The following is a 57,671-nucleotide window of genomic DNA, read 5'->3' on the forward strand; positions in this document are numbered from 1 at the left end:
CAGGACCGTGAAACAACTTTGCGCCGATGATAGTGCTGCAACCAGTGTGAAAGTAGGTTATTGTCAGGCTTGTTATTCGTAGTAGAAAAAAACCCGTCAAGAAATTGGCGGGTTTTTTTTCGTCTGATGGTTTTGCTGGAATGAACCCCAACACCTGAACTGCTGGGGTCAGACCCCCTGAGGCACGCTGGTGCAAGCATGTAACTTGGCGTGGGGTCAGACCCCGGCTGGTGCAATCATACTGGCTGGTGTGGGGGCTGACCCCGGGGATATTTCACGGTGTACAGGCGAAAAAAAGCAGCGCTGCGCGCTGCCTTTTCATGTCAGCTTCGATCGATCAGAAGTGGTATGCCGCTTTGATGTTCAGGAAGTTCACGCCGGTGTTTGGCTTTTTGTAGCCGCCGTTCGAGAAATGCTGGATCTTCATGCCGACTTCCCATTTATTGTTGAACACGTAGCCAACGCCGACGTGGTCGCCAAACTGGAAGTGGGTCGACAAACGGTAGGTCGCATTGTCATACAGCTTCGACAGCAAATGCACGCCGATGCCGCCTTCTGCATAGAAACCCTTTTTGTCATCGCGCTCAAAGCGGAATACCGGGGTGAAGCCGATATCGTACAGATTCTGTTTTGCACCTTCGACGTTTTGATAGCGGTTGGCTTGCCACGCGCCAGCATTCGCATCCCAGTAGCCGCTCAGGTGCGTACCGTTCGATTGGAACCAGCGTTGGCTCCAGTCGGAAGTAACGCCAGCGCGTACCATCTGGGTCTGGGTGCCGGTGGCGAATTCACCGTAGACCGAGTCGATCAGCTTGTCGTCGGAAGCGAAGGCTGCATGGCTGGCCAGCAAGGCAGCGGCCAGCGCCAGGGATTTTAATGCTTGTTTCTGGTAGGACATATATTCTTTCATCGTAAAATTAGCCATCGGTTGCGCACTAGCCATGGGTAGCGCGCCGCTGATTGTAGTGGGTTTACCAAGCATAAAACCTATTCTCACCATTATTTAACTTCGTTACTTAACTTTAAGCAATAGGAGCTGCAGTGACACTTTCTACAAAGATCGCCTTCCTGGGGATAGGTCTGATGGGCGAACCGATGGCGCGCCGTTTGCTGCAAGCTGGCTATTCTGTCACAGTTTGGAATCGCACGCAGAGCAAGGCTGAATCGTTGTTATCTTGTGATGCTTTACTTGCCAACACCTTGATTGATGCGGTCTGCGGGGCCGATATCGTGATCTCGATGCTGGCGGCCGGACCTATCGTTGAACAAGCCATCACGACTGCCTTGCCGGCGCTGGCGCCCGATACTTTATGGGTCGACATGAGCTCGACGAAGCAAGTTGAGGCTCAGCAATTTCATGCACTTTTGCTAGCGCACGGCGGTGGTTTTATCGATGCGCCCGTATCCGGTGGCGTGGCTGGCGCGCAAGCGGGAACGTTGGCCATCATGGCTGGCGGCAGCACTGCGCATTTTGCGCGCGTGGAAGCGATCCTGGCGGTGATGGGACGGCCAACCCTGGTTGGCCCGGCCGGCAGTGGTCAGGTGGCCAAGCTGTGCAATCAACTGATCGTTGGCGCCACCTTGAATATCGTGGCGGAAGCCTTGCTGCTGGCGCAGGCTGCGGGCGCCGATCCGGCGGCAGTGCGCACGGCGATACGCGGCGGCTTTGCCGAAAGCCGTATTTTGGAAGTGCATGGGCAGCGCATGCTGGAACGTAACTTTGTTCCCGGTGGCCAGGTGAAAACCCAGCTCAAGGATATGCATAATATCCTGGATGCGGCCGCCGCTGCGCAGCTCAGTCTGCCGGTCACGCAACTAGTGACGCAGCGCTATGAAACGCTGGCCGCCAGTCATGCGTTGGCGGATCATTCGGCGGCCTTGCTGGCCCTGGAAGCATTGAATCCGGGTCAGCGCCTGGGAAGCGGCCCGGATAAACTGAGTTAGCGCACCCTAGCTTTGCGGCAAGCTCTCTTCGACCAGCTTGACCCAGAAACTGGCGCCGATCGGTAACAGATTGTCATTGAAGTCGTAGCTGCCATTGTGTAGCACGCACGGACCCAGGCCGTGGCCGCCATCGCGGTGCTCGCCGTCGCCATTGCCGATGAAAATGTAGCAGCCAGCTTTTTCCTGCAAGAAGAAGGCGAAATCTTCCGCCCCCATGGTGGGTTCAACCTTGTCGTTGACCTTGTCGGCGCCGACCACGGCCTTCATGACCTCCACCGCAAACGCGGTTTCCCTGGCATGGTTGACCAGCGGTGGATAGTTGCGCTTGAACTTGAATTCCACTTCCGCACCGAAGGCAGCTGCCGTGTGCACGGCGATTTCGCGCATGCGCTCTTCGATGAGATCCAGCACGGGCGTGGTGAACGTGCGCACGGTGCCGATCAGGCTGGCGTCATCGGGAATCACATTGGTGGCGCTGCCGGCATGGATTTGCGTGATCGACAGCACGGCCGTATCGAGCGGACTCTTGTTGCGGGTGATGACGGTTTGCCAGCTTTGCGCGATTTGCACGGCTACCATTACCGGGTCGATGCCCTTGTGCGGCTGGGCCGCATGGGCGCCCTTGCCTTTGATCGTGACATAGAATTCGTTGCTGGAGGCCATCATCGGCCCTTCCACCACGCTCAGCGTGCCCGCTTCAGCGCCTGGCCAGTTATGCATGCCGTAGATGGCATCCATGGGGAAACGGGTAAACAAGCCGTCGTTGATCATTTCACGCGCGCCGGCGCCGCCTTCTTCGGCCGGCTGGAAGACCAGATAGACAGTGCCGTCGAAATTGCGGTGCTGCGCCAGGTGATGGGCAGCGCCCAGTAGCATGGCCGTATGGCCGTCATGGCCGCAGGCGTGCATCTTGCCGGGATGGCGCGAGGCATGCTCAAACGTATTGATTTCCTGCATGGGCAAGGCATCCATATCGGCACGCAGGCCGATGGCGCGCTTGGACGTGCCATTCTGGATAATGCCGACCAGACCGGTACGGCCCAGGCCGCGGACGACGGGGATGCCCCATTCCGTCAGCTTGGCAGCGACGACGTCAGAGGTGCGCTGCTCTTCGTAGCACAGCTCGGGATGCGCGTGCAGGTCGCGGCGGATACGTTGCAGCTCGGATTGAAACGCTATGATGGGATCAACCAGTTTCATCGAATTCTCCTGTGTAGGCAGGCGCGCAACCGTGTATGGCGCACCGGGCCGCCTATGCTTGATCGAAAACATGGGCGGCGAAGCAAGCATTGTAGCCCGTGTTCGCTTTGTAAATCCAGCGCACGCCCGAGTCTGTCATTGCAGCATCAGCAAGCCGGTGGAAATCGTTTACAGTATCGTCTTCCCCTGACGTTTTCTGGACTGCACCATGACCACCACCCAAGTGCGCGCTACTTGCCCGCTAGACTGTCCCGATACCTGCGCCTTGCTGGTGACGGTGACCGATGGCGTGGCAACAAACGTCAAGGGCGATCCCGACCATCCAACCACGGCCGGCGTGCTGTGCACCAAGGTGTCGCGCTTTACGGAGCGCACCTACCATGCCGACCGCTTGCTGACGCCGCTGCGCCGGGTGGGCAAGAAAGGCGAGGGCAAGTTCGAACCCATCAGCTGGGAGGAGGCATTAAGCACCATCGCAGCGCGCTTGAAATCGATTGCGGCGCGCGCGCCGGAAGCGATCTTGCCCTACAGCTATTGTGGCACCATGGGCCTGGTGCAGGGCGAATCGATGTCTTCGCGTTTCTTCAACCAGCTGGGTGCATCCTTGCTGGACCGCACTATCTGCGCCTCTGCCGGCGCCACCGGCTACCGTTATACGGTGGGCGCCAGCATCGGCACCGACTTGGAACAGTTTCAGAACGCCAAGTTGATCATTATCTGGGGCGGCAACCCGATTGCGTCCAACTTGCATTTCTGGATGCGGGCACAGGAAGCGAAGCGGCGCGGCGCCACTTTGATCGCGATCGACCCGTACCGTTCATTGACGGCGGAGAAATGCCACCAGCATATTGCCTTGCTGCCGGGTACCGATGCGGCCTTGGCCCTGGGCTTGATGCATGTGCTGATCGCCGAAGAGCTGGTCGACCATGACTATATCGCCCAGTACACCCTGGGCTATGAACAGCTGGCGCAACGCGCTGCCGAATGGCCGCCCGAACGCACGGCGCAAGTGTGTGGCATCAGCGCGCAAGAAGTGCTGGAACTGGCGCGCCTGTATGGCCAGACGGCGCGCAACGGCGAGGGCGCCGCCATCCGCACCAATTACGGCGTGCAGCGCGTGCATGGCGGCGGCATGGCGGTGCGCAATATTGCTTGTCTGCCTGCATTGACGGGCGCCTGGCGCCATGCGGCCGGCGGCATACAGCTGTCGAGTTCGGGATCTTTCCCCATCCAGCGCAAGGCCTTGCAGCGCCCGGATTTGCTGAAAGGCACGCCGCGCACCATCAATATGAGCACCATCGGCGACGATCTGCTGAAAACTAGCTCGCCCGAGTTTGGCCCGCAAATCGAGGCCGTGATTGTCTATAACTCGAATCCGCTGGCCGTGGCGCCGGACTCATCCAAAGTGGCGCAAGGTTTTGCCCGTGAGGATTTATTTACGGTGGTGCTCGAACACTTCCAGACCGATACCGTCGATTACGCCGATATCGTCTTGCCCGCCACCACGCAGCTGGAACATGTCGATGCCCACGCCACCTATGGCCATTTGTACATGATGGCCAATAACGCGGCCGTGGCGCCGCTGGGCGAGGCCAAGGCAAATACGGAAATTTTCCGCCTGCTGGCGCAACACATGGGTTTTGATGACCCTTGCTTCCAAGAAAGTGACGATGCGCTGGCGGCCCAGGCTTTCGATGCGGGCGATGTGCGCGCCGTGCATTTTGACTGGGAATCGCTGAAGCGGACAGGCTGGCAAAAGCTGGCCATGCCCGATGCACCGTTTGCCGAAGGGGGCTTTCCGACGCCATCGGGGCGTTGCGAGTTTTATTCCGAAGCCATGGCGCAAGCCGGCCTCGATCCCTTGCCGGCCTATATTGCACCGTATGAATCGCTGGCCAGCAATCCCGCGCTGGCGGCCCGCTATCCCTTGGCGATGATTTCGCCCCCGGCCCGCAATTTCTTGAATTCCACCTTCGTCAATGTGAAAAGCTTGCGTGCCTCGGAAGCCGAACCGCATCTGGACATGCATCCCGATGACTGCGCCGCGCGCGGCATCGTGGCCGGCGACATGGTGCGCATTTTCAATGACCGTGGCTCATTTGTGGCCAGGGCCAGGCTTACGGACAAGGCGCGCAAAGGGCTGGTGGTGGGCTTGTCCGTCTGGTGGAAGAAGCTGGCCAGCGACGGCAAGAACGCCAATGAAGTGACCAGCCAGCGTTTGACGGACATGGGCCGTGCGCCCACCTTTTACGATACGCTGGTGCAAGTGGAAAAGGCGGTGGCCTGAGATGCGGCGCACGCTCGGCCTGCCTGCTGCGCTTGTTTTATGCCTGAGCTTGGGCGGCTGCATGCAATTGCGCTACTACACCCAGGCGGCGCAGGGACAATATTCCTTGTGGTCCAGCGCGCGTCCTGTCGATGACTGGATGAAAGATCCAGCCACCGATCCCCGCCTGAAGGCACGCCTGGCCAAGGCCCAGCAGATACGCCGCTTTGCCGTCGAGGAACTGGGTTTGCCCGACAATGGCAGCTACAAGAATTATGCGTCGCTGCAACGGCCCTTCGTGCTGTGGAATGTGGTGGCCACGCCGGAATTGTCGCTCAAGCCCTTGCAATGGTGTTTTCCGATTGCCGGCTGCGTCAATTATCGCGGTTATTACAGCAAGGACGATGCGCAGGCCTATGCCGACACCTTGCGCGAGCAGCATTACGATGTGCAGGTGGGTGGCGTGCCAGCGTATTCCACCCTGGGCTGGTTCGATGATCCCCTGCTATCGACCTTTATCAATTATAACGATGCCGAACTGGCGCGCATGATTTTCCATGAGCTCGCGCATCAGGTGGTGTATGTGCAGGGCGATTCGGCCTTCAATGAATCGTTTGCCGTGGCCGTGGAAGAGGCGGGCGTGCAGCGCTGGCTGGTCCACGAAGGCAACGATGCCATGCGCGACGATTACGCCCGGTATGCGGCGCGGCGCAAGGATTTCCTGGCGCTGTTGCTGAAGTACCGGGGGCAACTGGAAACGGCTTATGCCAGCGATGCCAGCGATGCGGAGAAACGCGCGCGCAAGGCGCAGGTGTTTGCCGAGCTGAAAGCCGAATACCAGCACTTGAAGCAAAATTGGGGTGGTTATGGCGGTTATGACCGCTGGTTCGAGCAGCCTTTGAGCAATGCGCACCTGGCGTCGGTCGCTACCTACAATGATTTCTTGCCAGCTCTCGAAAAACTGCTGGAAGAAAAAAAGAACTTTCGTGCTTTTTATGCTGCAGTGCACACAATGTCTCTGCTCGACAAGCCCGAGCGTCAGCGTGTGCTGCAGCAATTGTCCAGCCCCTGACCCGTAAAGATTGTTGGATATGCCAAGCCGGCTTATCCATCCAGGCCGTATTTTTCATGCTGCAGTGCAGCACAAAATGGCTCTGGAATACATGCTCAAATACCGTTGAAAGCGCTTGCATGGAAGCGCTGCGCCCGATAGCATCGCGTTAGTAGCATAGAGCAATTGCTCTTTAGAATGCTCAATGACTGCAGGACACTAGAATCCGCAGCAATAATCCGCGCCGGCAATGTGCGTCGGCTACACCAACGATTATTAGAGACACGAGGCACAGGATGGACAAAATTTGGCTGAAGTCGTATCCCCCCGGCGTTCCCAGCGACATCAATCCTGACCAATACCACTCGCTGGTACATTTGCTGGAAGAAGCGTTTCAAAAGCATGCAGACCGCAACGCCTATGTCTGCATGGACAAATTCCTCACCTACGCCGAACTTGAACTGTATTCACGGCAATTGGGTGCCTTTCTACAAAGCAGGGGCCTGAAAAAAGGCGCGCGGGTCGCCCTCATGATGCCCAATGTGCTGCAGTATCCGGTCGCCATCGCCGCCGTGCTGCGCGCCGGCTACACGGTGGTCAACGTCAATCCCCTGTACACGGCGCGCGAACTCGAGCATCAGCTCAACGATTCGGGCAGCGTAGCGATCATCGTGCTGGAAAACTTTGCCCATACGGTCGAGCAAGTGCTGAGCAAGACGGCCGTGAAACATATCATTGTCGCCACGATGGGTGACATGCTCGGTGGCTTGAAAGGCCCTATCGTCAATTTCGTCGTGCGCAACGTCAAGAAGATGGTGCCCGCGTATTCCTTGCCGAACGCCATGCGTTTTAACAGCGCCTTGTCGCACGGCAGCCGCATGAAGCTGACGCCGGTCGAAGTCACGATCAACGACGCTGCTTTCCTGCAATACACGGGCGGCACCACGGGCGTGTCGAAAGGCGCGACCCTGAGCCACCGCAATGTGATCGCCAATGTGCTGCAAACGGAAGCCTGGTCGGGTGCGGCGCTGGACCCGAACAGCAAGGAGCAACTGATCGTTGTGTGTGCCTTGCCGCTGTACCATATCTTCGCGCTGACGGCGTGTGCACTGTGGGGCACACGCGTGGGTGCGCTGAATATCCTGATTCCGAATCCACGCGATATCCCTGGCCTGATCAAGGAGCTGGGCAAGTACAAATTCAACCTGCTGCCGGCGGTCAACACCCTGTACAACGCGCTGGCCAATCATCCCGATTTTGCCAAGCTCGATTTCTCGGGCTTGAAGATCGCCAATGGCGGCGGCATGGCGGTACAGCAAGCCGTCAACGACAAGTGGCAGCGCATCACGGGCGTGTCCATTATCGAAGGTTATGGTCTGTCGGAAACTTCCCCCGTTGCCACCTGCAACCGCGCGGACAGCACCCAATTTACGGGCAGCATAGGTTTGCCGATCCCGTCGACCGAGATTGCCATCCTCGATGACGATGGCAAGGAAGTAGCGCTGGGCCAGACGGGCGAAATTGCCATCCGTGGCCCGCAAGTCATGTCCGGTTACTGGAATCGTCCGGACGAGACCGCCAAGGTGATGACGGCCGACGGTTATTTCAAATCGGGCGACGTGGGCATCATGGACGAGCGCGGTTTTGTGAAGATTGTGGACCGCAAGAAAGACATGATCCTCGTCTCCGGCTTCAATGTGTACCCGAATGAAGTGGAAGGCGTGATCGCGGCCCACCCTGGCGTGCTCGAGTGCGCTTGCGTGGGCGTGCCGGACGAACACTCGGGCGAGGCCGTGAAAGTGTTTGTGGTGCGCAAGGATGCCAACCTGACCGTGGCGACCCTGATGGCGTATGCCAAGGAGCAGCTCACGGGCTACAAGCGGCCGAAATATATTGAATTCCGTGAGGAATTGCCGAAGACCAACGTCGGCAAGATTTTACGCAGGGCCTTGCGCGATGAGCCCAAGGTGGCAGTGGCAGCATAGCAGCATACATGGCAACAGTGCCGGGTGCGCCAACGTGGCGCACCCTTTATACAGATAAAGATGAGGCAAGATGGACAAGATTTGGTTGAAGTCGTACCCGGACAGTGTGCCGGCAGAGATTGATTGCACGCAATACCGTTCCGTAACGCATTTGCTGGAAGAATCGTTCCAGAAATATGCAGACCGCAACGCTTTCGTTTGCATGGACAAGTTCATGACGTACCGCGAGCTGGACAAGCTGTCCCTGCAAATGGGCGCCTGGCTGCAAAGCAAGGGCTTGCAGCCGGGGGCGCGCGTGGCCATCATGTTGCCGAACGTCTTGCAATACCCGGTGGCAATGGCGGCGATTTTGCGGGCCGGCTATACCGTGGTCAACGTCAACCCGCTGTACACCCCGCGTGAATTGCAGCATCAACTGATCGATTCGGGCAGTGAGGCGATCATCGTGCTGGAAAACTTTGCCACCACGGTGCAAGAGGTGCTGCCGCACACGCAGGTCAAGCATGTGATCGTTGCCACCATGGGCGACTTGCTGGGCGGCTTGAAGGGCACCATCGTCAATTTCGTGGTGCGCAAGATCAAGAAAATGGTGCCGGCGTTTTCGCTGCCAGGCGCCATCAGCTTCAACAAGATGCTGTCCGAAGGCGCCGGCATGACCTTGACGCCCGCTAACCAGGGCCACGACGATATCGTCTTCCTGCAATACACGGGCGGCACCACGGGCGTGTCGAAAGGCGCCATGCTCTTGCACCGCAACGTGATCGCCAACGTGCTGCAAAACGAGGCATGGATTTCGCCGGTGATGACCAAAGAGATGCGCGCCACCTCGATGGGTTTTGTGTGCGCCTTGCCCCTGTATCACATCTATTCGCTGACGGTCAGCGCGCTGATGGGCATGCGCCTGGGCGGCTTGAACTTGCTGATCCCGAACCCGCGCGACATTCCCGGTTTCGTGAAGGAGTTGGCCAAGCACAAGATCGTCGTCTTCCCGGCCGTCAATACCTTGTACAACGCTCTGCTGAACAACCCCGATTTCGCCAAGCTCGATTTCTCGAGCTACAAGGTGTGCAACGGCGGCGGCATGGCCTTGCAGCGCAATGTGGCCGAACGCTGGCTGAAGGTCACGGGTTGCCCCTTGATCGAAGGCTATGGCATGTCGGAAACGTCGCCGGTGGTAACGGGCAACCGTGTCGATATCACCGAATTTACGGGCACCATCGGTTTGCCTATTTCCTCCACCGAAGTGATCATCGTCAATGATGATGGCGTGCAAGTGGCCTTGGGCGAGCCTGGCGAGATTGCCGTCAAAGGCCCGCAAGTGATGGCCGGCTACTGGCAGCGCCCCGATGAAACGGCCAAGTCGATGACGGCCGATGGCTATTTCAAGACGGGCGACGTGGGCATCATGGATGAGCGCGGTTATGTGCGCATTGTTGACCGCAAGAAAGACATGATCATCATTTCCGGCTTCAATGTGTATCCGAACGAGGTGGAAGACGTAGTGGCGTCTTGCCCAGGCGTACTGGAGTGTGCCTGCATCGGCGTGCCGGACGCCAATTCGGGCGAAGCCGTGAAAGTGTTTGTCGTGCGCAAGGATCCGAATCTGACGGTGGAACAGATCCGCGAACACTGCAAGCATGAATTGACGGCGTACAAGAAACCGAAATACATCGAGTTCCGCGATGAATTGCCGAAGACCAACGTCGGCAAGATATTGCGCCGTCAATTGCGCGATGAAAAGAAAGCTGCTTAAGTGTCCTGCAAGCCAGCTTTGCCGTCGTGCACGGTAAAGCTGGCCAGGGTGGCGATGTTCGATGCGCTGTCGCGCACATTGTCCAGGCCCAGGAACAGGGTGGTGGTTTTCTCTGGCGTGATGTTGAGCAGCATGTAACCGCGCTTGTCGCTGCGCCCGTAGCGGATGTGCGGGTTCATCGCCACGTACTCTGCCGTGCGCGCTTGTGGGCGCGAGCTGGAGGTGATCGAGGTGCCGCAAAATTCGGTGGCGATCACGGGGTTGTCGCCAGTGCTTGGCCGCATGGCGTCACGGCTCAGTTCGGTTGCGTAAAAAGTGTGCACATCGCCCGACAACACCAGCGGGTTGCGCGCGCCGCTGCTTTGCAAGCTATTGAGCAAATGCTGGCGCGCCATCGGGTAGCCATCCCAGCCATCGGTCCAGATCCGTTCATCGCCGGGCCGCAAAATCGGCACCTGGCTCGATTGCGCCATCAAGGTTTGCTGGGCCAGGATATTCCAGCGCGCCGGTGATTTGTCCAGCCCGGCTTGCAGCCAGCGCTGCTGTTCCTCTCCCAGCATGGTGCGTTCCGGTTTCAGCAGGTCCGGGCAGTTGCGGGTGGTGACGGAATTCGAACCGCCGCGCCCGGGTCTGGCGCAAGCATGGTGGGCGCGGTATTGCCGGTCGTCGAGTACGTGGAAACGCGCCAGACGGCCCCAGTCGTAGCGCTGGTAAATGCGCATGTCGACGAAACCGCGCCGGCCCAGCGGCAGCAGGCGCAGCGGCATGTGTTCATAAAATGCCTGGTAAGCAGCGGCCCGGCGTTCCAAAAAATTGGGCGTGAGCAATTCGTCGCGGTCATTGGCGTAATCGTTGGACACTTCATGGTCGTCCCAGGTGACGATCCATGGCGCGGCTGCATGCGCGTCCTGCAGGTCGAGGTCGTTCTTGTATTGCGCATAGCGGGCACGGTATTCATCGAGCGTAAAACTTTCGTTCGTACGCATGGCCCTGGCCGGGTGCTGCAGCTGGTACGGTCCCCACTCATAAATATAGTCGCCCAGAAACGCCACCAGGTCGGGCGCGGCCGCCGCAATATGCCGGTGCGCTGCGTAGGCGCCAAACTCCCAGTGCTGGCAGGAAGCGACGGCCAGTTTGAGTGTGGCGGGCAGGGAATCGGGCGCCGGCGCCGTGCGTGTGCGCCCCACGGGGCTGACGGCGTCGCCCAGCATGAAGCGGTACCAATACCAGCGTCCGGGTGCCAGCCCACCCACGTCGACGTGCACGCTGTGCGCCAGTGCGGGCGTGGCAGGCACCGATCCTCGTGCAACGATACGCTGAAATGCTTCATCGTCGGCCATCTCCCAGCGTACGGTCAAGGCGATGGCTGGCGTGGCGGCCGCGTGCAGCGGGTCGTAGCAGATGCGTGTCCACAGCACCACGGCGTCGGGCAGGGGCGAGCCGGAAGCCACGCCCAGCGCAAATGGGTAGCTGGCGCCGTTCAGGCGAGTGGTCGCGCTGGCGCTGGAACCGGACAGTGCGCCGCCTGCAGCCGCCAGCGCGGCGATACGTGCCGTGCTGAGCAGAAAGATGCGGCGCTGGCTATCCACGGCAGAAGGGAGGTTTTAGTGTGACAGCAGGGTTTCGATCGGCGGCACCTTGCGCGGCTTGCGGTCCGAATCGGTGGCGACGTAGGTCAGGGTGGCTTCCGTGACTTTCACCGTGCACGCCTGCAGGCGGTTGCGCTCGGCATATACTTCCACGTTGACGGTGATCGAGGTGTTGCCTACTTTGACGATATCTGCGTAGAAGGATAATAAATCGCCGACGAACACGGGGTTTTTGAAGACGAAGGAATTGACGGCTATGGTGGCTACGCGGCCGTTGGCGCGCCGGGTGGCCGGTAGCGAGCCGGCGATATCGACTTGCGCCATGATCCAGCCGCCGAAAACGTCGCCATACACATTGGCGTCCGACGGCGCGGGCATCATGCGCAGCTCGGGCATTTTTCCGGCGGGTAGCCCGGAGGCGAGGCAGTTATCAGGGCGTGCGGGGGAGGTGCTCATCGTTTATTCTCATGAAAGGCTACAATTGCCCCGATTGAACCATAAAAAGCCAACCTTCGCCATGCGCCGCTCCCCGAATACTCCCCCCACTCGCCCGCCAGCCGCCGCCAGCCGCAGCGATTTTTCCACCATCAAGACCTTGCTGCCGTATTTATGGGTCTATAAATGGCGCGTCTTGCTGGCGCTGCTATGCCTGGTGGGTGCGAAGCTGGCCAACGTGGGCGTGCCGCTGATCCTGAAAAAACTGGTCGACGCCATGACGATCACCGCCGCCCATCCGCAGGCGCTGCTGGTATTACCCGTCAGCTTGCTGGTGGCATATGGCTTGCTGCGTCTGTCGACCACCTTGTTTACCGAGTTGCGCGAATTCCTGTTCGCCAGGGTCACGCAGCGCGCCGTGCGCACGATCGCGCTGCAAGTGTTCCGCCACTTGCATGCCTTGTCGCTGCGCTTTCATTTGAACCGCCAGACGGGCGGCATGACGCGCGATATCGAACGCGGTACGCGCAGCGTCGGTTCGCTCATTTCCTACACCCTGTTCAACATCTTGCCGACCCTGGTGGAAATCACCCTGGTGCTCGGCTACCTGGTGTTGCATTACGACATCTGGTTTACCGTCATTACAGCGGTGGCGCTGGTGTCGTATATCGCCTTCACGGTGCTGGTGACGAACTGGCGCACGCATTTTCGCCGTACCATGAATGACCTCGATTCGAAGGCGAATACGAAAGCCATCGATTCGCTGATCAACTATGAAACGGTGAAGTATTTCGGCAACGAGGATTACGAGGCGCAGCGCTACGACGAAGGTTTGAAACGTTATGAAACGGCGGCCGTGAAATCGCAGACTTCCTTGTCGCTGCTCAACACGGGTCAGTCGCTGATCATTGCCACCGCCGTCACCTTGATCCTGTGGCGCGCCACGGTTGGCGTGATCGCCGGCGCCATGACCCTGGGCGACCTGGTGCTGGTGAATGCCTTCATGATCCAGCTGTATATTCCGCTCAATTTCCTGGGCGTGATTTACCGTGAAATCAAGCAAAGCCTGGCCGATATGGAGCGTTTGTTTGCGCTGCTCGATGAAAACCGCGAAATCGCCGATGCGCCCGATGCGGTGCCGCTGGTCACGCGCGGTGCTGCCGTGCGTTTCGCCCACGTCGATTTCCACTACGAAGCCAAGCGGCAAATCCTGTTCGATGTGGATTTCCAGATTGCCGCCGGCACTACCACGGCCGTGGTGGGCCACAGCGGTTCGGGCAAGTCGACCCTGTCGCGCTTGCTGTTCCGCTTCTATGAAGTCGATGGCGGCGGCATCACCATCGATGGCCAGGACTTGCGCCATATCACGCAGGACTCCTTGCGCGCCGCCATCGGCATCGTGCCGCAAGATACGGTGCTGTTCAACGACACCATCGAGTACAACATCGCGTATGGCAAGCCGGGCGCCAGCAAGGAAGCCATCGTGGCGGCGGCCAAGGCCGCGTCTATCCACGATTTCATTGAGAGTTTGCCTGATGGCTACAGCTCCATGGTGGGCGAACGCGGCTTGAAACTGTCGGGCGGCGAAAAGCAGCGCGTGGCGATTGCCCGTACCTTGCTGAAAGATCCGGCCATTTTGATCTTCGATGAAGCCACTTCGGCGCTCGATTCCAAGGCCGAACAGGCGATCCAGTCGCAACTCAAGGAAATCGCCCGGGACCGCACCACCCTGGTGATCGCGCATCGCTTGTCGACGGTGGCCGACGCCCAGCAAATCCTGGTGCTCGACCATGGCCGCATCGTCGAGCGCGGCACGCATCCGCAACTGCTGGCTGCCGATGGCTTGTATGCGCAGATGTGGCAACGCCAGCAGGCGAGCCAGGATGATGAGCAGGACGAATTGATTGAACTGCTGTCTGCCAAATAAGCGGCTCGGTAAAAGTCGGGAAAATGCCACAGCAGCGGCGATGTGCACAGGTCTATCGCCGCTATTTGTTATCCAGTTAAGAAAATGATGAAGGCCAGGTCAAAAATGAAATAAAATCAATACCATTGGTGGCGTCTGCACCAGCGTTGTTTCGTAGTTTGTCCTTCCAGGAGAATGAATGAAATTAACCAGAATCGTCGCCACCTTGCTCAGCATTGGCGTCCTCAGCAGCATGTCCCCCGCCACTGCCCAGGAATTGACAGGCACCTTGGCCAAGATCAAGAAAGCCGGCTCGATTACCCTCGGCGTGCGCGATGGTTCCGTGCCCTTTTCCTACCTCGACGATAAACAGCAATACCAGGGTTATTCGATAGACCTGTGCATGAAGGTTGTCACGGCCCTGCAAAAACACCTGGGGCTGAGCCAGCTGAAAGTAGTGATGAACCCGGTCACCTCGGCCAACCGTATTCCCCTGATTGCCAACGGCACCGTCGACCTCGAATGCGGCTCGACGACGAATAACCTGGAACGCCAGCAGCAAGTAGCGTTTGCGCCGACCATGTTTGTGATCGGCAACCGCATCCTGTCGAAAAAGACGGCCAATATCAAGACCCTGGAAGATTTGCGCGGCAAGACCCTGGTGGCCACGGCCGGCACCTCGACCGTCAAGCAGATGACGATCCTGAACAAGGAAAAAAACCTGGGCATGAATATCGCCATCGCCAAGGACCATCCTGAATCATTTTTGATGCTGGAAACGGGGCGCGCGGTGGCTGAAGCCAATGACGATATTTTGCTGGCCTCGCAAGTGGCCAACGCGAAAAATCCCAGCGATTATGAGATCACCAAAGAAGCGCTGTCGGTGGAGCCCTACGGCATCATGCTGCGCAGAAACGACCCAGCTTTTAAAAAAGTGGTCGATGATGCCTTGATCCGTTTGTACAAGAGCGACGATATCAGCCGCATCTACGCCAAGTGGTTCACCTCGCCGATTCCCCCCAAGGGCATCAACCTGAACTTCCCCATGCCGGCGCAACTGAAGGCCGTGTTTGCCAATCCGACCGATTCCGGCGACCCGGCTGCCTATGCTGCCGTGCCGGAAGCGCAGAAGACCTCGGATAAAAAGAAGAAATAAGCACGCTACGTACAAAACCGGGAGGCGCGAGCCTCCCGTTTCGTTTGCGGGGGCACCTTGACGCTGCATGGGAAGGATAAGCATGAATTACACCTGGAACTGGCATATCTTTGGCGAGATGTCACCCGATGGCGTGCACACGTATATGGACACCCTGTGGGCTGGCTTGACGTGGACCCTGGCCACGGCCGGCGCGGCCTGGATCATGGCCTTGGTGCTGGGCATGGTGATCGGCACGGTGCGCACCTTGCCGAATAAATGGCTGGTTGGCGCCGCCAATGCCTACGTCGAATTGTTCCGCAATGTGCCGCTGCTGGTGCAAATGTTTTTGTGGTATTTCGTGATGCCGGAACTGCTGCCGGCGGACCTGGGCAACTGGGTCAAGTCGCTGCCGAATGCGCCCTTTATCACGGCGGTTTTATGCCTGGGATTTTTCACCTCCTCGCGGGTGGCCGTGCAAGTGACTGCCGGTATCGAGGCATTGCCGCGCGGGCAAAAACTGGCCGGCACGGCGCTGGGTTTGAGCTTGCCGCAAACCTATCGTTTCATCTTGCTGCCGATGGCGGCACGCGTGATCTTGCCGCCCCTGACCAGCGAGTTCCTCAACATCATCAAGAACAGTTCCGTGGCCCTGACCATCGGCCTGGTGGAATTGACGGCCAGCGCGCGCGCCATCCAGGAGTTTTCATTCCAGGTCTTCGAAGCGTTTTCGGCCGCCACCATCATCTATGTCGTCGTCAACCTGGCAGTCGTGCTGCTGATGCAGCGGATCGAGAAAAAAGTGGCGATTCCCGGCTTTGTAGTCGCTGGGGCGAAGACGGGAGGCCACTGAGATGTTCGCCAATTTCGACTTCGACGTCATTTCCCGCTCCTGGGTGTATCTGTTCAAGACTGGCATGGTGTTCACCTTGCAACTGACCGTGCTGGCCATGTTGGGCGGCATCGTGCTGGGTACCGCGCTGGCGCTGATGCGCTTGTCCGGCAACCGCATCGTCTCGGGTGTGGCGGCCAGCTACGTCAACCTGATACGCTCGATTCCGCTGGTGCTGGTGATCTTCTGGTTTTACTTTCTGGTGCCGTATATTGCCGCCTGGATCATCGGCGCTGCCGAGCCGGTGAAGGTGGGTGCGTTTTCTTCTGCGCTGATCACTTTCATCATGTTTGAAGCAGCCTACTATTGCGAGATCATGCGCAGCGGCATACAGTCCGTATCGCGTGGCCAGGTATGGGCGGGCCAGGCGCTGGGCATGCATTACCGGCAAACCATGGCGAGTATTGTGCTGCCGCAAGCATTCCGCAATATGATACCCGTGCTGCTGACGCAGACCATCGTGCTATTCCAGGATGTGTCGCTGGTGTACGTGCTGTCGATTCCCGATTTCGTCGGCGCCGCTTCGAAGATTGCGCAGCGCGACGGCCGCCTGGTGGAGATGTATGTGTTTGTCGCCATCGTGTATTTCGTGCTGTGCTATGCGCTGTCATGGCTGGTGAGACGCCTGCAGAAACGCGTGACCATCATTCGCTAAACCGGAAAGAAAGAGCAAGATGATAGAACTGAACAATGTAAGCAAATGGTATGGCCAGTTCCAGGTGCTGACCGATTGCAGCACCAACGTGGCCAAGGGCGATGTGATGGTCATTTGCGGCCCGTCCGGCTCCGGCAAATCAACCCTGATCAAGACCGTCAATGGGCTCGAACCGATACAGCAGGGGCAGATCGCGGTCGATGGCGTCAGCGTCAATGATCCGAAGACGAATTTGTCGAAACTGCGCGCGCGCATCGGCATGGTATTCCAGAATTTCGAACTGTTTCCCCATCTGTCTATCCGCGAAAACCTGACCATCGGCCAGATCAAGGTACTGGGGCGTAGCACCGATGAAGCCAATGCCAAGGGCTTGCAATACCTGGACCGCGTGGGCTTGCTGTCGCAGCAGGATAAGTTTCCGGGCCAGTTGTCGGGCGGCCAGCAGCAGCGGGTGGCGATTGCGCGCGCGCTGGCGATGGACCCGATTGCCATGCTGTTCGATGAACCGACTTCGGCGCTCGACCCGGAAATGATCAATGAAGTGCTCGACGTGATGGTCGGCCTGGCGCAGGAAGGCATGACGATGATGGTCGTTACGCACGAGATGGGTTTCGCCCGGCGCGTGGCCAACCGCATTGTCTTCATGGACCAGGGCAAGATCATCGAAGATTGCAGCAAGGACGACTTCTTCAATACTACCCGCTCGGACCGCGCCCGCGATTTCCTGGCAAAGATCATCCACTGAGTTGACTGTATTTCCAACTCGAAAAACGGCCGGCCACATAGGCCGCTTTGCCGTCCAAGCTGCGCCCGAGCTTGGCGTGCCGCAAGCGCGGGCCAGTTAATTCAGCTTACGCTGGTCGTCTATCATTTTTTTCTTCCCTTTTATACTAATAAAGGTATAATTTATGAAGCTACCCCATAAACCGCTGGTCTGGGTTGGCGCCACCAAGAAAGAATTGATGGCCTTGCCAGTCGAGATACGCGCGTTTTTCGGCCATGCGCTGGATCTGGCGCAACGCGGTGACAAACACGACAGCGCCAAGGTATTGCATGGTTTTGGCTGCGCCGGTGTACTGGAAATCGTCGAGGATGATGCGGGCGGCACCTACCGGGCCGTCTATACGGTGAAGTTCGAGGAAGCAGTGTTTGTATTGCACTGCTTTCAAAAGAAGAGCAAGAGCGGTATCGCGACGCCGAAACAAGAGATGGATCTGGTGCGTGCCCGCTTGTATAGTGCACAACTGTTGATCGAGGAGTTAAGACATGAAAAAACGCATCGTGGATGGCGTCGAGTTTGAGCAGTCCAGCGGCAACGTGTTTGCCGACCTGGGCTTGCCCGACGCCGAAAAACTGCAAATCAAGTCCGGCCTGGTGGGAGAAATCCGTAACGCCATGCGCAAGCTGGAGCTGACGCAGGAAGAAGCGGCACGGCGCATGGGCATCGTGCAACCGAAAGTGTCAGGCATGCTGCGCGGCGATTTTTCCGGCCTGTCCGAACGCAAGCTGATGGATTGCCTGAACCGTCTCGGTTACGACATCGAGATCCGCGTCAAACCGGCTGAAAACGCGATTGGACACCTGAAACTGGCTGTCGCCTAAGCATCGGGGTCACGGGTGCTGCGGCCCGGCGGCTGGTAAAATGGCGGCATTCGCAATGACTGCCTGAGAGCTGCCGCCATGTCCACACCCGAGCAAACCCCTACCAGCATCACCATTACCCGTCCAGACGACTGGCATTTGCACCTGCGCGACGGCGCCACCATGGCCAGCGTGCTGCCGCACAGCGCGCGCCAGTTCGGCCGCGCCATCGTCATGCCGAACCTGAAGCCGCCGGTGACCAGCACGGCCGACGCCATCGCCTACCGCGAGCGTATTTTGGCCGCCGTGCCGGCAGGCGTGAATTTCGATCCGCTGATGGTGCTGTACCTGACGAACAATACCTCGCCCGATGAAATCCGCCGCGCCCAGGACAGCGGTGTGGTGCAAGCCGTGAAACTGTATCCGGCTGGCGCCACTACCAATTCCGACCTTGGCGTGACGGACTTGAAGAACTGCTACCAGGTGCTGGACGTGATGCAGGAAGTGGGCATGCCCTTCCTGGTGCACGGCGAAGTAACGGACCCTGAAATCGATATTTTCGACCGCGAAGCGGTCTTCATCGAACGCGTGATGCGTCCGCTGCGCAGCGCCTTCCCGGCCCTGTCCGTGGTGTTTGAGCACATCACCACCAAGGATGCGGCGCAATACGTGGCTGAAGCGGAAGGCCCGATCGCCGCCACCATCACGGCCCATCACCTGCTGTACAACCGCAACGAGATTTTCAAGGGCGGCATTCGTCCCCATTACTATTGCCTGCCTATCCTGAAGCGCGAAGAGCACCGTTTGGCGCTGATGACGGCGGCTGTCAGCGGCGACGAGCGCTTCTTCCTCGGTACCGACTCGGCGCCGCATGCGCAGGGCGCCAAGGAAATGGCTTGCGGCTGCGCCGGCTGCTACACGGCCTTGCACGCGATGGAATTGTATGCCGAAGCGTTTGAACGGGCAGGCGCGCTCGATAAACTGGAAGGTTTCGCCAGCTTCCATGGCCCAGCTTTTTACGGCCTGCCGCGCAACACGGACACCATCACCCTGCGCCGTGAAAGCTGGACCCTGCCGGCCTCGCTGCCGATGGGCGACAGCCATGTCATCCCGCTCAACGCGGGCGAGCAAATCAACTGGAAGATGGTGTAAGCACCGATGCTGCCATCGATAGACTGGACCCGCCCCTGGTATGCTTCGGTGCTGCCGGCGCGGGGCCGGCTGGATTTGCAGCGCGACACGGTGATCATCGCGCTCAACCTGCAGGCGCGTGCGCTTGATTTGCGCAATCCCCTGGGCTTGCCGCTGGGTTTCGTGCCGCAAGGCGATTTACCCGAAGGCGTGGCGTATGAAGAATTCATCGGCGCCACGGGTGGCGTGCCCACGCGCGACAATCTGCACGATTTTTTCAATGCGTTGGTGTGGCTGACTTTCCCCCGCATCAAGCGGCAATTGAACGCCTTGCAGGCGGCGCAGATCGCCTTGTCGGGCGTTGGTAAATCGCGTGGACCGGCGCGCGATGGCGCCACGATTTTCGACGAGAACTCCGCCTTGCTGGTGCTGCGTGACAGCGACTCTGGCCGGGCACTGGAAGAGGCTTTGCGCGGACATGACTGGCGCAGCGCTTTTATTGACCAGCGCGACAAATTTGCTGAAGGCGGAGACGCCGAGGTCTGGCTGTTTGGCCATGCGCTGATGGAAAAACTGGTGGCGCCCTACAAGGCCATCACGGCCCACACGCGCGTGATCTTTGCCGGCGACGCTTACTTTGCGCTCGATGGCGCCGCACGCCGGAGCTGGCTCGATGAGCGCGTGGCGCAAGACCTGGCGCAGCAAGGCTTGACGACGGCGGACTTTACGCCTTTGCCCGTGCTGGGGCTGCCCGGCTGGTACGATGGGCAGGACGATGATTTTTACAACGATACGGCGGTGTTCAGGGCCAAACGCAAGTCTTGATCCGTCTAATGAAAACAAGCCGCACAGCGGCGGCATAACCGGGGAGACAGGCATGGACAAAGTGATACGTTGGGGCATACTGGGTACGGGCAAGATCGCCCGCGCGATGGCGCAGGGCTTGCGCGATGCGCCAGGCGCGCAACTGGTGGCGGTGGCTTCCCGCAGCAGCGCCGGCGCCCAGGCATTCGGCGCCGAATTCGATATCGAACATCGCCATGCTTCTTACCAGGCGCTGGCCGATGATGGCAACGTGGACGTGATCTATATCGCCACGCCACATACCCAGCATGCGGAAAATGCCCTGATGTGCCTGGCCGCCGGCAAGCATGTGGTATGCGAAAAACCGTTCACCATGCATGCGCGCGAAGCGCAGGCCGTGGTGGCCTTGGCGCGCGAGAAAAAGCGGTTCTTGATGGAAGCCATGTGGAGCCGCTTCCTGCCGGCCGCGCAGGAAGCCAGACGCATCATCGACAGCGGCGAGATCGGCGTGGTGCAGCAAATACAGGCCGATATCGGCTTTGTCGCCACCTTCCCGCCCGAACACCGCATGTTCAATCCGGACCTGGGCGGCGGCGCGCTGCTCGATGTGGGCATTTATCCGCTATCGATGGCGGCCTTCTTCCTTGGCCCCGTATTGGAAGTGCAGGCGCTGGCGGAAATGGGCGCCACCGGCGTCGATGAGCAAGTGGTGTTTTCGCTGCGCCATGCCGCTGGCGGCACTTCCTCTTGCGCCTGCAGCTTGCGCACGCTGACGCCGACGGAAATGACGATTTCCGGCTCGCTGGGCCGCATCCGCCTGCCTAACCGTTTTTATCGGCCTGACCATCTGATCGTCGAGCCCATGGATGGCGAGCGCCGCGTGATCGATGCTCCATTTACCGGCAACGGCTATGCGCACGAAGCCATCGAGGCCATGCGCTGCATCCGCGCCGGCCTGCTGGAAAGCCCGATCATGCCGCACGAGGAAAGCGTGGCGCTGATGGCCAATCTCGACGCCATGCGCCGCCAGATCGGCCTGGTCTACAGCGCCGACCAGGCTTGAACGGAGCGCAGATGAGCACACTCTCTAGCCGCCCCAGCCTGAAAACAGTCCTGATCGCCAGCGGCGTCGTGCTGACCCTGGCGATGGGCGTGCGCCATGGCCTGGGCTTCTGGATGCAGCCGATTTCTTTAGCCAATGGCTGGACGCGCGAAACCTATTCGCTGGCGCTGGCCATGCAAAACCTGATGTGGGGTGTCTTCGGTCCCTTCGCCGGCATGGCGGCTGACCGCTATGGCACCATGCGCGTCGTCATTTTCGGCGCCATCAGCTATATGGCCGGCTTGTTGTGGATGGCGCTCGTGACTCAGTCCAGCTTGTTCATCATCGGCTCGGGCGTATTCATCGGCCTTGCCCTGGCCTGTACGGCGTTTGGCGCCATCAGCGGCATCATCGGCCGCAGCGCGCCGCCCGAACAGCGCTCCTGGGCCTTCGGCATTTCTTCGGCGGCCGGCTCGTTTGGCCAGTTCCTGATGATGCCGGTCGAGCAGCAGCTGATTTCCGCCGTGGGCTGGCAGTCCGCGTTTTATGTGCTGGCCGCGCTGGTGGTGCTGGCCATGATACCGATGGCGTTTTATTTGCGCGAGCCGCCCGTCACGCATGGCGAAGGCCCGCAGCAAAGCGTATCATCTGCATTTGGCGAAGCGGTCGGCAACCGTTCGTTCTGGCTGCTGCTGGCCGGGTATTTTGTGTGCGGCTTCCAGCTGGTGTTCATCGGCGTGCACTTGCCTGCCTACCTGAAGGACCAGGGTTTGATCAATCCGAATATCGCCGTCACGGCGCTGGCGCTGATCGGCTTGTTCAATATTATCGGCTCCTACTATGCGGGCAAGCTCGGTGGAAAAATCGCCAAGCGCCATCTGCTGTCGGCCATTTACGTGACCCGCGCGGCCATCATCGCGCTGTTTTTGCTGGCGCCAGTGTCAGCGTGGTCGGTGTATCTGTTCGCCGCTGGCATGGGCCTGCTGTGGTTGTCGACCGTGCCGCTGACGAATGGCATCATCGCCGGCATCTTTGGCGTCAAACATCTGTCGATGCTGGCCGGGATGGTGTTCTTCTCGCACCAGGTGGGCAGCTTCCTGGGCGCCTGGCTGGGCGGCTACCTGTATGAACAGCAGGGTAGCTACCACGTGGTCTGGATGATCACCATAGCCCTGGGCTTGCTGGCCGCGCTGATCAACCTGCCGATTGATGAACGGGCCGTCAAGCGCGGCGCGGTGGCCGCATAATGGCGATGCGGCGCATCTGGCTATGGCGTGTGATCGGCGCTGTACTGCTGGCCGTGATTTTCATGGCCTACCTGCGGCCCGGCTTCATGTTCGACCTGGCGAACCGGCTGTGGATGTGCATGTGAATTTTTGATGACGGGACAGTATTGTGAGTATGACCTTTAGCGCCGATGACGTTGCCGCCGGCTTTGATGCCGGCACCTTGCAGCGCGGCCGCGATTATGCGCGCCGTGGAAAGGTGCGGTCCGTGACGCGTAGCGGCGATGAAATCAGGGGCGAGGTCGGCGGCAGCGATGGCCAGCGCTACAGGCAGGAAGTGCGTATCAAGCCGGGGCCACGCGGCGTGCGCTTCGATGGCGATTGCAGCTGCCCCATGGATTACAACTGCAAGCATGTGGTGGCGCTGCTGTCGCACTATCTGGAATTGACGCCGCCACAGCCTGTCGTGGTGTCCGGCGATAGTCTGTCACCGGTGCTGCAGTCCTGGTTGCAGGGCCTGGCGCAGGCGCTTGTACCCAAGCCGGTAGTCAAGCGTGGCGGCGCCTTGGCGCACGCCATGTATCGTCTGGTGTATGTGCTGATGCCGAACGCTGCCGGCAGGCTGGAACTGCTGCTGTGCCGCGCACGCCTGCGGGCGAACGGCGCGATCATGTCGGCAGCCGTGCTGGCCAATATGTACGACATACGCAACAACCCTCCGGGCTATATGACGCCGGAAGATCATTATGCTGCGCAGCTGTTTTTCCTGTTACGTAGCGGGACCGAATTTGCCCGCGCTGTTGCCGAAATACGTGGCGCCATTGGGGCGGAACTATTGCAGAAACTGCTGCAAGGGCAGCGCCTGTTCCGTGCCGCCACGCCCGATGATTTGAAGGCCGGCTTGCTGATTCCGGTACAGGGAGTGACCGAGCGCCATGCGCGCCTGGCCTGGGCGGTGCAGGACGATGACAGCGTCATGCTGCGTTGGGAAACGCCGGACGGCGTAGCAATCGACCATGTGCTGGCGACGCAGCCGGCGCTGTTTGTGCACGGCGAAGAAATGGGACCGTTGATCTTGCCAGAGAATTTGGCCGGCATGACACCCCAGGAGCGCCATGCATTGGTGATCAGTGCGCCACGCGTGGCCGCCAGTCAGCGCGGAGTGTTGACGCGCGCACTGGCATCGCAAGGACTGGAGCGCGTCATGGCGTCACCGCCAGAGCTGCGCAAGATTGTCCGGCGCGATATTGCGGTCCGTCCTTTCCTGCTGCTCGGTAGCGTAGACAACGATACCCCCGCCGCACCGCCGCATGACTTCGCGCTGCTGGCGTTTGACTATGACGGCATGCGCGCCTCGGCCGATGCCGCGCAAAAGCTGCAGCGCCATACCGCCGGCGGCCATGAGACGATCAAGCGTGACGCCAGTGCGGAAAAGACTGCCATGGCCACCTTGCGCACGCTGGGATTTTCCATTCCCGACGCCGTCACCTCACCGCTGCGCTCCGTGGCGGGCATATTGCAGCTGCCGGGCGAAGCTGCCTGGATCGACTTCGCGGCGCATGGCGTTCCCGCCTTGCGCCAGCAGGGCTGGTTGATCGAGTACGGTCCCGGCTACCGTTATGAACTCGCGCATATCGATGCATGGTATGCCGAGGTCAATGACGAGGGGGACAACGCCTGGTTCGAACTGGCGCTGGGCATCGTTGTCAATGGACAGCGCGTTTCCTTGCTGCCCGTGCTGCTGCAGTTGATACGCGTAGCGCCCGGGCACTTCAATCCAGCCGCGCTGTCTTTGCACGACGATGCCGACCACCTGATCGCCAGGCTGCCCGATGGTGTCCAGGTGGCGCTGCCATGGAGCCGTATCAAGCCCATCCTGCATACCCTGGGCGAGCTGTATTTCAAGGAACGCATCGGCGAGGGCCTGCGCCTGCCCATGCTCGATGCCGCCCGCCTGGCCGAACTGGAAGCGGGCGTGCAATTGCGCTGGACGGGCGGCGAACGGCTGCGCCAGCTGGGAGTGAAACTGCGTGACTTCACCGGCATCGCCCAGGTCACCGCGCCGCTAGGCCTGCAAGCGGACCTGCGCCCCTACCAGGCCGAAGGACTGGCGTGGATGCAGTTCTTGCGCGAGTATCAGTTCGCCGGCATTTTGGCCGATGACATGGGTCTCGGTAAAACCATCCAGACCCTGGCCCACATCCTGCTGGAAAAGGAAGCGGGACGTTTGACGGCGCCTGCGCTGGTGGTGGCGCCGACCAGCCTGATGGGCAACTGGCAGGCCGAAGCAGCGCGCTTTACGCCAGGCTTGCGGGTGTTGCTGCTGCACGGCCCGCAGCGGGCGCAGCATTTCGAACAGATCGGCCAGTACGACCTGGTGCTGACCACCTATGCGCTGCTGCCGCGCGACGAAGAGACCCTGCGCGGCCAGCGCTTCCATTTGCTCATTCTCGACGAGTCGCAATACATCAAGAACAGCCGCGCCAAGGCGGCCCAGACTGCCAGTTTGCTGCAAGCCACGCACCGCTTGTGCCTGACCGGCACGCCGCTGCAAAATCACCTGGGCGAATTGTGGGCGCAGTTTCACTTCCTGATGCCGGGTTTGCTGGGGGATGAAAAAACCTTCAATGCCGAGTTCCGCAAACCGATAGAAAAGCTGGGTGATAGTGCGCGCAACGCTTTCCTGATCCGCCGCATCAAGCCCTTCCTGCTGCGCCGTACCAAGGACAAGGTGGCCAAGGAATTGCCGCCCAAGACAGAGATGGTGCGTGAAGTCGAACTGGCAGGTGCGCAGCGCGACCTGTACGAAACGGTGCGATTGGCGATGGATAAAAAAGTGCGTGCGGAGATCGCCGCCAAAGGCCTGGCGCGCAGTCAGATCGTGATCCTGGAAGCCTTGCTCAAGTTGCGCCAGGTCTGTTGCGATCCGCGCCTGGTGGCAGGCGCCGGCAAGAAAAGCGCGGCGCCATCGGCCAAGCTGCTGGAGTTGATGGAGATGCTAGCTTCCCTGCTGGCTGACGGCCGCAAAGTGCTGGTGTTTTCGCAATTTACCAGCATGCTGGCGCTGATCGAGGAACAGCTGCGCGAGCGTGGCATCGCCTATGCCTTGCTGACGGGCGACACGCGCGACCGCACTGCGCAAGTCACGACGTTTCAGCAAGGCGCCGTGCCGCTCTTTTTGATCAGCCTGAAGGCAGGCGGCGTCGGCCTGAACCTGACTGCGGCCGATACCGTGATTCACTACGATCCGTGGTGGAATCCGGCGGCTGAAAACCAGGCAACCGACCGTGCCTGGCGCATCGGCCAGGACAAGCCGGTATTCGTCTACAAACTGATCGCCAGGGGCACGCTGGAAGAGAAAATCCAGGACATGCAGCGCCGCAAGGCTGAACTGGCCAATGCGGTGCTGGCCGACGGTCCGGCCCAAAAGCTGGCGATCACGCACGATGACTTGCAGGCGATTTTCGCGCCGCTGCCAGTTTAGACTTTCAAAAACTCTTCCTTGTTCCCCAGCCAGCGCGCCAGATGCGTTTCCACCACGGCGGCGCTGGCGGGTGACTTATCGTGCAGCAGGTCGTGGGCCACGTCGCGGGCCTGGTCGACCAGCCATTGGTCCGTTTCCAGGTCGGCGAAGCGCAGCATGGCCTGGCCGGACTGGCGCGCGCCGAGGAATTCGCCGGGGCCGCGGATTTCCAGGTCGCGGCGGGCGATTTCAAAGCCGTCCGTGGTTTCGCGCATGGTCATCAAACGCTGGCGCGCCACGCCGCCCAGCGGTCCCTGGTATAGCAGCAGACAGGCGCTGGCCGCCGAACCGCGCCCCACGCGTCCGCGCAGCTGGTGCAGCTGCGACAGGCCGAAACGCTCGGCGTGCTCGATCACCATCAGCGAGGCATTGGGCACGTCCACGCCCACCTCGATCACGGTGGTGGCCACCAGCACGTGCAAGTGGCCGGCGATGAAGGCGTCCATCACTTCCTGCTTTTCGGCCGGTTTCAGGCGGCCATGCACCAGGCCCACCTGCAGCGCGGGCAGGGCTTCGGCCAGCATCATGTAGGTGTCGGTCGCCGTTTGCAGCTGCAGCGCTTCCGATTCCTCGATCAGCGGGCACACCCAATACACTTGCCGGCCTTCCAGCGCGGCCGCATACACGCGGGCGATCACTTCATCTCTCCGGTTCTGGTCGATGGCGCGCGTCACAATCGGGCTGCGTCCGGGCGGCAGTTCGTCGATCACCGACACTTCCAGGTCGGCGTAATAGGTCATGGCCAGGGTGCGCGGGATCGGCGTGGCCGACATCATCAGCTGGTGCGGCACGGCCGCGCTGTCGCCCTTGTTGCGCAGGGTCAGGCGCTGGCCCACGCCGAAGCGGTGCTGCTCGTCGACGATCACCAGTCCCAGCTTGGCGAACTGCACATTATCCTGGATCAGCGCATGCGTGCCGATCACCAGTTGCGCCTCGCCCGATTCGATCAGGGCCAGCGCCGCCGTCTTTTCCTTTTTCTTCAGGCTGCCCGTCAGCCAGGCCACTTTCACGCCCAGCGGCGCCATCCAGCCGGCGATCTTGCGGAAATGCTGCTCTGCCAGAATCTCGGTGGGCGCCATCAGCGCGGCCTGGTAGCCGCTGTCGATCGCTTGCGTGGCCGAGAGGGCCGCCACCACCGTCTTGCCGCTGCCCACGTCGCCCTGCAGCAAACGCTGCATGGGATAGGGCTGGCGCAGGTCGGCGCGGATTTCATCGAGCACGCGCGCCTGCGCGCCCGTCAGCTTGAAGGGTAAAGCTGCCTGGAACGCCAGCGACAATGAGCCGATCACCGGCAGGGCGGCTGCGCCTTTCGAGCGGCGCGCGTACTGGGCGCGTTTCAGCGACAACTGCTGGGCCAGCAGTTCATCGAACTTCATGCGCACCCAGGCCGGGTGCGAGCGGTCCATCAGCGCGCTTTCATCGATCTGCTGCGGCGGATAATGCAGCAGGCGCACGGCCGCCTGGAACGGCGACAGCTGCATCTCGCGCAGCAGCTGGTCCGGCAAGGTGTCTTGCCAGTCGATGCGGCGCATGGCGTCGGCGATCTCGCGCCGCAAGACGTGCTGCGACAGGCCTTCACCCGACGGGTACACGGGTGTCAGGGCGGTCGGCAGCGGTGCGCCTTCGTTGACGACTTTATAGGTCGGGTGCACCATCTCGGCGCCGAAAAAACCATGTTTGAGTTCGGCGCGGGCACGCACACGCGTGCCTTCGGCCAGTTGCTTGACCTGGCTGCCATAAAAATTCATGAAGCGCAGCAGCAGATTGCCCGTTTCGTCGGCGATGGTCACCAGCAATTGCTTGCGCGGCTTGAAATTGACTTCGCACTTGGTGACCACGCCTTCGACCTGCCACGATTCACCGCCGTGCTGGCAGGCGTCGCGGATGGTGTACACCTTCGTCTCGTCTTCATAGCGCATCGGCAGGTGCAGCACCAGGTCCATATCGGTGCGCAAGCCCAGTTTGGCCAGCCGGCTTTCCGTGCTGACCACCTTTTTGGCGGCCTTCGGCTTGGCGGCGGGCTTGGCTGCGGGAGGAAGATCGGGCTTAGGATCGGACTTAGAATCGGGCTTAGGATCAGGCATATGCAAGGTTTTGGCGCCGCTAGCGTAAAATAGAGGGTTGTCCGGCACATCCCTGGCGTACCGCGATCAGATGATCTTGCGGCTGATTATTGTAATGCCTGTATAGGCGCACAGTATAGTGCCAGATGTCCAGTTGCGCATTTCTAATCACTTTACGTACTTTTTGAAGCAAAACGCATGTATTCGCTCTCCGATTTCGATTTTAATTTGCCGCAAGAAAATATTGCGCAAACTCCGTTGGCCGAACGCAGTGCGTCGCGCCTCTTGCATCTGGACGGCGAGACCCTGGTGGACCGCCAGTTTGCCGACATTGTCGGGCAGCTAGCCGCGGGCGACCTGCTGGTGATGAACAACACGCGCGTACTGAAGGCGCGTTTCTTTGGCGTCAAGGAAAGCGGCGGCAAGATCGAGGCCCTGGTCGAGCGCGTGCTCGACGACCGCACCGTCCTGGCCCAGGTACGCGCCTCGAAATCGCCGCCACCGGGCTGCCGCATCCGCCTGGCCGACGCCTTCGATGTGACAGTGGGCCAGCGCGCCGGTGAATTCTTTACCCTGCACTTCGAGGCCGACGTATTCGAGCTGATCGAGGCGCACGGCCGTCTGCCGCTGCCGCCGTATATCGAGCACGATGCAGATGAGTTCGATGAAACGCGCTACCAGACCGTGTTCAATAAAGTACCGGGCGCCGTGGCCGCACCGACGGCCGGCCTGCATTTCGACCAGGCCCTGCTCGACCAGCTGAAGGCCAAGGGCGTCAATTTTGCCTATGTCACCCTGCACGTGGGCGCCGGCACCTTCCAGCCCGTACGCACCGAAGTGCTCAGCGAACACAAAATGCACACCGAGTGGTACACCATGCCGCAGGAAACCGTGGATGCCGTGCGTGCCGCGCAACTGGCAGGCCGCGACGTGGTGGCGGTCGGCACCACCAGCTTGCGCGCGCTGGAATCGGCTTCGCAAACCGGGCAATTGCTGGCTGGCAGCGCCGATACGGCCCTGTTCATCACGCCGGGTTATGCGTTTAAAACCGTGACGCGCTTGATTACCAACTTCCATTTGCCGAAATCGACCCTGCTGATGCTGGTGTCGGCTTTTGCCGGCTATGAACCGATCCGCAGCGCCTACGCGCATGCGATCGCGCAAAACTACCGTTTCTTCAGTTATGGCGACGCGATGCTGCTGACCACGCAATCGCGCGCGCCGCTGAATTTAAACTCTATCGTTTGAACCCGACACAATAAGAAAGAAACCGCATGCTGGAATTTACCCTACTCAAGACTGACACGAGCGGCCTGACCAATGCGCGCCGTGGCACCTTGAAACTGAACCATGGCGTCGTGCAGACGCCGATCTTCATGCCAGTGGGCACTTACGGCTCCGTGAAAGCCATGTCGCCGCTGGAACTCAATGAGATCGATGCGCAGATTATTCTGGGCAACACTTTCCATCTCTGGTTGCGTCCAGGCAATACCGTGATGGAGAAATTCGGCGGTTTGCATGGTTTCATGGGCTGGAACAAGCCAATTTTGACCGATTCCGGTGGTTTCCAGGTGTTTTCCCTGGGCGCCATGCGCAAGATCACGGAAGAGGGCGTGCATTTCAACTCACCGATCAACGGCGATAAACTGTTCCTGTCGCCAGAAGTGTCGATGCAGGTACAGCGCGTCTTGAATTCGGACATCGTCATGCAATTCGACGAATGCACGCCGTACGAAATCCAGGGCCGTCCGGCCACCATCGAAGAAGCAGCGAAATCCATGCGCATGTCCTTGCGCTGGGCCCAGCGCTCTAAAGATGAATTCCACCGCGGTGAAAATCCGAACGCGCTGTTCGGTATCGTGCAGGGCGGCATGTATGAAATGCTGCGCGACGAATCGCTGGCCAAGCTCGAAGAGATCGATTTCCCTGGCCTGGCCATCGGCGGCCTGTCCGTCGGCGAGCCGAAAGAAGACATGATGCGCATGCTGGCCCACGTGGGTCCGCGCCTGCCAGCCAACAAGCCGCATTACCTGATGGGTGTGGGCACGCCGGAAGATCTGGTGGCGGGCGTTTCGAACGGTATCGATATGTTCGATTGCGTGATGCCGACCCGTAATGCGCGCAATGGCTGGCTATTTACGCGTTTTGGCGATATCAAGATCAAGAATGCCAAATACAAGGAAGACCAGGCGCCGCTCGATGAAACCTGCAGCTGCTACGCCTGCCGCAATTTCTCGCGCGCCTACCTGCATCATTTGCACCGTTCCAAGGAAATTCTCGGCGCGCGCTTGAATACCATCCATAATTTGCATTACTACCTGGATTTGATGCGCCAGATGCGTGTAGCGCTCGATGAAGACCGTTTCCATGCATTTACCCTGCAATTCCACGCGGAACGGGCCCGTGGGACCTGAGTTAATAGCAAGGCAATGATAAGTTAGTATCAACTTGACGCTTGGTTGGGGCGAGAAAGCATTGCATAATGCATTTTTAGCCCCATTTAAAGCTGCCATGTCTGCAAATAAGGGCATGGCGTAATAAGCCAATGCTAGAATACAGCGCTATTTTTTCAAACTGATTAGAACTGGAGTCACCGTGTTTTTCATTTCCAACGCTTACGCGCAGTCCCCTACCGAAGCCCTCGGCCTCGGCGGCAACCTGACCAGCTTCCTGCCGCTGGTATTGATGTTCGTGGTCATGTATTTCCTGATGATCCGCCCACAGCAAAAACGCGCCAAAGAGCAAAGGGCGATGATGGACGCGCTGGCCAAGGGTGACGAAGTCGTGACCGCCGGCGGCTTGCTGGGCCGTGTCGTCAAGGTCGTCGACACCTATGTCACCATCGAAGTGGCGAGCGGCACCGAAGTTCTGGTGCAAAAAAGCTCCATCACCACTTTGTTGCCAAAAGGCACCCTGAAGGCACTGTAATTCTTCGCAGTAATCACTAGTGTGATTACTGGCCGGGGCGGCCACCGGCCGCCCTACGCGACGCCTCCGACGCTCAACACTGAACGCTGAATCAATATGAATCGCTACCCTGCCTGGAAATACATCATCATCGCCGTCGCCTTATTCTTGGGCGCACTGTATACGGCACCCAACTATTTCGGTGAATCACCGGCCTTGCAAGTCACTAGCGGCAAGTCGACTGTCAAAGTGACGAGCGATCTGATGGCGCAAGTGCAGCAAGTATTGACGCAAGAGCATGTCGCCTCGGATGGCATCACCTTTGACGGTGTCGGCAATCTCGCTTCCGTGCGCGTGCGCTTCGCCGATCCTGATACCCAGTTCAAGGCAAAATCGCTGCTGGAAAAGGATTTGAACCCTGATCCTACTGACCCGGCGTACATCGTCACGGTCAACCTGCAAGCCAATACGCCGCAATGGATGCAAAAATTGCATGCCTTGCCGATGTTCCTGGGCCTGGACTTGCGTGGTGGCGTGCATTTCCTGATGCAAGTCGATAGCAAAGCCGTATTGACCAAAAAAGTACAAGGCATACAGTCTGGTGCGCGCAACTTGTTGCGTGACAAAAATATCCGCCACAGCGGCATTGCGCGCGTGGGCGACAATATTGAAATCAGCTTCCGCGACGCCGATACGCGTCTGAAAGCCAAAAACCTGCTGTCCGACCAGATGCAAGACCTGGTATTTGCCGATGCCGGCGATGGCAGCGACTTGAAACTGATCGTCAGCCTGAAGCCAGCCGCCCTGAAAACGACGCTCGACGAAGGCGTGAAACAAAATATCTCGACCCTGTCGAAGCGCGTGAATGAACTGGGCCTGACCGAGCCGTTGATCCAGCAGCAAGGTGCTGACCGTATCGTGGTGCAACTGCCTGGCGTGCAAGACGTGGCCCGTGCCAAAGCCATTATCGGCCGCACCGCGACCCTGGAAGTACGCCTGGTCGATGAAACCATCGTGCCTGGTACCGAACTGTCGAGCGCGATCCCGTTCAACTCGGAACTGTTTACTGTTGGCAAGGGCGTTCCTGTCGTACTGTCGAAAGACGTGATCCTGACGGGCGACTATATCTCCAGCGCCACGGCCAGCTTCGACCAGAACCAGCAGCCTTCCGTGTCGATCGACCTGAACGGCGACGGCGGCCGCAAGATGCGTGAAGCAACCCGTGAACGCGTGGGCAAACGCATGGCCATCGTGCTGTTCGAAAAAGGCAAGCCTGAAGTATTGTCGGTCGCCACCATCCAGCAGGAACTTGGTTCGCGCTTCCAGATCACCGGCATGGGCGGCGCTGAAAACGCCAATGAACTGGCGCTGCTGCTGCGCTCGGGCGCGCTGTCGGCGCCGATGACGGTGATCGAAGAGCGTACCATCGGACCACAACTGGGCGCTGAAAACATCGCCAAGGGTCTGCATTCGACCATGTACGGCTTCCTCGCGATTGCCGTCTTCATGATCATCTACTACATGATGTTTGGCGCCTTCAGCGTGCTGGCCCTGGCTTGCAATCTGTTGCTGCTGATCGGTTTGCTGTCGATGATACAAGTGACCTTGACCTTGCCAGGTATCGCCGCGATTGCGCTGGCGCTGGGTATGGCGATTGACGCCAACGTGCTGATTAACGAACGTATCCGTGAAGAGCTGCGTGCCGGCAGTACGCCGCAGGCAGCCATCTCGGCCGGTTTCGACCGCGCCTGGGCCACGATTCTGGATTCGAACGTGACCACCCTGATCGTCGGCGTAGCCCTGCTGGCCTTTGGTAGCGGTCCGGTGCGCGGCTTTGCAGTGGTGCACTGCCTGGGTATTTTGACCTCGATGTTCTCCGCCGTCTTCGTGTCGCGCGGCGTGGTCAATCTCTGGTATGGCCGCAAGAAAAAGCTGACCACGCTGTCGATCGGCACGGTCTGGGTGCCTGGCATCAGCGGCAAGTAAGCCACCTGCCAGACTCACTCAATAGCGTCAACAGCGATAGCGTCCGGTGGCCCAGCCAGCGGACGCACAGAACAGAACACAGAGGATTTCATGGAATTTTTCCGGATCAAAAAAGATATTCCCTTCATGCGCCATGCGTTGATTTTCAACGTGATTTCGGCCCTTACCTTCGTTGCCGCCGTATTCTTCCTGGTGCACAAGGGCTTGCACCTGTCCGTGGAATTCAAGGGCGGCACCGTGATGGAGGTCAAGTACCCGAAAGCGGCCAACCTGGAAGGCATACGCAATACCCTGATCGGCATGGGCTATGAAGAGCCGGGCGTGACCAGCTTCGATACGGCGCGCGACGTGATGATACGCCTGCCGGTAGAGAAAGACGTCAGCGCCGCCAACACCTCGCTGCGCGTATTTGATGCACTGTGCAAGGCTGAAAACGGCAGCACCAAGAGCGTCGACAAGGTCACCGAGAAGGGCGAGCACATCGTCAAGAACGCCTGTATCGATGCGGCTGGCAATGAGTCGGTCGATCTGCAAAAAGTGGAATTCGTTGGCCCGCAAGTAGGTGAAGAACTGGCCCAGAACGGCTTGAACGCGCTGGTGATGGTGATTATTGGCGTGATGATTTACCTGGCGATCCGCTTCGAATGGAAATATGCGGTCTCCGCCATTTTCGCGAACTTGCATGACGTGGTCATCATCCTGGGTTTCTTCGCCTACTTCCAGTGGGAATTCTCGCTGACGGTGCTGGCGGCGATCCTGGCCGTGCTCGGCTACTCGGTCAACGAATCGGTGGTGATTTTCGACCGTATCCGCGAGAACTTCCGCAAGCAGCGCAAGGCAAGCGTGCAGGAAGTAATCGATAGCGCGATCACCAGCACCATTTCGCGTACCATCATCACCCACGGCTGTACCCAGATGATGGTGTTGTCGATGCTGTTCTTCGGCGGCCAGGCTTTGCACTACTTCGCGGTGGCGCTGACCATCGGTATCTGCTTCGGTATTTACTCGTCCGTGTTCGTCGCTGCCGCGATCGCCATGTGGCTGGGCGTGAAGCGTGAAGACTTGATCAAGCCGGTCAAGGAAAAAGATGAAACCGACGGCGCCGTAGTCTAAGCGTTCGAGGCCATAGCGATGCCGCCCCGCGCAAGCCGGGCGGCATTTTTTATTCAAGCAATGTGTAAAGCGAGATTGCCATGAGCCGTAGCGGCCGTTTATTCCTGCTGATGGACGCCATGCGCGGCAAACGGGTGCCGGTGACGGCCGCCGCGCTGGCCCAGCAACTGGGTGTTTCGGAGCGCACCATTTACCGCGATATCCAGACCCTGGCTGAACTGGGCGCGCCGCTGCAGGGCGAGGCGGGCATCGGCTATGTGCTGCGCAAGGGGGCTTTCTTGCCGCCGCTGATGTTTGGCGCCGACGAACTCGAAGCGCTGGTGCTGGGCGCGCGCTGGGTGCGGCGCCAGGGCGATGCGGGCCTGGCGCAGGCAGCCAATAATGCGTTGGCAAAGATCGCCGCCGCGTCCCCCAGCGATTTGCGCGACAGCATGGCGGGCACCAGCCTGTGGGTGCCGCTGGGCCGGCCCGCCGATGGCAGCGAAGTGGCCGACCGTTTCGTGCAGCCGGTGCGCCTGGCGATACGCCACGAACAGAAAATCACCCTCGCTTATGCAGATGAGCACGGTGCAGCCAGCGAGCGCACCGTGTGGCCATTTGCCTTGGCGTATTTTGAAGGCAAGCGCCTGCTGGCGGCCTGGTGCGAATTGCGCGGCGATTACCGCCATTTCCGCCTCGACCGTATTGCCAGCGTGGCCAGCGTGGACAGCGGCGAGCGTTATCCCACGCGCCGCCATGCGCTCTTGAAGGTTTGGCGTGATAAATATGACATTAAGCCGGAGGATTGAAGTTACTGACAAAAACTGTCAGTCCCAGACTCTGCGATGGTCTTTTCTACACTGACTTTGGCGTGGCTGCAGCGCTGATGTAGCGCGAGCGCCTCATTGTGTGCCTGGCAAGCAACGGAAGTGATCCTGATCCCGGCATGAATGTGTGCGCTAAGTGTGGCAACGCACGGAGGCAGCCATTTGACGCGCATAAGATAGGGCTGTCTCTTTCAGGACATCCCTAGCTTTGGACTTTACCCGCTTTCGAGCGGGTTTTTTTTTGTACCATTTTTAGTGCATCAGCACTTTAAGCAGCGATTGCACTTCATCGTCCGACTCGGCCAGGATGCTCGACAAGGTGGCGTCGTCGCCGATCACGCAATCGATGCTGCGCGCGGCGCGGGCGGCCCGTACGGCGATGGCGGCCGGGCTTTCATTGAGGGGTGACGCGACCGGTGCCAAATCATTGGCCAGCAGCAGGGTGTCGCCCAGCGATTCCGGTGGAATCGCGCGCAAGCCTTCCCATAGCGAAGTGATGGCGTGCATTACGGCTTCCGGCACTTTGAGTTTGGTCAGCACGCCATGGCCGATGGCTTGCTCGCCATGTTCGACCCAGTCATGCGGGTCGCCGTCCAGGATGCCGGGAAACTCGGCCGCGCGCGACAGCAGATAAAAGCCGCCCACTTCATGCACGATGCCGGCGAACAGCGCCGTATCCGGGTCGACTTTGGTCACCCTGCGCGCGATCACTTGCGACAGCGCCGCCACGTGGGCCGTATGTTCCCACAACTGGTTGGCCTTGGCCTGCAGCACCGGATCGCTGATGGTGCTGCCCAGCTGGCGCACGATCAGCGACGCCACCACCGATTGCAAGGTGCGCACGCCGAGGCGCTGCACGGCATTGCGCACGCTGGTGATTTCATTGCCGGAACGGTTGAATGCCACCGAATTGGCGATGGCCACCGTACGCGCAGCGAGCAGCGGGTCCGCCTGCACCAGCTTGGCGGCCGCCTCGATATGGCAATCGGGATCGGCCAGCGCCTGCTGCAGTTTCAGCGAGGCATCCACATTGGCAGGAAAGGTCAGCTCGCCACGAGCAGCTTGTGCGGCGATGCTTTTAAAGGCGTCGAGTCTGTTCATTGAAAAAATTATACTCGCAATATTTCTTCGCAGAACTTTTTAAATGTGATCTTTTCGCAAACAGCCTGTCCGCAGGCAGTAACTGCCCCGTTAACGAAAAAATGGGCATGCCGCGCTCAGCACGGGATGCCCATTTTTTTAGTATTGTTGTTTATATTGCTATTTAATCAGCTTCGCTGAAGATTGCGTCACAACCTTCGACCAGTTCGTCGCTGCCTTCCAGTTCATCCGTCAGGCCCAGGTCGAACAGTTCTTCCACGGCGTTCATGAAACTGTTGTGTTTGGTTGCACCGATCAGGCGATAGATTTCACCATCCTCATTGCGTACGCCGATGATCAGTTTTTCCTGGCGTACCAGTTCCGGCGTGCTGGCGTTGAGCAAGAGGTTGCCGATGATGTGTTTATCGAAATGGGCCGGTTTTTTGCCGTCGAGCAGGGTGGTTTTCAACTTGGTTTCCTTTGTCTTGTTTGAATCTGAGTCTGTTTGATACGTTGTCAGCTACGGCTGTTGGCGATGGCATGTTTCAGTCCCGCCAGGGTTGTTTCCAGGCGGACAAAGTCGTCTTCTGTATAGCCGGTAAATAAACCCTGGCCTTGCTTGGTCAGCTTGGGGAATACCTCATGAAACAGGCTTTCACCCTCGCAGCTCAGGCGCACGAAGTATAAGCGCTTGTCGCGCGTACAGCGCTTCCTGATGACTAATCCCTTTTGTTCCAGCCGGTCGACCACACCCGTCAGCGTGCCCTTGGTGATCAGGGTTTTCTGGCCCAGTTCCTTGAAGGACATGCCGCTGGTATTGCCCAGCGTGGCGATGATGTCGAATTGTGCATGTGTCAAGCCATACCCGCGCACGAAGTCGCTCGCAAAGCGTTCGAAGTCTTGCATGCATTCGGCCAGCAGCCGGATACTTTTTAAATATCGTTCACCCATAGGCCATGATTATATCCTTCCGCCCCGTTTTTTTCCGGGGCACCCGGCCGCGTGTATGACGGACCCGGCAATCCAGAACTCCGTGGTCCAGAATGGTGCGAACCCGAGTATCATAGCCGGACCCCAGCCATTGCCCCGACCAGCCCCGCCGATGTCCTTCGCTAACCTTGCCCGTATCGGCCTCGACAAACCACTGCGCCTGTTGCTGATCCATACCGGCGATGCCGAATCGATCACCTGGGCTGGCCTGGTGCAGCCGCTGCGCCTGTGCGCGCGCGCGCTGGGGCCCGATGCGCTGCAGCTCGACATCCGCACGCCGGAGCAGGTGGCCGGGCAGGGTGGCCACTGGCATATCGCGCTGCTGGTGGCCGATGAAACGGAAGCGCCCTTGCGCGCCGAGCTGTGCCGGGCCGTGATCGAACGCTGCCGTTCGGCGCCGTTCTGGGGCGGCGTGGGTGCGGCCGTGCTGTGGCTGGCCGACGCGGGCGTGATGGATGGCGTGCGGATCGCTCTGCCCTGGGCCCTGTACGCCGATGCGGAAGCCAAGGCCGAGCGGGCCATCTTGACGCCACATCTGTTCGATATCGATGGCCCCCACATCACTTGCTGCGGTGGCGCGGCCAGCATCGACTTTGCGCTGACCCTGATCGAGGCCGTGTTTGGCGCCGACGTGCAGGCCCTGATCAAGGAAGCTTTGTGCGTGGACAAGGTGCGCGGCAAGGAAGAGCGCCAGCGCGTGGCCCTGCAAGCGCGCTTCGGCTTGCTGCAGCCGAAATTGTCTGAAGCGGTGACCTTGATGGAAGCCAATATCGAAGAACCGCTGTCCACGGATGACATTGCCAGCCTGGTCGGCCTGTCGCGGCGCCAGCTCGAGCGCTTGTTCAAGCAATACCTGGGCAGCCTGCCCTCGCGCTACTACCTGGAGCTGCGGCTGCAGCGTTCGCGGCAATTGTTGCTTGATACACATTATTCCATCGTGCAAGTAGGTCTGATGTGCGGTTTTTCCTCGGGATCGCACTTTTCCACCGCCTTTGGCACCTTATTTGGCAATACGCCGCGCGAGGAACGGCAACGCAAGCTGATGCCGCCGGCTTGACCTTGCGATGGCGAGCCGTGATCAATTGTGAAAATCCTTGTCGCAGATTCAAAAGAGTTTTAGCATCCCGCTTTTTATAATGCCGTACACGCGTAGCTGTCGTAGCTGCGGGAGTACCTAACATATGATGGGGAAATGCTATGAATGCCAAGCTTGATTCGACCGTAACCGCGCGCCCAGTCACCCGGGAAACCTTTGACCAGTTCCTGGTGCCTACCTACGCTCCCGCCACCATGGTGCCGGTGCGCGCCGCTGGCCTGGACCTGTGGGACCAGGCCGGCAAGCATTACCTCGATTTCACTTCCGGCATCGCCGTGACCAGCCTGGGTCACTGCAATCCGGTGCTGGTCGACGCACTGACCAAGCAAATCAATGCGCTGTGGCATCTGGGCAACGGCTACACCAATGAGCCAGTGCTGCGCCTGGCGCAAGCGCTGACGGAAGCGACCTTCGCCGACCGCGCGTTTTTCTGCAACTCGGGCGCGGAAGCCAATGAAGCCGCCCTGAAACTGGCGCGCAAATATGCGCACACCAAGTTTGGCGCGCATAAATCGCGCATCATTTCGTGCTTCAGCTCCTTCCACGGCCGCACCCTGTTCACGGTGTCCGTCGGCGGCCAGGCCAAGTACACGGAAGGCTTCGAGCCGCTGCCGCAAGAAATCAACCACATCGCCTACAACGATATCGAAGCGGCGCGCGCCGCCATCGGTGACGACGTGTGCGCGGTGATCGTCGAGCCGGTACAAGGCGAAGGCGGCGTGGTGCCAGGCAATCCGGAATTCCTCAAGGAACTGCGCGCCCTGTGCGACAAGACCGGCGCCCTGCTGATTTTTGACGAAGTCCAATGCGGCATGGGCCGTACCGGCGCCCTGTTTGCCTACATGGGTTATGGCGTCACGCCAGACATCCTGACGTCTGCCAAGGCGCTGGGCAATGGCTATCCGATCGGCGCCATGCTGACCACCGAGACGCTGGCGCAAACGCTGGCCGTCGGCACCCACGGCACCACCTACGGCGGCAACCCGCTGGCGGCCACCGTGGCACTGAAAGTGCTGGAAACGATCAACACGCCAGCCTTTTTGGCCCGCGTCAAGGAAGCCAGCGTGGCCACCATCGCCATGCTGCAAGGCTTGATCACGGATTACCCGCAAGTGTTCTCGGCCGTGCGCGGCAGCGGTTTGCTGCTGGGCCTGGTCGTCAGCGATGCCTATAAGGGCCGCGCGAAAGATATCCAGAAAGCCGCCGAGCTGCAAGGCTTGATGGTGCTGATCGCCGGCATGGACGTGGTGCGCCTGGCGCCGGCCCTGATCGTCTCGGACGAACAGATCGCTGAAGCTGGCCGTTTGCTGCGCGTCGCCGTGGAAAGCCTGGTCAAGGCGTAAGCCCTGATCCTCAAGTGATAACATCGGCCCGCAGCCTGAGTTACCTGGCTGCGGGCCGTCTTGGTTTTGCCCCAGTAGTATCTGCATTGAAGGAGTATCCATGTATGTTGTCCGTCCGGTAGAAATTGCGGATATCGCAGCCCTCGAAGCGCTGGCCGCGGTAACCATGCCGGGTGTCCATACCCTGCCGAAGACGCGCGAGAAAATCGCCGCCTCCGTCGAGCGCTCCATCGCCTCGTTTGCCGCCCACGTCGACATCCCCAGCGAAGAGTCATATCTCTTCGTGCTTGAATCCCTGCTCGACAAGAGCATTGCCGGCACAGCCGCCATCTTTGCCTCGGCCGGCTCGAACGGCACTTATTTTTCCTTCCGCAACGACGTCATCCAGCAAGTCTCGCGCGACCTGAACATCAGCCACAGCGTGCATGCGCTGACCCTGTGTTCCGAGTTGACGGCGTATTCGCAGCTGTCCAGTTTTTATGTGCGCAATATGGACCAGGCGGGCCTGGAAGCGGCCTTGCTGTCGCGCGCCCGGCTGCTGTTTGCCGTCCTGGCGCCGCACCGTTTCGGCGACCGCTTTTTCGTGCCGCTGGCCGGCATCACCGACAGCGACGGCCAGTCGCCATTCTGGGATGCGCTGGGCCGCAAGTTCTTCCAGATGGATTTCCTCGATGCCGAAAAAGTCATCGGCGGGGCGCGCAACCGCACCCTGATCGTGGAACTGATGCCGCATTACCCCGTGTACGTACCGCTGTTGCCAGGCGATGCGCAGGCCGCCATGGGCCAGATCCACCCGAGCGGCGAACTGGCTTTTAATTTGCTGACGGAAGAAGGCTTTGAAGCGGACGACTACATCGATATTTTCGATGGCGGTCCTATCCTGCAAGCCCACAAGAATTCGCTGCGCTCGTTTACCGGTTCGCTCACGCGCCGTGCCGTGCTGGGCGCCACGCCCAGCCGCACGGGCTTGAAAGTGAACTACGCGATCGCTTCTGGCGCCGAGCGCAATTTCCGCGCCGTGACGTTTAGCTGCGACGCGCTCGAAGCGCAAGACACGGTCGGCTTGCCGGCCGAACTGCTCGAAGCGCTGGCGGTGTCAAGCGGCGACAGCGTCATTTGCGTACGCATCTAAGGAGATCATCTTATGCTAGTAGTACGCGCCATCAACGCCCATGACCTGAACGCCCTGTACGATCTGGCCAGCCAGGTCGGCACCGGCATGACCACCCTCAAGCCCGACATGAAAATGCTGGGCGACCGCCTGGAAATCGCCTGCGCCTCGTTCGCCGAAACCATTCCGGTGCCCCAGCGCGACTATATGTTCGTGATGGAAGACACCGATACGGGCCGCCTGGCCGGCGTCTGCGCCATCAAGGGCGCAGTGGGCCTGGAAGAGCCGTTTTATAACTACCGTATCGGCACCTTGGTGCATTCGAGCCGCGAACTCGACGTCTTTACGCGTATGGAAACGCTGTATCTGTCGAACGATCTGACGGGCAGCACCGAACTGTGTTCGCTGTTTTTGCACCCGGACTACCGCAGTGGCAACAACGGCAAGCTGCTGTCGAAAAGCCGCTTCCTGTTCATCGCCCAGTTCCCGCAGCTGTTCACGGAAAAGCTGATCGCCGAAATGCGCGGCTACCAGGCGCCGGACGGCAGCTCGCCATTTTACGAAGGCCTGGGCCGCCACTTCTTCAAGATGGATTTCCACCATGTCGATGACTTGACCAGCCTGGGTAAAAAATCCTTCATCGCCGAGCTGATGCCGCGCCAGCCCATGTATGTCGCCTACCTGCCCGACGAAGCGCAGGAAGTGATCGGCAAGGTCCATCTGAGCACCGCACCAGCGCGCCGCTTGCTGGAACAGGAGGGTTTGCACTTCGAAGGCTATGTCGATATTTTCGACGCCGGTCCCGTGCTGCAGGCGCGCGTGTCGGAACTGCGCGCCATGCGCGACAGCATGCCGGCCGTGCTTGCCGACGCGGAAGCACTGGGTGACGAGACCGCCGACGCCGAGCCTTACCTGGTATCGAACACCGATTTACAGGATTTCCGCATGATCGTCACGAACGCGTATCCGCACGGCGGCAAGCTGGCCTTGTCCGACGATGAATTGCAGCTGCTGCGTTGCCAGCACGGCGACACCGTGCGCACCTTGTCACTCAACCCGAGGAAGAATCCCCATGCCTGATCTCAATAGCACGCAATCGAACTTCATCAACGGCGCCTGGCTGCCAGGCAGCGGCCGTGAACTGCTGACCATCGATCCATCGAATGGCAAGCAGACCTGGGCCAGCCTGGAAGCGACACCGGCGCAAGTGGAGCAGGCTTGCCAGGCTGCCCGCGCCGCGTTTGAAGGCTGGGCCGACACGCCGCTGGAAGAGCGCATCGCCATCTGTCTGCGCTTCCGCGACCTGCTGAAAGAACACGCCGAAGAACTGGCGCTGCTGATTTCGGAAGAAGTGGGCAAACCCTTGTGGGAATCGCGCACGGAAGTGGCCACCATGGCCAACAAGATCGATATCTCGGTGCAGTCCTACAACGCGCGCACCGGCATCACGCAAAGCAGGATCGCCGATGGCGACGCCGTGCTGCGCCACCGCCCGCATGGCGTGTTCGGCGTGTTCGGCCCGTATAACTTCCCTGGCCACCTGCCTAATGGCCACATCGTGCCTGCCCTGATCGCCGGTAACACCGTCGTCTTCAAGCCCAGCGAATATGCGCCGCGCAGCGCCGTGAAAACGGTGCAGCTGTGGCAGCAGGCCGGCGTGCCCAATGGCGTGATCAACCTCGTCAACGGCGGGCGCGACACGGGCGTGGCGCTGGGCGCGCAGCCCTTGCTGGACGGCGTGTTGTTTACCGGTTCCTGCCAGACGGGCGTCAGCCTGCACCGCCAGTTCGGCGGCCAGCCAGGCAAGATGCTGGCGCTGGAAATGGGCGGCAACAATACCTTGGTCGTGTGGGATATCAAGGACGTGGACGCCGCCGTGCACCACGCGATTTTTTCCGCGTTTGTCTCGGCTGGCCAGCGCTGCACCTGCGCGCGCCGCCTGGTAGTACAAGACAATGCCGCCGGCGCCGCCTTCGTGGCCCGCCTGGTGGAAGTGGCGGGCAAACTGGGCATCGGTGCTTCCGACGCCCAGCCGCAACCGTTCATGGGCCCTGTGGTGTCAAGCGCCGTGGCGGCGCGCCTGGTGCAGGCGCAGGCCGACATGGTCGCCAAGGGCGGCGTCAGCTTGCTGCAGATGCGCCAGTTGAATCCGCAGGCAGGTTTCGTTACGGCCGGCATCGTCGACGTGACCGGCGCCACCGGCATTCCTGACGAAGAGTGGTTCGGCCCCTTGCTGCAAGTGATACGCGTGGCCGATTTCAACGCCGCCCTGACAGTGGCGAACGCCACCGAATTCGGCCTGGCGGCGGCATTGCTGTCCGACGATCCAGCCCTGTGGCAAACCTTCCAGGTGCGCGCCCGCGCCGGCATCATCAACTGGAACCGTCCAACCACGGGCGCGGCCAGCACGGCGCCGTTCGGCGGCATCGGCAAGTCGGGCAACCATCGTCCTAGCGCCTATTACGCAGCCGATTACTGCGCTTACCCGGTCGCTTCGATCGAGAACGGCGTATTGGAAATGCCGGCCAAGCTCTCGCCCGGCCTGAATTTTTAAGGTTTAAAGGAATACCCATGCACAGCACGCGCGAATACAACTTTGACGGCCTGGTCGGCCCATCGCATAACTACGCGGGACTCTCGTTCGGCAACGTGGCCTCGTTCAGCAATGTGAAAAGCGCTTCGAATCCCAAGCAGGCCGCCTTGCAGGGCCTGGCCAAGATGCGCGCGCTGGCGGCGCGCGGCTTTGCACAAGCCTTGCTGCCGCCGCAGGACCGGCCCAACTTCCGTCTGCTGCGCAGTATCGGTTTTACGGGCAGCGACGCCGAAGTGCTGGCGCGCGCCTACCAGGAGTCGCCGGTGATCCTGGCGTGCGCGTATTCCGCCTCGCCCATGTGGACGGCCAACGCCGCCACCGTCAGCCCATCGGCAGACACGCTGGATGGCCGCGTGCATTTCACGGCCGCCAACCTGAATAACAAATTGCACCGCGCGTTTGAACACGCTCAATCGGCGCGCAGCCTGCGCGCGATTTTCAACGATGAACAGTACTTTGCCGTGCACGATGCGCTGCCCTCGACGCCCGCTTTTGGCGACGAAGGCGCGGCCAACCATACGCGTTTGGGGGCTGCCCACGGCGCGCCATCGGTGGAACTGTTCGTGTATGGCCGCGTGGAGTTCGATCCATCGGCGCCGTCGCCGAAACGCTACCCGGCCCGCCAGACCCTGGAAGCGTCGCAAGCCGTGGCGCGTTTGCATGGCCTGGACGCCAAGCGCACCGTCTATGTGCAGCAAAATCCTGACGTGATCGACCAGGGTGTATTCCATAACGACGTGATCGCCGTCGGCAATGGCAATGTGCTGTTTTATCATGAGCAGGCGTTTGCCGATGAAGAAGCCAGCCTGTCGCAGCTGCACCGCGCGGTGGCTGCCACCGGCGCCGAATTACAGGCGCTGCGCGTGGACACGGGCCAGGTGCCGATCACGGACGCCGTCAGCAGTTATCTGTTCAACAGCCAGCTATTGAGCAAGGATGATGGCAAGATGGCGCTGGTGATTCCGCAGGAATGCCAGGAAAACAAGGCTGTCTCGCGTTACCTGGAAGGCCTGGTGGCCAGCGGTGGGCCGGTCGATGAATTGATTCACTTCGATCTGCGCCAGAGCATGCGCAATGGTGGTGGTCCGGCGTGCCTGCGTTTGCGCGTGGCGCTGACGGAATCGGAAGCGCGCGCCATGCACCAGGGCGTGATCATGACGGAAACGCTGTACCATCGTCTGGTGGCCTGGGTCGAGCAGCATTACCGCGACCATCTGGAGCCGAGCGACCTGGCCGATCCGCAATTGGCGCTGGAAGTGCATGCAGCGCTTGAAGAATTGACGATCATCCTCAACTTACCGGGATTGTATGATTTGTAGGCGATAGAAAAAATATACAAGAAATCAGGGACAGACTATTCGTAGTACAGACAGAATTGGACGGGCGACCCCCGTCTTTTAACAGCGCTGCCGCCCAGCCACAAGCCCGAACGACAGCGTTGGACATTCACATGACCGTAATGGAGATGCAAGATGAATCAAACGCCACAAGATTTGCGCACACAAACGCTGGAGCTGGTCAATAAGACTGGCAGCGTTCCTGCGCCTGTTGTTCAACTGGTACAAGCCTGGCTGGACTCGCTCGACGCCGAAGACCTGGCCGATATCGCGCCCGAAAGCCTGGCGCCCGTGCTGGTCGACGGCTTTACGCAGGCGGCGCAGCGTACCGGCAGTGGCTGCCAAATCGCGACTTTGCGCTACGCCGATGGCCGTGGCGGCACGGCGAGCGCCTTGCTGATCCTGAACCAGGACATGCCTTACCTGGTCGACTCCATCGTCATGGCCATGCGCCGCCAGCATCTGGCCGTGCGCGGCGTGATGAATACCGTGCTGCCGGTGCGCCGCGCGGCCGACGGCAAGGTTGAAGCCGTGCGCCAGGCAGGCGATCCGCTCGAATCATATGTACTGTGCTTGCTCGATGAAGAACTGACGCCTGAAGCCTTGGCTGCGCTGGTTGCCGCGATAGACCTGGTGGCGCGCGATGCTGCCATCGTGCGCCGCGATGCCGGCGCCATGAGCGATCGCCTGGCGTCTGTCGCCGCCACTGCGGCACAGCAGGGTGAAGAGGGCGCGGAAGTGGCTGCCTTCCTGGAGTGGGCGCGCAGCGGCGGCTTTGAAGTATTCGGCTATGCCTATTACCGCGTCAAACCAGGCGTGCGCGAACTGGAACGCGATATCCCCAGCCGCGTCGGCGTGCTGCAGGATACGGCCCACCCTGTCTACGGCAGCTGCCTGGCCAATATCCCCGGCGATTTCGATACGCTGTCCAAGCGCGAGTCGGCGCTGTCCATCGTCAAGGCCGACGTGGCCGGCACCTTGCACCGCGACCAGCAGCTGGACTTCATCGGCGTACGCGACACCGACGCGCAAGGTGCGATCCTGGGCGAGCATTGCTTCGTCGGCTTGTTTACCCGTGCCGGCAATTCCACCCCGCTGGCGGCGTTGCCATTTGCGCGCGGCCGCGTGGCCAAGGTATTGAGCCTGGCCGGCGTGCGCCAGCAAGGCTTCCGCGCTGAAAAATTCCGTGAAATCCTCGAATCGCTGCCGCGCACCGAAGCGCTGGAAGCGGATCTCGACTGGCTGGCGCAAGTATGCGGCGCCGTCGTCTCGCTGTACAAGCAGCCACGCACCAAGGTCTTTGCGCGCCGCGACGTGTATGCGCGCCACCTGAACGTGCTGGTCTACCTGCCGCGCGAGCGCTATAGCGCCAGTGTCGCTTCCAGCCTGGCCAAGGCGCTGCAACGCAGTTCGGGCGCCACCCACGTCAGCACGCAAACCCTGGTGGCCGACGGCCCGCTGGCGCGCGTCTACCTGATCGCCCATGCGGCGCGCTACCCGCTGGACCTGGAAACGGATATCGAACAACCGCTGCTGGGCGTGCTCGATGGCTGGCACAATGGTTTTTCCGCCGTGGCCGACGCCGTGCCCGACGTGGCGCTGCGCACCCGCTTGCGCAAACTGTGCGCTACCCTGCCGCTCGATTACGTGGCCGCTACCGCGCCCGCCGTGGCCGTGCGCGACCTCGACACCATCTTGCGCAATGGCGATCCGGCGCACATTTCCGCGCGCATCGAGACGGGCGACATCACGACCATCCGCCTGTACTCGGCCAACCGCGTGCCATCGCTGTCGACCATCTTGCCTGCGTTGCATAATGCGGGCGTGGCGATCGACCGCGAACAAACCTATTCGATTTCGTCCAGTGAAGGCACGCGCTACTACGTCACCAGCCTGACGGTCGATGCCGCCAGCGCCGCGAAACTGGCGCAGCCGGAAGTGGTCGCCGTGGCGCAGGAACTGTTTGCCGCCCTGTTCAACGATAGCGCCGAAGATGGCCGCCTGAATGGCCTGGTCATCGAAGGTGGCTTGTCGACCCGTGAAGTGCAACTGGTGCGCGCTTATACCAGCTACTGGCGCCAGACGGGCAGCCGCTTCTCGGTGCGCTATATTGCCGAAAGCCTGCGCAAGCAGCCTGCCCACGTCAAGGCTTTGGTTGATGCTTTCCTGCAGCGCTTCAATCCTGCGCTGTCCGGCGAGCAGCACGCGGCCGCGCTGGCGTCGCTGGCCACCATCAAGGCTGGCCTGCCATCGATCAACCATGCGGACACCGAAGAAATCCTCGGCGCGCTGGCCGATCTGATGAGCGCCACCCTGCGCACCAACTACTTCCAGAATGATCAAGCCGGCGACAAGATCATCTTCAAGTTCGATACCAGCAGCCTGGCGCTGGTGCCGGAACCGCGTCCTTACCGCGAAATCTTCGTGTTTTCGCGCCGCTTCGAAGGCGTGCACCTGCGCGGCGGCCCGGTGGCCCGTGGCGGCTTGCGCTGGTCTGACCGCATGGAAGACTACCGCACCGAAGTACTGGGCCTGGTCAAGGCGCAGATGGTGAAGAATGCCGTCATCGTGCCGGCTGGCGCCAAGGGTGGTTTTGTCTGCAAGATGATGCCGCAGGACGCTGTGCGTGAAACCATCGCGGCCGAAGGCGAAGCCGTCTACCGTCTGTTCATTTCCAGCCTGCTGGAAGTGACCGACAACCGTTCCCTGGGCAATATCGTCCCGCCAGTCGACACGGTCTGCTTCGATGAAGCCGATCCTTACCTGGTGGTGGCGGCCGACAAGGGCACGGCGACCTTCTCCGATATCGCCAACGGCATCGCCGTGCAGCGCGGTTTCTGGCTGGGCGACGCGTTTGCCTCGGGCGGCTCGAACGGTTACGACCACAAGAAACTGGGCATCACGGCCAAGGGCGCATTCGAAGCGGTGAAACGCCACTTCTATGAAATGGACCACAACCTGAACACCACCCCGATTACCATGGTCGGCGTGGGCGACATGTCGGGCGATGTTTTCGGCAACGGCGTGCTGCTGTCGCGCCAGCTGAAACTGGTGGCTGCGTTTGACCACCGCCATATCTTCCTCGATCCGACACCGGATGTCGCGATCTCGTTTGAAGAGCGCGCGCGCCTGTTCGCCTTGCCGCGTTCTTCGTGGGATGACTACAACAAGGAACTGATCTCCGCTGGTGGCGGCGTGTATGCACGCTCCTCGCGCACGATCGCGCTGTCGCCTGAAATCCGCGCTGCGCTCGATATTAGCGAGACCTCGCTGGCGCCGGAAGAACTGATGCACCGCATCCTGAAAGCGCCGGTCGATCTGTTCTACAACGGCGGTATCGGTACTTACATCAAGGCGTCCACGGAAAGCCACGCGCAAGTGAAAGACCGTGCGAATGACCATATCCGCGTCAACGGCAATGAGCTGCGCGTGAAAGTGGTGTCTGAAGGCGGCAACCTCGGCGCGACCCAGGCGGGGCGTATCGAGTTCGCGCTGGCGGGCGGGCGCATCTTCACCGATGCGATCGACAACTCGGCTGGCGTGGATTGCTCGGACCATGAAGTCAACGTGAAGATCTGGCTGGACGTAGAAGTCAACGCCGGTAAATTGTCCGAAGCAGACCGCAACCGCGAGCTGTATGCGATGACGGACGATGTGGAACGCCTGGTCTTGCGCGACAACACGCAGCAGACGCATTTGCTGGTGCGCGAATTGCAGGCGCAAAGCGAGAGTCCGGTACAGGATGGCTACGCCGCCCTGATCGCCAGCCTGGAAGAAGAGGGCGCGCTGTCGCGCGAGCTGGAGCAACTGCCATCGGTGGCTGAACTGGCGCGCCGCAAGCTGGACGGCCGTGGCCTGACCACGCCGGAACTGGCAGTGGTGATCGCCAACGTGAAAAACCGCTACAAACGTATCCTGTCAGCCCTGCCGTTGACGGACGCAAGCTGGGCCGAACCCGTGCTGAAGCCTTACTTCCCATCCTTGCTGGTGGCCACCCGTTCTGCGCTCGATCACCCGCTGGCCAACGCCATCCTGGCGACCGTGCTGGCCAATGAAGTGGTCAACCGCTGCGGTCCATTGATGCTGCGCGACCTGGCCGCCGAACATGGCGTGGACGAGTCGGCCGTGATCCTGGCCTGGGGCCAGGCATGGGTGGCCTTGAACCTGGCGCCGGTGTTTGATGCGCTCGATGCGGATGCCTTGACGATTCCACGTGCAGTGTCCATCAAGGTCGATGCACAAACGCGCGCACTGCAGCAAACCATGATCGCCGGCGTGCTGGCTATCCCGGCCGAGCAACTGCGCGGCGCTGGCCTGGCTGAGCTGACCCGCTTGTTTGGCGCGGAAGCCAAGCGCGACTTGCTCAAAGCTGTCGGCATCAAGTCGGAAGCCGCGCTGGTGCCTGGTTTGAGCCCAGCCTTCGTGCAAGCGTGGGATGCGGTCGATGCGCTGGAAGTCGTCGCCGGTTTCCTGTTCCCGGCCTTGTCGGTACAGCGCCCAGCCTCGATGGACCTGGCAGCCTTTTTGCAAGTGGGCCTGGCCCTGCGCAGCCAGGCTGGTATCGATACCCTGGAACGTGGTTTGAAACTGGCTGCCTCCGGTAAATCGCAGGAACAGTTGCGCAGCTATGCGCAGCACGCCCTGCGCCGCACCCAGCAGCGTTTGTTGACGCAGGTGCTGGCGCGTGCCGATGCAGGTGCAGGCCAGGCGGTCGATGCGGTCACCGGTGCGCTGGGCTTGTCGGCCTATGTGGCGGCGACGGAACTGGAGCAAGCCATGCTGGACGTCTGGACCCTGTCCGAGGCGGTCAATAAGGTCACGACGGAAGCGGCCGTGTAATGACGCAAGACGCCTTTCAAGGTGCACAGTCCGGCGGCTTGCCGCCGGCCGTGCAGGCGCTGGCCGAAGCAGACTTCAGCGCCGTGGCGCGGCTGTTTGCCGACGCCGGTTTCGCCGTGCTCCTGCCGGCGCCCGGCATGCTGCAGGTCAAGCATGCCAGCGCCGATCTGCATCGGCCCAGCGTGGCCGTGTCGGTTGGCGTGCATGGCGACGAGACGGGGCCGATCGAAGTGCTGGCCTATCTGCTCGACGCCTTGTCGCGCGATGCGTCGGCGCTGGCGGTCGACTTGCTCGTTTGCGTGGGCAATGTCGATGCGATCCGGGCTGGCAAGCGTTTCATCGACGCCGACTTGAACCGCATGTTCCGTCCCGTGCGCGGCGCGCTGGCCAGCGCTGCGGAAGCGGCGCGGGCTGACGACATGATCGCCGCCACCAGCGCGTTTTTCAACGGCGCCGGTCCGGTGCGCTGGCATCTGGATTTGCACACGGCCATACGGCCTTCCGTGTATCCCACCTTTGCCATCGTGCCAGACCTGGTGGCTGACGTGGCCAAGGCACAGCTGATCGATTGGCTGGGCCAGGCGGCTATCGGCGCCATCATCATGAATCCGCAATCGGCTGGTACTTACAGCTATTACTCGGCCGAGCATTTTGGCGCGGCCGCCAGCACGGTGGAGCTGGGCCGCGTGGGCACTTTGGGGCAGAATGATTTGTCGCTGTTCGACGAGGTGTCGCGCTCGCTCGATGGCTTGCTGCGCGGCGCCCCTGCGCAGCCCATCAAGGCGGCTGCCCATGTGTTCAAGGTGGCGCAGGAAATCATCAAGCACAGCGATGATTTCCGCATGGCTTTTGACCGCAGCACGCAAAATTTCACGGCCCTGCCGCAGCATGCGCTGATCGCCACGGATGGCGATGTGCGCTATACGGTCCAGCATGCGCAAGAGCTGGTGGTGTTCCCGAATCCGGACGTGCGCGTGGGCTTGCGCGCGGGCTTGATGGTGGTGCGCGTTTCCTGATTTTCTTGCGCTCCAAAACTGTGTGGCGCCGACCGGGCTTACCTGGCCGGCGCCATTTTTTCGTGCGCGTTGATTGTCGCTGCCTCGGGTACACTGGCTCATCATCAATTCTGAGGAGTCAGCCATGTCCGTATCCATGTATCAGGCAACCGTCCCCGTGTTTATCCGTGGCTTGCGCGTGGTATCAAACTTGCTGGAAAAGGCGCAGTCGCATGTCGAGGAAGCGGGCATCGTGCCCGAGATCGTCTTGGGCGCGCAGCTGGCGCCCGATATGCTGGATTTGACGGCGCAGGTACAGCGCGCCAGCGATACCTCAAAATTGTCCATCGAGCGCCTGAGCGGCGTGGCCGCACCCCGGTTCGAGGATAACGAAGTCTCGTTCGAGCAATTGCAGGAACGTATCGCCAACACCATCGCCTATATCGACAGCATCAACGCAGGCCAGCTGGCTGGCAGCGCCCAGCGCGAGGTAGTGTTGAACTGGAGCGATGAAGGCAAGAAGTTCTCGGGCGACGACTACCTGCTCAGCTTTGCCCTGCCCAATTTCTATTTCCACGTGACCCTGATCCACGCCATCTTGCGCAACAATGGCGTGGTGATCGGCAAGCTGGACTTTTTAGGCCCTTACGACTGAACTTAACGCTGCGGCTGTTGCACCTGGTTTTGCACTGCATTGCCCAGCATGCCGCCGCCGATCACGCCAGCCACCGTCGCCAGCGCCTTGCCGCGGCCACCGCCTACATGATTGCCCAGCAAGCCGCCGATGACGGCGCCAGCACCGATGCCCACGTAGTTTGGCTGTGCTGGCGCTTGTGCCTGCACAGGCTGCTGCTGGTTCACCGGTTCGCGGTAGCCATTGTCATTATTGTAGGCAGGTGCTGCTTGTGCCACTTGCGTATGGTGCACCACTCGTTTGTGCACTACCGGCGCTGGCTCAGGCGCAACTTGCGCGAGCACTGGCGCTGCGACAGGAGCCGCTACCGGTGCCGCCAGTGCCGAGGCGCTGGCTGCTGTCATGGCGGCCACGTCGGCAGGATTGGCTGAGGCTGGCGCGGTGGCGCTGTGCGAGCTCGGCAGCCAGCCGGCCATGGCGGCGACGCCTACCAGGCTGGCGACGATGACGGAAACGGCAGCGCCTGCCACCAGTGGGTGGATGCGGCTGGCGGTAGCGGTGGTAGCGACGGTGGTATTCATATGCTTTCCTCGGGTGTTGTTGTTATTGATGTGTTCAGATTAACGGTAGCGTTTCCTCCAAGCTAGATGCGCGCGTGTATCAGACGTAAGCAGGTGTAAGTTGCCCGCATGAATCACCCGCTGCCGACCCGCTTTGATAAAGCGCAGTAGAATCAACATTCCCCCATGCCGGAGTCATCCATGAGCCACTTATTCACGCCCTACGCCCTCGGGCCCTTGTCGGTGGTCAACCGCATCGCCATCGCGCCCATGTGCCAGTATTCGGCCGAGAATGGCAACGCCACCGACTGGCATATGATTCATCTGGGCCACCTGGCGCTGTCCGGCGCTGGTCTGCTGATGACGGAAGCGACGGCCGTGTCGCCGGAAGGGCGTATCTCGGCCGATGACCTGGGCTTGTGGTCGGACGCCAACCAGGCGGCGCTGGGGCAAGTAGTGCAGGCGATCCGCCGCCACTCACCGATACCATTGGTCGTGCAACTGGGCCATGCGGGCCGCAAGGCGTCGAGCCGCGCGCCATGGCAGGGCGGCGCTTGCGTGCATTTGTCCGAGGGGGGCTGGCAAACGGTGGCGCCATCAGCGATAGCGCATGCGCCCGGTGAAACGGTGCCAATCGCGCTCGACGAGATGGGTTTGCTGCAAGTGAAGGGCGCTTTTGTTGCCGCAGCGCAGCGCGTGCATGCGCTGGGCATAGAGGGTATCGAATTGCATGCGGCCCACGGTTATCTGCTGCATCAGTTTCTCTCGCCACTGTCGAATCATCGCACGGACGCGTATGGCGGCAGCCTGGAAAACCGCATGCGTTTTCCGCTGGAAGTGCTGGAAGCGGTGCGCGCGGCTGTGCCGGCCAGCATGGCGGTAGGCATGCGCATTTCTGCCACGGATTGGGTAGCTGGCGGCTGGGAAATCGAACAAAGTGTCCGTTTCGCGCAAGAGGTAAAACGCCTTGGCGCTGATTTTATTCATGTATCGAGCGGCGGCATTTCACCGCAGCAGCAAATACCGCTGAGTCCTGGCTATCAGGTGGCGTTTGCCGAACGCATCAAGCACGAGGCCGGCTTGCCGACGATTAGCGTAGGCTTGATCACCGAAGCGCAGCAAGCGGAAGATATTATCGCTGGCGGCCAGTCCGACATGGTGGGACTGGCCCGCGCCATCTTGTTCGATCCGCGCTGGCCCTGGCATGCGGCCGCCCAGCTGGGGGCGCAGGTGCAGGCGCCGCCGCAATACTGGCGCTCGCAGCCCCGTGAATTGAAAGACCTGTTCGGCGACACGACTTTGGGCCAGCGCTGAACTCGTCAGCTCTGCTACACTGAGGCTTCACTACCTAACACTTCCAGGACGAATCGACATGCGCCATTGATACTGCCGTGCTGTGCACGGCCCAGCCCTTCCCGCCAGCGCTAGCCGCTGCACGGGTCCGCTTGCCTTGTACTGGGAGTATGCATGCCTGCCGTATTACAACTCGACCGTCTTTCCCATGTCTTGCCCGATGGCAGGATTTTATTTTCCGATCTGCAATTTACTTTTGCCCCGCACCGTATCGGCCTGGTCGGCGATAACGGCGTGGGCAAGAGTGTGCTGGGCCGTTTGCTGGCGGGCCAGGAAAACAGCATGCATTACGTGCCGCAAGACCTGGCCCCCGAACGCTACCCGACGGTGGCGGCCCTGGCCGGCGTAGCCACCGTGCTGGCCGCGCTGTCGCGCATCGCTGCAGGTTCGCTTGATCCCGACGATTACGCGCTGGTGGGCGATCGCTGGGATGCCGCCGCCCGCTTGCGGCAGGCGCTCGACGAGATTGATTTGCCGCATGTCGGCCCCGATACCGCCACAGCGACTTTGAGCGGTGGCGAACGCCAGCGTATCGCCCTGCAGGGTGCCTGGCTGTCGCAGGCCGACTGGCTGCTGCTCGATGAACCGGGCAACCATCTCGACGCACAACAGCGTGGCCGCCTGGTGGTCCAGATGGCGCGCTGGCCGCGCGGCTTGCTATTGATCAGCCATGACCGCAGCCTGCTGGCGCATGTGGACGAGATCGTTGAATTATCGGCCCAGGGCTTGCGCAGCTATGGTGGTAACTACGATTTTTACGCGCAGCAGCGGGCGCTGGAACAGGCAGGCTTTGCCGCCGCCTTGCAGTCGGAAAAAGCAGGCGCCCGCCGCGCCCGGCGCGAGGCGCAGCAGCAGGCGGAACGCCAGCAAAAAAGAGTGGTGCGCGGCGAGCGGCAAGGGCGGGAAGGCAATCAAAGCAAATTGCTGCTCGACGCGAAAAAAGAGAAAAGCCAGGCTAGCCAGGGCCGGCTGCGGCTGCGCGCGCAGGAGGCACAGCAAGCGCGCCGCGTAAGAGTGCTGGACGCCAGCGCCCGTTGCGCGCCCGACGCTGAGCGCTTGTTGCTGGCGCCCGACAGTGTGGTGCCGAATGGCAAGCTGATGCTGGAGTTGCATGATCTGGTCTTGCCGCATGGGTCAGCACAGCCTTTGACCCTGATCCTCAGCGGGCCGCGCCGCCTGGCCGTGACGGGCAACAACGGCAGCGGCAAGTCGACCTTGCTGCGCGTGATCGCCGGGCAATTGACGCCAGCCAGCGGCGAGCTGCGTTGCCATGCGCGGCTGGCCTGGCTGGACCAGCATGCGGCTGGCGCTGATGGCGACTTGAGTGCGATTGCGCGTCTGCAAGCACGCAATAGCCTCCTCAGTGAAGGCGAATTGCGCACCCGGCTGGCGCTGCTGGGCGTCAACGGTGCGCGTGCCACCGTGCCCAGCCGCTTGCTCAGTGGTGGCGAGCGCATGAAAGTGGCGCTGGCGGCGGAACTGTACGCGCAGGCGCCGCCGCAACTGTTATTGCTCGATGAACCCGATAATCACCTGGACCTGGCCAGCTTGCAAGCCTTGGCGCAGATGCTGCGCTTATACCGGGGCGCCTTGCTGGTGGTGTCGCACGACCAGGTATTCTTGCAGGAATTGATGCTCGATGATGCAGGTATCCATTTGCTGAAATAATAATTGAATCAAAAAATTAAGCGGTTATAAAGCAACAGTATGATGCGCGTATCCGTACTGGATCCAGTTTGATTGTCGGTATAATCCACTGAATAACCACGTCTATTTGTGAACTAAAACTGGCGGTTCACCAATATGATGTTATTTAGTATTGTACGGTTGTCATTTATATTGTTTCTTGGAGAAATAGCATGTCGTTTTACGAAAAACTCAAAGCCCTCAACATCGAATTGCCAGTCGTTGCCGCGCCAGCTGCCGCGTATGTCATGCATGCGCGCACGGGCAACACCGTGTTCCTGTCCGGCCACCTGGCCAAGAAGGATGGCAAGATCTGGGTAGGCCAATTGGGCAAGGACGTCAGCACCGAAGAAGGCAAAGTGGCTGCCCGTGGCATCGCCATTGAATTGATCGCTACCCTGCAAGACGCTTGCGGCGGCGACCTGAACAAGGTCAAACGCATCGTCAAGGTCATGAGCCTGGTTAATTCCACCTCGACCTTCACGGAGCAGCACCTGGTCACCAACGGCGCCTCGGAACTGTTCGTGGAAGTGTTCGGCGACAGCGGCAAGCATGCCCGTTCGGCCTTTGGCGTGGCGCAAATCCCCTTGGGCGCTTGCGTCGAGATCGAACTGATCGCAGAACTGGCCGAATAAATAAACAACTGACCTGACGGTCTGACTACGCGTCGGCGCTCAACCGCCGGCCAGCCGCACCATCCCCCATGCAAGAATGGAACCGCCACGGGGGCGGGTGCGTCGTTACATCGAAAAAATCACGGAGACACGGTAATGAAAACGAGTGAACACAGCTTGCACCGCGGCCTGGGCGAGCGGCAGATACGCTTGATGGCGCTGGGCGCGGCGATCGGCGTGGGCCTGTTCCTGGGCTCGGGCAATGCGATCAAGATGGCCGGTCCCGGCATCATGCTGTCCTATATTATTGGTGGCGCGGTCATTTTCATGATCATGCGCGCCCTGGGAGAAATGGCCGTGCACAACCCTGTCGCAGGCTCCTTCAGCCGCTATGCGCAGGATTACCTGGGCCCGCTGCAAGGTTATCTGACGGGCTGGAATTACTGGTTTTTGTGGCTGGTCACTTGCATCGCAGAAATTACCGCCGTCGCCATTTACATGAGCATCTGGTTCCCCGGCGTGCCGCACTGGATCTGGGCCCTGGCTGCCTTAGCTTCCATGGGCGCCATCAACTTGCTGGCCGTGAAAGCCTATGGCGAGTTTGAATTCTGGTTTGCCCTGATCAAGGTCGTCACCATCGTGCTGATGATCATCGGCGGCGCCGGCATGATCATCTTTGGTTTCGGCAATGGTGGCGTGGCCATCGGTATTTCCAATCTGTGGACGCACGGCGGCTTCTTCCCGAATGGCGCGCAAGGCGTGCTGATGTCGCTGCAGATGGTGATGTTTGCCTACCTGGGCGTGGAAATGATCGGTTTGACGGCGGGCGAAGCGGCCAATCCGAAAAAATCGATTCCTGACGCCATCAATTCAGTGTTCTGGCGCATCCTGATTTTTTATGTCGGCGCACTGTTCGTGATTCTGTCCATCTATCCATGGAATGAAATCGGCACCACCGGCAGTCCTTTCGTGATGACGTTTGAACGCCTGGGCATCAAGACGGCGGCCGGCATCATCAACTTCGTGGTGCTGACGGCGGCCTTGTCGTCGTGCAATGGCGGCATCTTCAGCACGGGCCGCATGCTGTACAACCTGGCGCTGCAAGGCCAGGCGCCGAAGGCATTTGCCGAAACGACCAGCAGCGGCGTGCCGCGCCGCGCCATCATGGTGTCCGTGTTTGCGCTGCTGATCGGCGTGTTGCTGAACTATCTGGTGCCGGAAAAAGTGTTTATCTGGGTTACCTCGATCTCCACCTTCGGCGCCGTCTGGACCTGGGGCGTGATCCTGGTAACGCAGATGCAATTCCGCAAGACCTTGAGCCCGCTGGAAATCAAGAACCTGGCTTTCCGCATGCCGTTCGCGCCCTATGGTTCCTGGATTTCGCTGGCTTTCCTGGCCCTGGTGATCGGCCTGATGGCGTATTTCCCCGATACCCGCGTGGCCCTGGTGATTGGCCCAGCCTGGTTGGTACTGCTGACCGTGCTGTATTACGCACTGGGCTTGAAGCCGAAAGACTTGCGCGATGAAGTACCGCAAGGTTATGAAGCAGGCTGGCCGCCCGTTGATGCACCGCAGCACAAAAAATAAGCATATCTGAATAGTTATGCCCGGGCGCGCCCCTGCTTTTGCAGCGGCGCGCTTTTTTATTTCTACTCAGCAATATTGCTATTATTCTGCAGCGCCTGCCCTGTTTGTCGTGCGTTGCCAGCGTTGTATCCATACATCAAAGTTCTGTTTGGCTGGATCGGCGAAAGCCCTATAATCGCTTAGTTTTGAAAATGGACACGATGTTTCCAGCTTGTTGGCAGACAGGGCCGGAATGCCAAATCGTGCGTTTTCAGTTGTCATGCCGATGTGCATGTCCTATAAGAAGAAGGATGTCTAGTGAGCCTAACCCTGGTCCAGAAACTATGCCGCACCAAGCCGATCGATACCACGGTCGACCATGGTGAAGGCCTCAGCAGCAGCGGCTTGAGCCGTTCCATCGGCCTGTTTTCCCTGACCATGATAGGCGTCGGCGCCACCATCGGCACGGGTATTTTCTTCACCATGGTCGAAGCCGTGCCCAAGGCGGGGCCATCGGTCATCCTGTCTTTCCTGATCGCCGCCGTCACGGCCGGCCTGACGGCCCTGTGTTATGCGGAACTGTCGTTCCGTATCCCCGCCTCCGGTTCTTCCTACTCGTTTGCCTATGCCACCGTCGGCGAATTCCTGGCCTTCATCATGGCCGCCTGCCTGCTGCTTGAATATGGCTTGGCGGGCAGCGCGGTGGCCATCGGCTGGTCGTCTTACCTGAATAACTTCCTGCAAAACGCCTTCGGCTGGCATATTCCGGAAATGCTGCGTTCGCCCATGATTGTTTCCGGCCCGCATGGCCTGGAATTTAATCTGGGCCACATCAACCTGCCGCCCATCTTCCTGGTCGCCATGTGCGGTTTCCTGCTGTT

Annotated in this window: 46 protein-coding genes (1 of these 46 running past the window's edge); 37 read left to right on the top strand and 9 right to left on the bottom strand. The window is 60.3% G+C overall.

Annotated elements, in window-relative coordinates; genetic code table 11:
• Positions 1-337: 337 nt before the first annotated feature.
• Complete coding sequence (locus tag HDE72_RS14675) at positions 338-898, bottom strand: acyloxyacyl hydrolase (protein ID WP_183742152.1); 561 nt, start codon at positions 896-898, stop codon at positions 338-340.
• A 143-nt stretch (positions 899-1,041) separates the two neighbouring features.
• On the opposite strand from HDE72_RS14675, the gene HDE72_RS14680 reads away from it, so the two are divergent.
• A complete protein-coding gene (locus HDE72_RS14680) occupies positions 1,042-1,944 on the top strand; it encodes an NAD(P)-dependent oxidoreductase (RefSeq protein ID WP_311735241.1) in 903 nt (300 codons plus the stop codon).
• A 6-nt stretch (positions 1,945-1,950) separates the two neighbouring features.
• Here HDE72_RS14680 and HDE72_RS14685 read toward each other — a convergent pair whose 3' ends face one another.
• Positions 1,951-3,144 carry a M20 aminoacylase family protein gene (locus HDE72_RS14685; RefSeq protein ID WP_183742154.1) on the bottom strand — a complete coding sequence of 398 codons (1,194 nt, stop codon included), beginning with the start codon at positions 3,142-3,144 and terminating at the stop codon, positions 1,951-1,953.
• A gap of 208 nt (positions 3,145-3,352) precedes the next feature.
• Here HDE72_RS14685 and HDE72_RS14690 point away from each other — a divergent pair, with 208 nt between their 5' ends.
• The 4 genes from HDE72_RS14690 (at position 3,353) to HDE72_RS14705 (ending at position 10,199) form a co-directional block, all read left to right on the top strand.
• On the top strand, positions 3,353-5,431 hold the full coding sequence (locus HDE72_RS14690; RefSeq protein ID WP_183742156.1) for a molybdopterin-containing oxidoreductase family protein: 2,079 nt from the start codon (positions 3,353-3,355) through the stop codon (positions 5,429-5,431).
• Positions 5,432-5,492: 61 nt separating this feature from the next.
• Positions 5,493-6,482 (top strand): aminopeptidase, encoded by a 990-nt coding sequence (locus tag HDE72_RS14695; protein WP_260176703.1) that lies wholly within the window; start codon positions 5,493-5,495, stop codon positions 6,480-6,482.
• Positions 6,483-6,757: 275 nt separating this feature from the next.
• Entirely contained in the window at positions 6,758-8,446 is a 1,689-nt protein-coding gene (locus HDE72_RS14700; RefSeq protein ID WP_183742161.1) for a long-chain-fatty-acid--CoA ligase, read from the top strand.
• A 70-nt stretch (positions 8,447-8,516) separates the two neighbouring features.
• Positions 8,517-10,199 carry a long-chain-fatty-acid--CoA ligase gene (locus HDE72_RS14705; RefSeq protein ID WP_183742163.1) on the top strand — a complete coding sequence of 561 codons (1,683 nt, stop codon included), beginning with the start codon at positions 8,517-8,519 and terminating at the stop codon, positions 10,197-10,199.
• On the opposite strand, the gene HDE72_RS14710 is transcribed toward HDE72_RS14705, so the two are convergent.
• Both HDE72_RS14710 and HDE72_RS14715 read right to left on the bottom strand, forming a co-directional pair.
• Positions 10,196-11,788: an alkaline phosphatase D family protein gene (locus tag HDE72_RS14710; protein ID WP_183742165.1), complete on the bottom strand. Its 1,593-nt coding sequence runs from the start codon at positions 11,786-11,788 to the stop codon at positions 10,196-10,198. The two genes, HDE72_RS14705 and HDE72_RS14710, sit on opposite strands and share 4 nt — an antisense overlap.
• Before the next feature lie 15 nt (positions 11,789-11,803).
• On the bottom strand, positions 11,804-12,244 hold the full coding sequence (locus tag HDE72_RS14715; protein WP_183681598.1) for an acyl-CoA thioesterase: 441 nt from the start codon (positions 12,242-12,244) through the stop codon (positions 11,804-11,806).
• Between the two features lie 61 nt (positions 12,245-12,305).
• Here HDE72_RS14715 and HDE72_RS14720 point away from each other — a divergent pair, with 61 nt between their 5' ends.
• The 12 genes from HDE72_RS14720 (at position 12,306) to HDE72_RS14775 (ending at position 26,079) form a co-directional block, all read left to right on the top strand.
• Entirely contained in the window at positions 12,306-14,150 is a 1,845-nt protein-coding gene (locus HDE72_RS14720; RefSeq protein WP_183742167.1) for an ABCB family ABC transporter ATP-binding protein/permease, read from the top strand.
• A 178-nt stretch (positions 14,151-14,328) separates the two neighbouring features.
• Positions 14,329-15,285 carry an amino acid ABC transporter substrate-binding protein gene (locus HDE72_RS14725; protein WP_183742169.1) on the top strand — a complete coding sequence of 319 codons (957 nt, stop codon included), beginning with the start codon at positions 14,329-14,331 and terminating at the stop codon, positions 15,283-15,285.
• Between the two features lie 82 nt (positions 15,286-15,367).
• A complete protein-coding gene (locus tag HDE72_RS14730) occupies positions 15,368-16,117 on the top strand; it encodes an amino acid ABC transporter permease (protein ID WP_183742171.1) in 750 nt (249 codons plus the stop codon).
• A gap of 1 nt (position 16,118) precedes the next feature.
• Positions 16,119-16,811, top strand: a complete 693-nt coding sequence (locus tag HDE72_RS14735) for an amino acid ABC transporter permease (RefSeq protein ID WP_183742173.1) — start codon at positions 16,119-16,121, stop codon at positions 16,809-16,811.
• A gap of 19 nt (positions 16,812-16,830) precedes the next feature.
• Positions 16,831-17,556 carry an amino acid ABC transporter ATP-binding protein gene (locus tag HDE72_RS14740; protein WP_183742175.1) on the top strand — a complete coding sequence of 242 codons (726 nt, stop codon included), beginning with the start codon at positions 16,831-16,833 and terminating at the stop codon, positions 17,554-17,556.
• Positions 17,557-17,719: 163 nt separating this feature from the next.
• Positions 17,720-18,112: a type II toxin-antitoxin system RelE/ParE family toxin gene (locus HDE72_RS14745; RefSeq protein WP_183742177.1), complete on the top strand. Its 393-nt coding sequence runs from the start codon at positions 17,720-17,722 to the stop codon at positions 18,110-18,112.
• Positions 18,078-18,413 (top strand): helix-turn-helix domain-containing protein, encoded by a 336-nt coding sequence (locus HDE72_RS14750; RefSeq protein ID WP_183742179.1) that lies wholly within the window; start codon positions 18,078-18,080, stop codon positions 18,411-18,413. The genes HDE72_RS14745 and HDE72_RS14750 overlap by 35 nt, the downstream gene beginning before the upstream one ends.
• 78 nt (positions 18,414-18,491) lie before the next feature.
• Positions 18,492-19,544: a dihydroorotase gene (pyrC, locus tag HDE72_RS14755; RefSeq protein WP_183742182.1), complete on the top strand. Its 1,053-nt coding sequence runs from the start codon at positions 18,492-18,494 to the stop codon at positions 19,542-19,544.
• Between the two features lie 6 nt (positions 19,545-19,550).
• Positions 19,551-20,348, top strand: a complete 798-nt coding sequence (locus HDE72_RS14760; RefSeq protein WP_183742184.1) for a DUF3025 domain-containing protein — start codon at positions 19,551-19,553, stop codon at positions 20,346-20,348.
• Between the two features lie 52 nt (positions 20,349-20,400).
• The gene (locus HDE72_RS14765; RefSeq protein WP_183742186.1) at positions 20,401-21,390 is read left to right on the top strand and encodes a Gfo/Idh/MocA family protein; all 990 of its coding nucleotides are present in this window, start codon (positions 20,401-20,403) and stop codon (positions 21,388-21,390) included.
• Between the two features lie 11 nt (positions 21,391-21,401).
• Positions 21,402-22,616 carry an MFS transporter gene (locus HDE72_RS14770; RefSeq protein ID WP_183742189.1) on the top strand — a complete coding sequence of 405 codons (1,215 nt, stop codon included), beginning with the start codon at positions 21,402-21,404 and terminating at the stop codon, positions 22,614-22,616.
• Between the two features lie 154 nt (positions 22,617-22,770).
• Positions 22,771-26,079 (top strand): DEAD/DEAH box helicase, encoded by a 3,309-nt coding sequence (locus HDE72_RS14775; protein WP_183742437.1) that lies wholly within the window; start codon positions 22,771-22,773, stop codon positions 26,077-26,079.
• On the opposite strand, the gene recG is transcribed toward HDE72_RS14775, so the two are convergent.
• A complete protein-coding gene (gene recG, locus HDE72_RS14780) occupies positions 26,076-28,202 on the bottom strand; it encodes an ATP-dependent DNA helicase RecG (RefSeq protein WP_183742191.1) in 2,127 nt (708 codons plus the stop codon). The genes HDE72_RS14775 and recG overlap by 4 nt on opposite strands.
• A 177-nt stretch (positions 28,203-28,379) precedes the next feature.
• On the opposite strand from recG, the gene queA reads away from it, so the two are divergent.
• The 6 genes from queA to HDE72_RS14810 all read left to right on the top strand — a co-directional run bounded on the left by queA (position 28,380) and on the right by HDE72_RS14810 (position 34,975).
• Positions 28,380-29,429 (top strand): tRNA preQ1(34) S-adenosylmethionine ribosyltransferase-isomerase QueA, encoded by a 1,050-nt coding sequence (queA, locus tag HDE72_RS14785; RefSeq protein WP_183742193.1) that lies wholly within the window; start codon positions 28,380-28,382, stop codon positions 29,427-29,429.
• Between the two features lie 26 nt (positions 29,430-29,455).
• Positions 29,456-30,595, top strand: coding sequence for a tRNA guanosine(34) transglycosylase Tgt (tgt, locus tag HDE72_RS14790; RefSeq protein ID WP_183742195.1), 1,140 nt, complete (start codon positions 29,456-29,458; stop codon positions 30,593-30,595).
• 181 nt (positions 30,596-30,776) lie between these two features.
• Positions 30,777-31,109: a preprotein translocase subunit YajC gene (yajC, locus tag HDE72_RS14795; RefSeq protein WP_183742197.1), complete on the top strand. Its 333-nt coding sequence runs from the start codon at positions 30,777-30,779 to the stop codon at positions 31,107-31,109.
• Between the two features lie 96 nt (positions 31,110-31,205).
• Positions 31,206-33,074: a protein translocase subunit SecD gene (secD, locus tag HDE72_RS14800; protein ID WP_183742199.1), complete on the top strand. Its 1,869-nt coding sequence runs from the start codon at positions 31,206-31,208 to the stop codon at positions 33,072-33,074.
• Positions 33,075-33,164: 90 nt separating this feature from the next.
• Complete coding sequence (gene secF, locus HDE72_RS14805; protein ID WP_183742201.1) at positions 33,165-34,187, top strand: protein translocase subunit SecF; 1,023 nt, start codon at positions 33,165-33,167, stop codon at positions 34,185-34,187.
• Between the two features lie 80 nt (positions 34,188-34,267).
• Entirely contained in the window at positions 34,268-34,975 is a 708-nt protein-coding gene (locus tag HDE72_RS14810) for a helix-turn-helix transcriptional regulator (protein WP_183742204.1), read from the top strand.
• A gap of 270 nt (positions 34,976-35,245) precedes the next feature.
• On the opposite strand, the gene HDE72_RS14815 is transcribed toward HDE72_RS14810, so the two are convergent.
• The 3 genes from HDE72_RS14815 to HDE72_RS14825 form a co-directional block, all read right to left on the bottom strand.
• Positions 35,246-36,094, bottom strand: a complete 849-nt coding sequence (locus tag HDE72_RS14815) for an HDOD domain-containing protein (protein WP_183742206.1) — start codon at positions 36,092-36,094, stop codon at positions 35,246-35,248.
• Between the two features lie 163 nt (positions 36,095-36,257).
• Positions 36,258-36,542 carry a hypothetical protein gene (locus HDE72_RS14820; RefSeq protein WP_183742208.1) on the bottom strand — a complete coding sequence of 95 codons (285 nt, stop codon included), beginning with the start codon at positions 36,540-36,542 and terminating at the stop codon, positions 36,258-36,260.
• A 47-nt stretch (positions 36,543-36,589) separates the two neighbouring features.
• On the bottom strand, positions 36,590-36,979 hold the full coding sequence (locus HDE72_RS14825) for a MarR family winged helix-turn-helix transcriptional regulator (RefSeq protein ID WP_260176704.1): 390 nt from the start codon (positions 36,977-36,979) through the stop codon (positions 36,590-36,592).
• A gap of 196 nt (positions 36,980-37,175) precedes the next feature.
• Between HDE72_RS14825 and HDE72_RS14830 the strand changes: the two genes are divergently transcribed.
• The 9 genes from HDE72_RS14830 to HDE72_RS14870 all read left to right on the top strand — a co-directional run bounded on the left by HDE72_RS14830 (position 37,176) and on the right by HDE72_RS14870 (position 51,032).
• Positions 37,176-38,120, top strand: coding sequence for a GlxA family transcriptional regulator (locus tag HDE72_RS14830; RefSeq protein WP_183742213.1), 945 nt, complete (start codon positions 37,176-37,178; stop codon positions 38,118-38,120).
• Positions 38,121-38,260: 140 nt separating this feature from the next.
• On the top strand, positions 38,261-39,502 hold the full coding sequence (gene astC / locus HDE72_RS14835; RefSeq protein ID WP_183742215.1) for an acetylornithine/succinylornithine family transaminase: 1,242 nt from the start codon (positions 38,261-38,263) through the stop codon (positions 39,500-39,502).
• Between the two features lie 100 nt (positions 39,503-39,602).
• Entirely contained in the window at positions 39,603-40,634 is a 1,032-nt protein-coding gene (locus HDE72_RS14840) for an arginine N-succinyltransferase (protein ID WP_183742216.1), read from the top strand.
• 12 nt (positions 40,635-40,646) lie between these two features.
• Positions 40,647-41,693: an arginine N-succinyltransferase gene (gene astA / locus HDE72_RS14845; protein WP_183742218.1), complete on the top strand. Its 1,047-nt coding sequence runs from the start codon at positions 40,647-40,649 to the stop codon at positions 41,691-41,693.
• Positions 41,686-43,167, top strand: coding sequence for a succinylglutamate-semialdehyde dehydrogenase (gene astD / locus HDE72_RS14850; RefSeq protein WP_183742219.1), 1,482 nt, complete (start codon positions 41,686-41,688; stop codon positions 43,165-43,167). Before astA ends, astD begins: the two co-directional genes overlap by 8 nt.
• 17 nt (positions 43,168-43,184) lie before the next feature.
• Positions 43,185-44,525, top strand: a complete 1,341-nt coding sequence (astB, locus tag HDE72_RS14855) for an N-succinylarginine dihydrolase (protein WP_183742222.1) — start codon at positions 43,185-43,187, stop codon at positions 44,523-44,525.
• Positions 44,526-44,678: 153 nt separating this feature from the next.
• A complete protein-coding gene (locus HDE72_RS14860; RefSeq protein ID WP_183742224.1) occupies positions 44,679-49,382 on the top strand; it encodes an NAD-glutamate dehydrogenase domain-containing protein in 4,704 nt (1,567 codons plus the stop codon).
• The gene (locus HDE72_RS14865) at positions 49,382-50,398 is read left to right on the top strand and encodes a succinylglutamate desuccinylase (protein WP_183742226.1); all 1,017 of its coding nucleotides are present in this window, start codon (positions 49,382-49,384) and stop codon (positions 50,396-50,398) included. The genes HDE72_RS14860 and HDE72_RS14865 overlap by 1 nt, the downstream gene beginning before the upstream one ends.
• A gap of 124 nt (positions 50,399-50,522) precedes the next feature.
• Complete coding sequence (locus HDE72_RS14870) at positions 50,523-51,032, top strand: DUF1993 domain-containing protein (RefSeq protein WP_183742228.1); 510 nt, start codon at positions 50,523-50,525, stop codon at positions 51,030-51,032.
• Positions 51,033-51,034: 2 nt separating this feature from the next.
• On the opposite strand, the gene HDE72_RS14875 is transcribed toward HDE72_RS14870, so the two are convergent.
• Positions 51,035-51,592, bottom strand: coding sequence for a glycine zipper 2TM domain-containing protein (locus tag HDE72_RS14875; RefSeq protein WP_183742230.1), 558 nt, complete (start codon positions 51,590-51,592; stop codon positions 51,035-51,037).
• 180 nt (positions 51,593-51,772) lie between these two features.
• Here HDE72_RS14875 and HDE72_RS14880 point away from each other — a divergent pair, with 180 nt between their 5' ends.
• The 5 genes from HDE72_RS14880 to HDE72_RS14900 form a co-directional block, all read left to right on the top strand.
• Positions 51,773-52,885, top strand: a complete 1,113-nt coding sequence (locus tag HDE72_RS14880; protein ID WP_183742232.1) for an NADH:flavin oxidoreductase/NADH oxidase — start codon at positions 51,773-51,775, stop codon at positions 52,883-52,885.
• Between the two features lie 153 nt (positions 52,886-53,038).
• Entirely contained in the window at positions 53,039-54,592 is a 1,554-nt protein-coding gene (locus HDE72_RS14885) for an ATP-binding cassette domain-containing protein (RefSeq protein WP_183742234.1), read from the top strand.
• A 191-nt stretch (positions 54,593-54,783) separates the two neighbouring features.
• A complete protein-coding gene (locus HDE72_RS14890; protein ID WP_183742237.1) occupies positions 54,784-55,245 on the top strand; it encodes a RidA family protein in 462 nt (153 codons plus the stop codon).
• A 135-nt stretch (positions 55,246-55,380) separates the two neighbouring features.
• On the top strand, positions 55,381-56,811 hold the full coding sequence (locus tag HDE72_RS14895; protein WP_183742239.1) for an amino acid permease: 1,431 nt from the start codon (positions 55,381-55,383) through the stop codon (positions 56,809-56,811).
• Positions 56,812-57,108: 297 nt separating this feature from the next.
• Positions 57,109-57,671 carry the 5' portion of an amino acid permease gene (locus tag HDE72_RS14900; RefSeq protein WP_183742241.1) on the top strand. The gene runs 904 nt beyond the window's last position, so only the first 563 of its 1,467 coding nucleotides appear in the window; it begins with the start codon at positions 57,109-57,111; its stop codon lies beyond the right edge, outside the window.

The organism is Janthinobacterium saanense (genome assembly GCF_014200675.1).
In the GTDB taxonomy this organism is placed as follows: domain Bacteria; phylum Pseudomonadota; class Gammaproteobacteria; order Burkholderiales; family Burkholderiaceae_D; genus Janthinobacterium.

What these genes read in the sequence shown, in the direction of transcription:
- HDE72_RS14675 (WP_183742152.1), bottom strand. Translation starts at nt 898, where the DNA reads ATGTCCTACCAGAAACAAGCATTAAAATCCCTGGCGCTGGCCGCTGCC.
- HDE72_RS14685 (WP_183742154.1), bottom strand. Translation starts at nt 3,144, where the DNA reads ATGAAACTGGTTGATCCCATCATAGCGTTTCAATCCGAGCTGCAACGT.
- HDE72_RS14690 (WP_183742156.1), top strand. Translation starts at nt 3,353, where the DNA reads ATGACCACCACCCAAGTGCGCGCTACTTGCCCGCTAGACTGTCCCGAT.
- HDE72_RS14695 (WP_260176703.1), top strand. Translation starts at nt 5,493, where the DNA reads ATGCAATTGCGCTACTACACCCAGGCGGCGCAGGGACAATATTCCTTG.
- HDE72_RS14700 (WP_183742161.1), top strand. Translation starts at nt 6,758, where the DNA reads ATGGACAAAATTTGGCTGAAGTCGTATCCCCCCGGCGTTCCCAGCGAC.
- HDE72_RS14705 (WP_183742163.1), top strand. Translation starts at nt 8,517, where the DNA reads ATGGACAAGATTTGGTTGAAGTCGTACCCGGACAGTGTGCCGGCAGAG.
- HDE72_RS14715 (WP_183681598.1), bottom strand. Translation starts at nt 12,244, where the DNA reads ATGAGCACCTCCCCCGCACGCCCTGATAACTGCCTCGCCTCCGGGCTA.
- HDE72_RS14720 (WP_183742167.1), top strand. Translation starts at nt 12,306, where the DNA reads ATGCGCCGCTCCCCGAATACTCCCCCCACTCGCCCGCCAGCCGCCGCC.
- HDE72_RS14725 (WP_183742169.1), top strand. Translation starts at nt 14,329, where the DNA reads ATGAAATTAACCAGAATCGTCGCCACCTTGCTCAGCATTGGCGTCCTC.
- HDE72_RS14730 (WP_183742171.1), top strand. Translation starts at nt 15,368, where the DNA reads ATGAATTACACCTGGAACTGGCATATCTTTGGCGAGATGTCACCCGAT.
- HDE72_RS14735 (WP_183742173.1), top strand. Translation starts at nt 16,119, where the DNA reads ATGTTCGCCAATTTCGACTTCGACGTCATTTCCCGCTCCTGGGTGTAT.
- HDE72_RS14740 (WP_183742175.1), top strand. Translation starts at nt 16,831, where the DNA reads ATGATAGAACTGAACAATGTAAGCAAATGGTATGGCCAGTTCCAGGTG.
- HDE72_RS14745 (WP_183742177.1), top strand. Translation starts at nt 17,720, where the DNA reads ATGAAGCTACCCCATAAACCGCTGGTCTGGGTTGGCGCCACCAAGAAA.
- HDE72_RS14750 (WP_183742179.1), top strand. Translation starts at nt 18,078, where the DNA reads ATGAAAAAACGCATCGTGGATGGCGTCGAGTTTGAGCAGTCCAGCGGC.
- pyrC (WP_183742182.1), top strand. Translation starts at nt 18,492, where the DNA reads ATGTCCACACCCGAGCAAACCCCTACCAGCATCACCATTACCCGTCCA.
- HDE72_RS14760 (WP_183742184.1), top strand. Translation starts at nt 19,551, where the DNA reads ATGCTGCCATCGATAGACTGGACCCGCCCCTGGTATGCTTCGGTGCTG.
- HDE72_RS14765 (WP_183742186.1), top strand. Translation starts at nt 20,401, where the DNA reads ATGGACAAAGTGATACGTTGGGGCATACTGGGTACGGGCAAGATCGCC.
- HDE72_RS14770 (WP_183742189.1), top strand. Translation starts at nt 21,402, where the DNA reads ATGAGCACACTCTCTAGCCGCCCCAGCCTGAAAACAGTCCTGATCGCC.
- HDE72_RS14775 (WP_183742437.1), top strand. Translation starts at nt 22,771, where the DNA reads ATGACCTTTAGCGCCGATGACGTTGCCGCCGGCTTTGATGCCGGCACC.
- recG (WP_183742191.1), bottom strand. Translation starts at nt 28,202, where the DNA reads ATGCCTGATCCTAAGCCCGATTCTAAGTCCGATCCTAAGCCCGATCTT.
- queA (WP_183742193.1), top strand. Translation starts at nt 28,380, where the DNA reads ATGTATTCGCTCTCCGATTTCGATTTTAATTTGCCGCAAGAAAATATT.
- tgt (WP_183742195.1), top strand. Translation starts at nt 29,456, where the DNA reads ATGCTGGAATTTACCCTACTCAAGACTGACACGAGCGGCCTGACCAAT.
- secD (WP_183742199.1), top strand. Translation starts at nt 31,206, where the DNA reads ATGAATCGCTACCCTGCCTGGAAATACATCATCATCGCCGTCGCCTTA.
- secF (WP_183742201.1), top strand. Translation starts at nt 33,165, where the DNA reads ATGGAATTTTTCCGGATCAAAAAAGATATTCCCTTCATGCGCCATGCG.
- HDE72_RS14810 (WP_183742204.1), top strand. Translation starts at nt 34,268, where the DNA reads ATGAGCCGTAGCGGCCGTTTATTCCTGCTGATGGACGCCATGCGCGGC.
- HDE72_RS14815 (WP_183742206.1), bottom strand. Translation starts at nt 36,094, where the DNA reads ATGAACAGACTCGACGCCTTTAAAAGCATCGCCGCACAAGCTGCTCGT.
- HDE72_RS14825 (WP_260176704.1), bottom strand. Translation starts at nt 36,979, where the DNA reads ATGCAAGACTTCGAACGCTTTGCGAGCGACTTCGTGCGCGGGTATGGC.
- HDE72_RS14830 (WP_183742213.1), top strand. Translation starts at nt 37,176, where the DNA reads ATGTCCTTCGCTAACCTTGCCCGTATCGGCCTCGACAAACCACTGCGC.
- astC (WP_183742215.1), top strand. Translation starts at nt 38,261, where the DNA reads ATGAATGCCAAGCTTGATTCGACCGTAACCGCGCGCCCAGTCACCCGG.
- HDE72_RS14840 (WP_183742216.1), top strand. Translation starts at nt 39,603, where the DNA reads ATGTATGTTGTCCGTCCGGTAGAAATTGCGGATATCGCAGCCCTCGAA.
- astA (WP_183742218.1), top strand. Translation starts at nt 40,647, where the DNA reads ATGCTAGTAGTACGCGCCATCAACGCCCATGACCTGAACGCCCTGTAC.
- astD (WP_183742219.1), top strand. Translation starts at nt 41,686, where the DNA reads ATGCCTGATCTCAATAGCACGCAATCGAACTTCATCAACGGCGCCTGG.
- astB (WP_183742222.1), top strand. Translation starts at nt 43,185, where the DNA reads ATGCACAGCACGCGCGAATACAACTTTGACGGCCTGGTCGGCCCATCG.
- HDE72_RS14860 (WP_183742224.1), top strand. Translation starts at nt 44,679, where the DNA reads ATGAATCAAACGCCACAAGATTTGCGCACACAAACGCTGGAGCTGGTC.
- HDE72_RS14865 (WP_183742226.1), top strand. Translation starts at nt 49,382, where the DNA reads ATGACGCAAGACGCCTTTCAAGGTGCACAGTCCGGCGGCTTGCCGCCG.
- HDE72_RS14870 (WP_183742228.1), top strand. Translation starts at nt 50,523, where the DNA reads ATGTCCGTATCCATGTATCAGGCAACCGTCCCCGTGTTTATCCGTGGC.
- HDE72_RS14875 (WP_183742230.1), bottom strand. Translation starts at nt 51,592, where the DNA reads ATGAATACCACCGTCGCTACCACCGCTACCGCCAGCCGCATCCACCCA.
- HDE72_RS14880 (WP_183742232.1), top strand. Translation starts at nt 51,773, where the DNA reads ATGAGCCACTTATTCACGCCCTACGCCCTCGGGCCCTTGTCGGTGGTC.
- HDE72_RS14885 (WP_183742234.1), top strand. Translation starts at nt 53,039, where the DNA reads ATGCCTGCCGTATTACAACTCGACCGTCTTTCCCATGTCTTGCCCGAT.
- HDE72_RS14890 (WP_183742237.1), top strand. Translation starts at nt 54,784, where the DNA reads ATGTCGTTTTACGAAAAACTCAAAGCCCTCAACATCGAATTGCCAGTC.
- HDE72_RS14895 (WP_183742239.1), top strand. Translation starts at nt 55,381, where the DNA reads ATGAAAACGAGTGAACACAGCTTGCACCGCGGCCTGGGCGAGCGGCAG.